Genomic DNA, 57,671 nt, shown 5'->3' with positions numbered 1-57,671 from the left:
ATCCGCAATGTTTGCGGGAATAGCGTGTTTATGTATTTGGCTCATGGCTTTTGTTCTCCTTGTAGGATGTTAATAATATGTCGCATAAACGTTAAATGTAGGGGCTTTGCGAGTTTTGTTTAGTATTTGGGCGGCAGATCACGCAATAAACGAATTGTGCAAATTAGCGACAAACTGAATTTTGAAGAGAACTAGCAAAAATTGATTAATTCTCGCGATAACATGGGGTTATCTGAGAATTGTTGAAAAGGTGATCTGTCTCAGAATTAAACAAAAGAGTGAGCGGTTTGAGGGGGTAACTAACTCTAAAGTGGTATTTTACATACACTTACAATTGATTAAAGACAACATTTTCAGTGTGGTTTCTTGTTACAAATTGGGGGGAGCAATGTCATGACAGTATTCGTGTGGTTGCTGTTATGGAAAACAATAAAAGAACCGCCATTGCAGATAATGGCGTCATCTGGATGAGACCCCTATGGCAAGGACAAAATCACGCGTACGCCGTTTCTTCAGCCTGTTATTACCTTTATTATTTATCTCTGCTGTTCACGCTGAACAAACTCCTGTACCCGCAAAGACCGTCACCGTTGAAGCGAAGAATGAAACCTTCGCCCCTCAGCATCCCGATCAATACCTCTCCTGGAAAGCCACGTCTGAGCAATCAGCCCGTGAAGATGCGCTGGCAGAAGATCCGCGTCTGGTGATCCTGTGGGCGGGATATCCATTCTCGCGCGATTACAACAAACCGCGCGGGCACGCGTATGCGGTGACCGATGTACGTGAAACCTTACGTACCGGCGCACCGAAAACGGCAGAAGACGGCCCGCTGCCGATGGCCTGCTGGAGCTGTAAAAGCCCGGATGTGGCGCGTCTGATCCAGAAAGACGGTGAAGATGGTTACTTCCACGGTAAATGGGCGCGCGGCGGTCCGGAAATTGTTAACAACCTCGGTTGTGCAGATTGCCATAACACCGCGTCGCCGGACTTCGCCAAAGGCAAGCCTGAGCTGACACTGTCGCGTCCTTACGCTGAGCGCGCGATGGAAGCCATCGGCAAACCGTTTGAGAAAGCCGGTCGCTTTGATCAGCAATCCATGGTCTGCGGCCAGTGCCACGTGGAGTACTACTTCGACGGTAAGAACAAAGCCGTTAAGTTCCCGTGGGATGAGGGTATGAAAGTCGAGAACATGGAGAAATACTACGACACCATCGCCTTCTCTGACTGGACTAACTCTCTGTCTAAAACCCCGATGCTGAAAGCGCAGCACCCGGAATATGAAACCTGGAGCGCGGGCATTCACGGTAAGAACAACGTGACCTGTATCGACTGCCACATGCCGAAAGTGCAAAACGCGGAAGGTAAGATCTATACCGATCACAAGATTGGTAATCCGTTCGATAACTTCGCCCAGACCTGTGCGAACTGCCATACCCAGGACAAAGCATCCCTGCAAAAAGTGGTCGCCGAGCGTAAACAGGCCATTCATGACCTGAAAATCAAGGTTGAAGATCAACTGGTACATGCGCACTTCGAAGCGAAAGCCGCATGGGATGCGGGTGCGACCGAAGCGGAAATGAAGCCGATTCTGGAAGATATCCGTCACGCACAATGGCGCTGGGACCTGTCTATCGCCTCACACGGTATTCACATGCACGCGCCGGAAGAAGGTCTGCGGATGCTGGGTAGCGCAATGGATAAAGCCGCCGACGCACGTACTAAACTGGTTCGTCTGCTGGCGACCAAAGGCATCACGCATGAAATTCCGTTACCGGATATCTCTACCAAAGAGAAAGCCCAGGCGGCGATTGGTCTGAACATGCAGCAAATCAATGCTGAGAAGCAGGACTTCATCAAAACGGTGATTCCGCAGTGGGAAGAGCAGGCGCGTAAAAACGGTCTGTTAAGCCAATAACCCCATTCCGCCCCGTAAGGGGCGGATAACTCAACGGAGTGAATATGAGCGTATTACGTTCGTTATTAACTGCTGGGGTGCTGGCGTCAGGCCTGTTCTGGAGCCTGAGTGGAATCACTGCCACGCCAACGCCGCAGGAGTCGGATCAACGCTGGACGGTTACTCAGCAGCGTAATCCGGATGCTGCCTGTCTGGATTGTCACAAGCCGGATACCGAAGGCATGCATGGTAAACATGCGCAAGTCATTAACCCGAACAACAAACTGCCGGTCACCTGCACCAACTGTCATGGCCAGCCGTCACCGAACCACCGCGAAGGGGTGAAGGATGTGATGCGCTTTAATGAGCCAATGTACAATGTGGAGCAGCAGAACAGCGTCTGTATGTCCTGTCACCTGCCTGAGCAGTTGCAAAAAGCGTTCTGGCCGCACGATGTCCACGTCACAAAAGTGGCGTGCGCCAGCTGTCACTCACTGCATCCGAAGCAAGACACGATGCAGACGCTAAGCGATAAAGGACGGATCAAGATTTGCGTCGATTGCCACAGCGATCAGCGTAACAATCCGAACTTTAACCCGGCGTCGGTTCCGTTGCTTAAGGAGCATCCATGAGTTGCTCTCGTCGCCAGTTTATCACCGGCGTCGGCGCGCTGGTGGCAGTGAGCGGGACGGCGGGACGCGTTGTGGCGAAGACGCTGAATATCAATGGCGTACGTTACGGAATGGTACACGATGAGTCATTATGCATCGGCTGCACGGCCTGCATGGATGCTTGTCGGGAAGTCAACAACGTACCGGAAGGCGTATCGCGTCTGACGATTATTCGCAGCGAGCCGCAGGGGACGTTTCCTGATGTGAAATATCGCTTTTTCCGCCACTCGTGCCAGCATTGCGACCATGCCCCCTGCGTTGACGTCTGCCCGACGGGGGCATCGTATCGCGATGCCGCCAACGGCATTGTGGATGTGAACCCTGATCTTTGCGTTGGCTGTCAGTACTGTATCGCCGCGTGTCCTTATCGCGTGCGCTTTATCCATCCGGTGAGCAAAACGGCGGATAAATGCGATTTCTGCCGGAAAACCAACCTGAAAGCGGGCAAACAGCCCGCCTGCGTTGAGTCATGCCCGACGAAGGCGCTGACGTTTGGTAATCTGGACGATCCCAACAGCGATATCTCTCGTTTGTTGCAGCAGAAAACCACCTACCGTTACAAGCTGGCGCTGGGCACAAAACCGAAGGTCTACCGCGTTCCCTTTAAATATGGGGAGGTGAGCCAATGACACCCGCTTCTGCATTTCATTTTGAATCACTGGTGTGGGACTGGCCCATCGCCATCTATCTGTTCCTGATTGGCATCTCCGCCGGACTGGTTACGTTGGCGATTCTGCTGCGTCGCTTCCATCCTGAGGCGGGCGGTTCGGACAGCACGCTGCTGCGCACCACGCTGGTGTTAGGGCCGGGGGCGATTATCTTCGGTCTGCTGATTCTGGTATTCCACCTGACGCGGCCATGGACCTTCTGGAAACTGATGTTCCACTACAGCTTCACCTCGGTGATGTCGATGGGGGTCATGCTGTTCCAGTTGTATATGGTGGTGCTGGTGCTGTGGCTGGCAAAAATCTTTGAAAAAGAGGTGATTACCCTGCAGCAGCGTTGGCTGCCGCGGTTAGGGATCGTGCAGAAAGCGTTGACGCTGATAACGCCGTTCCACCGTGCGCTGGAGACGTTAATGCTGGTGCTGGCGGTTCTGCTTGGGGCGTACACCGGGTTTTTGCTCTCGGCGCTGAAGTCCTACCCGTTCCTGAATAACCCGATCCTGCCGGTACTGTTCCTGTTCTCCGGGATCTCCTCCGGCGCGGCGGTGGCGCTGATCGCCATGGCGTTACGCCATCGTAGCAACCCTCACAGCACTGAAGCGCACTTTGTGCATCGCATGGAGGTCCCGGTGGTATGGCTGGAGATCTTCCTGCTGGCGGCGTTCTTCGTCGGCCTGGCGCTGGGCGATGACGGCAAAATGCGCGCGCTGGCGGCGGCGCTGGGCGGCGGATTCTGGACCTGGTGGTTCTGGCTTGGCGTGGCTGGGCTTGGGCTGATACTGCCGATGCTGCTAAAACCCTGGGCCAACCGCAGTTCGACGTTTCATGGCGTGCTGGCAGTCTGCGGCGCCAGCCTGACCGGCGTACTGCTGCTGCGCTTTTTCATTCTCTATGCGGGTCAGCTAACCGTTGCGTAAGGTGATATCTGGACGTTCTCCTTCCTGAAGCCGGTTTTCTGGCACTGTTATTAAGCCTCGGGGTCAACGTGTTGACCCCGCTTGCCGTGCTGATGGGGATTCGCCAGCGCTGGCAGGGCGTGATGCGCCTGGCAAGCGTGGGCGTGTGGGCGCAGTTTGCGCTACTGCTGCTGGCTTTTGCCATTCTGGTATTCTGCTTTCTGACCAGCGACTTTTCGGTGGTCTATGTTGCCCAGCACAGCTACAGCCTGCTGCCGTGGGGATTAAAACTGGCGGCGGTGTGGGGCGGCCATGAAGGCTCGCTGCTGCTGTGGGTGCTGTTTCTTTCCGGCTGGAGCGCGCTGTTCGCTTTGTGCTATCGGCGTGATTCTGATCCACTGTTTCCGCTGACGCTTAGCGTCCTGTCGCTGGTGACGGCCCTGTTACTGCTGTTTGTGGTGGTCTGGTCCGATCCCTTCGTACGTATTTTCCCGCCTGCTATAGAAGGACGGGACCTTAACCCGATGCTGCAACATCTTGGGTTAATCCTCCACCCGCCGCTGCTGTACCTGGGTTACGGTGGTTTGATGGTAGCCGCGGGCGTGGCGCTGGCCTCACTGCTGCGCGGTGACTTTAACGCGCAGAGCGCCTGGGTGTGCTGGCGCTGGGCGTTGCCCGGCTGGTGCGCGCTGACGCTGGGGATAATCCTCGGTTCCTGGTGGGCCTACTGCGAGCTGGGCTGGGGCGGCTGGTGGTTCTGGGACCCGGTCGAAAATGCCTCCTTATTACCCTGGCTCTCCGCCAGCGCGTTGCTGCATAGCCTGTTTGTCACGCGTCAGCGGGGGATCTTCCGCCACTGGTCGCTGCTGCTGGCGATCGTCACGCTGATCTTATCGCTGCTGGGGACGCTGATTGTGCGTTCCGGCATTCTTGTTTCGGTACATGCCTTTGCGTTGGATAACGTGCGCGCCGCGCCGCTGTTTGCGCTGTTTAGCGTATTGAGCCTGGCGTCGCTGGGGTTGTACGCCTGGCGAGGCCAGCAAATTCGCCAGAATGCGCGTTTTGGCGGCTGGTCGCGCGAGATGCTGATTCTGGTCGCGCTATTACTTTTTTGCGCGGTGCTACTGATTGTGCTGATTGGCACGCTCTATCCGATGATTTACGGGTTGTTCGGCTGGGGAAGGCTCTCCGTTGGCGCGCCGTACTTTAACCGCGCCACGCTGCCGTTTGGGCTGCTGATGCTGCTGGTTATCGTGCTGGCAACGATCAGAAGCCGCAAAGTCTCTTTGCGTTGTCAGCTTCCGGCACTGCTGTCGCATGCCGGGGTATTGGTATTTGCGGCTGGGATCGTTTTTTCCAGCGGTAGTCGTCAGGAGATAAGCCTGAATCTGAGCCCCGGGCAGCAGGTCGCGCTTGCGGGCTACATTTTCCGTTTTGAGCGTCTCGACCTGGAAGCCAAAGGCAACTACACCAGTGAAAAAGCGCTGATCACGTTGTGGCAAAATGAGCAGCGTATCGGTAGCCTGCAGCCCGAAAGGCGCTTCTATGCCGCGCGTCGTCAACAGATGATGGAGCCGGGTATCCGCTGGAATCTGATGCATGACTGGTACGCGGTGATGGGAGAAAAAACCGGACCGGACCGTTACGCCATGCGCTTATACGTGCAGACTGGCGTGCGCTGGATTTGGGGAGGAGGATTGTTGATGGTGTTTGGCGCACTGCTGAGCGGATGGCGGGGGAGGAAGCATGATGCGTAAATTAATCACAGCGTTGCCGGATGGCGGCGTAAACGCCTTATCCGGCCTACAGGGGGCGCAAACCGTAGGCCGGATAAGCGTAGCGCCATCCGGCAGAACGTTTTTACTCTTAACGATCCTCCAGTTTTTCATTACTTTCACTACCCATGCCCAGGTGGTGGACACCTGGCGCTTCGACAACCCGCAGCAGCAGGAGAAAGCGCTGTCTATTGCCAGTCAGTTGCGCTGTCCGCAGTGCCAGAACCAGAACTTGCTGGAATCCAATGCGCCCGTGGCGGTCAGTATGCGCCATCAGGTTTACAGCATGGTTGCCGAAGGTAAAAGCGAAGCAGAAATCACCGCCTGGATGACCGAGCGTTACGGTGATTTCGTGCGCTACAACCCGCCGCTGAATGAGCAAACGCTGCTGTTGTGGGCGCTGCCGTGCCTGCTGTTATTGCTGGTGGGCGTGGTGGTCTGGCAGGTGAGGAAGCGTCAGCACGCAGAAGAGGGTGAACAATGAGCCAGGCCGAACATTCCACTGCGCCGTTACGTCCCATGCCCGTGAAGCGGCTGGCTGCTGCGGCGGTGCTGATGGTGGTGGCCTGCATCGGCGGTTACCTGTTAACGCCAAAATGGCAGGCGGCACGTCAGGAGCAGGCGCGTCTGGCAGACCCCTTGCATGCTTTTTATGATGAAAATATTCAGGAAAAACAGCTATTTTCTCTGCAATCGCAAATTCGTGCGAATCCGCAGGACGCAGTGAAATGGGCGCAACTGGGTGAGTACTATCTGTGGCAAAACGCGTATCATAATGCGCTGCTGGCCTACGAGCAGGCGCTGCGTATACGCGGTGAAAACGCCGAAATCTATTCCGCGCTGGCGACGGTGCTGTACTATCAGGCCGGGCAACATATGACGCCGCCCACCCGCAAGATGATTGATAAGGCTCTGGCGCTGGACCCGGCAGAGGTCACTGCGCTGATGCTGTTAGCTTCCGATGCGTTTATGCAGGCAGACTACGCTCAGGCTATCTCAGTGTGGCAAAAGGTTATGGATTTAAACTCGCCGAGGGTGAATCGGGCACAGCTCATTGACTCTATTAATATGGCGAAGTTGTTGCAGAATCGGCAAAAATAAATTTGTTTTATTTGTGATTTGTATCATTTTGCCTGTTTAAAAAACAGGCAAACGAACAAGCGAGCAAAAAAAACTCATGCCCTGACTTCTTCATTTTTGAACATATTAAAATTCTTTTATAACAAAAAGTTATTCATCATTACCCCGATAAAATTGCATTTTTATGCAAATAATCAGCAAAAGGCCCTGTTCTCAGAGGGTTGCGCTGAATGCCATGCAGATGATAATGATAATAAGCGTTAAAAAACTCCATAAACGAACGCAACACAAATCATACCCTTTCAGTATGTACTATTCCCACACGCTGCATGTGGAATAGCGCTTCATCGAGGAAGTCCGTTGTTATGAAAAATTTGAAAGTCAGCCTGGCATGGCAGATTCTAATCGCTATGGTGCTGGGCATTCTGCTAGGGAGTTACCTGCATTACCATAGTGACAGCCGTGAATGGCTGATTGTTAACCTGCTGTCTCCGGCGGGCGATATCTTTATCCACCTGATCAAAATGATCGTCGTGCCGATTGTCATCTCTACGTTGATTGTCGGCATAGCCGGGGTGGGCGATGCCAAACAGCTGGGCCGTATTGGCGCCAAAACGATTATCTATTTCGAAGTGATCACCACCGTGGCGATTATCCTTGGTATCACGCTGGCGAATGTGTTCCAGCCCGGTACCGGGGTTGATATGTCGCAGCTGGCAACCGTCGATATTTCGAAATATCAGAGCACCACCGCAGAAGTACAGAGCCACGCGCATGGCCTGATGGGCACGATTTTGTCACTGGTGCCGACCAACATCGTCGCGTCGATGGCAAAAGGCGACATGCTGCCGATTATCTTCTTCTCGGTACTGTTCGGTTTAGGTCTGTCTTCTCTGCCGGCAACTCACCGCGAGCCGCTGGTTACCGTGTTCCGCTCGATCTCCGAAACCATGTTTAAAGTGACGCACATGGTGATGCGTTACGCGCCAGTCGGGGTTTTTGCGTTGATCGCCGTTACCGTTGCGAACTTCGGTTTTGCCTCCCTGTGGCCGCTGGCGAAGCTGGTGCTGTTGGTGCATTTCGCCATCCTGTTCTTCGCGCTGGTGGTGCTGGGGATCGTCGCGCGCATCTGCGGTTTGAGCATCTGGATCCTGATCCGCATTCTGAAAGACGAGCTGATTCTGGCCTACTCGACCGCCAGTTCTGAGAGCGTGCTGCCGCGTATTATTGAGAAGATGGAAGCCTACGGCGCGCCGGCGTCAATCACCAGCTTTGTGGTGCCGACCGGTTACTCATTCAACCTTGATGGCTCAACGCTGTACCAGAGTATCGCCGCTATCTTTATTGCGCAGCTGTACGGTATCGATCTGTCGCTGTGGCAGGAAATCGTGCTGGTGCTGACGCTGATGGTGACCTCAAAAGGGATTGCGGGCGTGCCGGGCGTATCGTTTGTGGTGTTGCTGGCAACGCTTGGCAGCGTGGGGATCCCGCTGGAAGGTCTGGCGTTTATCGCCGGTGTTGACCGTATCCTCGATATGGCGCGTACTGCGCTAAACGTGGTGGGTAACGCGCTGGCCGTGCTGGTTATCGCCAAGTGGGAACACAAATTTGACCGCAAGAAAGCGCTGGCTTATGAGCGCGACGTGCTGGGCAAATTTGATAAGACCGCTAATCAGTAATTAATGACAGATTGCCGGATGGCGCTTGCGCCGCCATCCGGCAATGCAAACCATTAGCCGTTGGCTAACTTATCAAACTCTTCGCAGCCGGTATCGAATCCTTCCATACAGCTCAGATTCAACCAGTGCAGCGCTTTCTGTTTATTCTTCTCGATAAAACCCTGCTCGCCGTTTAAGAACATCATCCCGGCCCAGTATTCGGAATACCCGGTGCGGGAAATGGCTGAACTACGCTTGAAATACCACGTCGCTTTCTCATCGTCAGCAGGAATACCGACGCCGTTGGCGTAAATCAGTCCGAGCAGCATTTGCGCGTCGACGGCGGAGTCATTTTCCAGATCCTCGGAGGCGTTTTGCAGCAAGGTAATGGCTTTGGGGTAATCGGTGCGGCCTGCCTGAGTGTTCACCAGAATACGCGCCAGCGTAATTTCCCCGGCCTTACTGCCCGCCTGCGTCGCTTTTTCCGCCAGCGTTTTGGCCTGAGGGTAATCCAGACTGACCGGATTGGTTATCTTAATTTGCGCCAGCAAAGCATATGCATCCGCATCACCGTTGTCGGCAGCTTTTTGCGCCCAGTATTCGGCTTTGCTTAAATCGCCGGAACTGAACCAGGTATCGGCGAGGAAATATTGCGCGCGTCGGTCACCTGCCTCTGCTGCCTGTAGATACTGGCTTCCGGGTTCAGTATCACTGGCATGGGCAAAGAATGTCACGAAGAACATCAATGCAAGAAGTTGTTTCATTTTGAGTTTTATTTAGGGTACGGAGTAGACAGTATAAAGAGATCGCGTGCATAAAAAAACGGCCTCCGAATGGAGGCCGTAGGCTCAGGCTTAACCCATCGCGCTTTCGCGCAGACTGGCTTTCAGCTTGGTGTACTCATCAATAACATACTGTTCGGCAGCGCGCTGATCGGCAATGCGTTCAACGTTAACGGCACAGTATTTGTACTCCGGCGTTTTGGTAATCGGGCTTAAGTTCTCGGTTACCAGTTCATTACATGCCCCAATCCACCACTGGTAGGTCATGTAAATCGCGCCTTTGTTTGGACGATCGCTGACTGCCGCGCGGGTAATAACCCGGCCTTTACGTGAGTTAACCCACACCAGATCTTCATCCTGAATACCCAGACGCTCTGCGTCAGCGGTGTTGATCTGGGCATAGCCCGGCTCATCCGCCAGCGCGGCCAGCGCCGCACAGTTACCGGTCATCGAACGGCAAGAGTAGTGGCCGACTTCACGCACCGTCGACAGTACCATCGGGTACTCTGGGGTGAGTTTGTCGATTGGCGCTACCCAGTCGCAGGTGAAGAACTGCGCCAGGCCGTTCGGGGTGTCAAACTTCTCTTTGAAGAGGTAAGACGTACCCTGGTCGGCATCTGAGGTGTCGCGGCAAGGCCACTGGATATAGCCCAGTTCGCCCATTTTCTCGTAAGTGGCGCCGTAGAAATCTGGGCACAGATGACGCAACTCGTCCCAGATTTCCTGGGTGTTGTTGTAGTGCATCGGGTAGCCCATACGGGTGGCGATTTCACTGATAATCTGCCAGTCCGTTTTCAGATCCCACTTCGGCTCAACGGCTTTAAAGAAGCGCTGGAAGCCACGGTCCGCCGCAGAAAAGACGCCTTCATGCTCGCCCCATGACGTAGACGGTAAAATAACGTCTGCGGCAGCGGCGGTTTTGGTCATGAAGATATCCTGCACGATGACCAGTTCCAGATCCTCAAAGCCTTTGCGCACTGCGGAGAGCTCAGCATCGGTCTGTAATGGATCTTCACCCATAATGTACGCCGCGCGCACTTCGCCATGTGCCGCACGGTGCGGCAGTTCGCTGATGCGATAGCCGGTATGCGCAGGCAGGCTTTCCACACCCCAGGCTTTAGCGAATTTCTCGCGGTTTTCCGGGAATTTCACGTACTGATAGCCCGGATAGGTATCCGGCAGCGCGCCCATGTCGCATGCGCCCTGAACGTTGTTCTGGCCACGAACCGGGTTAACGCCCACGCTTGGCTTACCGAGGTTACCGGTCAGCATCGCGAGGCTGGTCAGTGAACGCACGGTTTCCACACCCTGATAGAACTGGGTTACACCCATGCCCCACAGAATTGCCGCGCTTTTCGCCGTGGCGTACATACGTGCAGCCTGACGAATATCGTGCGCGCTAACGCCCGTGATATCTTCGACAGACTCCGGCGTATAGCCTTCGACAATCTTGCTGTACTCTTCGAATCCTTCCGTACGGGAGGCGACGAACGCCTGGTCGTACAGTTTTTCTTCGATGATGACATGCCCCATGGCGTTGAGCAGCGCGATGTTCGAGCCGTTTTTCAACGCGATGTGCATGTCGGCAATACGCGCGGTTTCAATTTTGCGCGGATCGCAGACGATAATTTTCGCCCCGTTACGTTTAGCGTTAATCACGTGATTCGCCACGATCGGGTGGGAATCCGCCGGGTTATACCCGAAGATGAACACTAAATCCGTGTTATCAATTTCATTGATAGCATTACTCATTGCGCCGTTACCGACCGATTGGTGCAGACCTGCAACCGAAGGGCCGTGTCAGACGCGAGCGCAGCAGTCGACGTTATTGGTACCAATAACGGCGCGCGCGAATTTTTGCATTACATAGTTGGTTTCGTTACCTGTACCGCGAGATGAACCGGTCGTCTGAATAGCGTCCGGGCCGTACTTCGCTTTGATGGCGCTCAGGCGATCGGCGACGTAATTCAGCGCTTCATCCCAGGAAACAGATTCCAGTTTGCCGCCACGCTGGCGACGGATCATTGGGGTTTTCAGACGAGGGGTCAGGATCTGGGTATCATTAATAAAATCCCAGCCATAGTAGCCCTTCAGACACAGGGTACCCTGGTTGGTTTTCCCCTGCGCCGCCTCAGCCCGGACGATTTTGCCGTTATCGACCACCAGGTTGATTTTGCAACCTGATGCGCAATATGGGCAAACCGTGACGACTTTTTTCATCGGTCTCGCTCCAGTTAATCAAATCGCGCATACGCGCTTGTCGCTTTGCTTATGCATCTTTTATGCCATGTTTTTTTCAGGGGCATTAGTCGATATTACGGGCGATTTTTGGTCAAAACTCTGACGAAAAACAGGCTGTCGTCATATTTGACGTGACGAATCTCCAATACGTGACGGTCCGGCAGTGTGACCGAGGTTATGTTTCCCGCACAACCTTGTGCCTTATCGCTGTCACTCTGTGCAGAATCAATCACACTCATTTAAGTTGGCCAGAAATGGGGAAAAACAATGAAGCCAGCCATACTGGTTGTGGATGATGACGAGGCTGTCTGCACGCTATTACAGGATGTGCTGAGCGAGCACGTCTTTGCAGTGAGCGCGTGCCATAGCGGACAGGAGGCGCTGCGCTGCATTGAGACTCAGCCGGATATTGCTCTGGTATTGCTGGACATGATGTTGCCCGATATCAACGGTCTGATGGTGCTGCAGCAGGTGCAAAAGATGAGGCCCGGATTACCGGTAGTCATGCTGACGGGCTTAGGTAGCGAGTCGGATGTGGTGGTCGGGCTGGAAATGGGCGCTGACGACTATATTGGGAAACCGTTCAATGCGCGGGTGCTGGTGGCACGGGTAAAGGCGGTGCTCAGACGCGTGGGCGTGTTAACGGCAGAAAGCGGCGGTTCACAGACTACGGGGCTTTCCTTTAATGGCTGGCATCTGGATACCGCCGGTTGCCAGTTACATAACCCTCAACAACTGAAGGTGGAGCTGACGCAGGGTGAGTACAGCCTGCTGCTGGCGCTGGCGCAAAACGCTCGTCGGGTGCTCAGCCGCGAGCAATTGCTGGAACTGACGCGCAGCGACAGCGTTGAGGTGTTTGACCGCACCATTGATGTGTTAATCATGCGGCTGCGGCGCAAAATAGAGAACAACCCGCACCAGCCAATGCTGATCAAAACCCTGCGTGGGCTGGGCTATGTGTTTGCCGCCGATGTGCAGCATCACGATAAGGCGGCGTGAGCGTGCGCAGTTGCCCGATGCGGCGTAAACGCCTTATCCAGCCTACAAAAGCGATAACAACGCCGTAGGCCTGATAAGCGCAGCGCATCAGGCATCAGCAGTTGCCGGATGCGGCGTAAACGCCTTATCCGGCCTACAAAAGCGATAACGGCCCCGTAGGCCAGATAAGCGCAGCGCATCAGCCATCAGCCATAGTCGCTTTTAACTCTGCCAGCGTTTTCGCGCCATCTATCGCGTTGGCGCACAGCAGGCTTGCCCGCGCGCAGGCGTGCGCCAGTCTGATGCTGTCTGCCAGCGACCAGCGCTCATGACAGCCATACAAAAATCCGGCGCAAAACGCATCTCCTGCGCCGACGCTGCCGACAATCTCTTCTTGCGCCAGTAACTGTGACGGTATCCAGATGCCGGCTCGATCCGGTTCTTCACCCCAGGCGCCTTCCGGACAGTGAATCACCACCCGCTGGCGCACGCCTGCATCCAGCAGTTCGCGCGCGGCGGTAGCGATATGGGGAATATGCAGCTTGCCGTTGGGCTGGCGAATCTCCAGCCCGCTGAACTCTCCGGCCTCCAGCTCGTTAATCACCAGATAGTCGAGATGGCGCAGGGCCGGCATCACCAGAGGCTGGTAGCGCGGGTCGCCTTTACGTGAGACCAGGTCCAGGGAGGTTTCAAAGCCGTTCTCATGCATTTGCGCCAGCAGCCGTGCGCTACGCGTCCCGTACTCCTCATCCGGCATGTCCAGACTGTCGAGCAGCAGCAGATAGCCAAGATGGAAGATTTTCATCGAGGTATCCAGTTGCTCAAAGGCGGGTAAGTCCAGTAGTCGATTGGCGCCGGGCGAGTGAAAAAAAGTTCGTTGCCCGCTGGGGTCGGTCATCACCTGCGACATCGACGTGGGGGCGAATGTGGTGCGCTGCACATGCTGGCGATTAACGTGATACTGCTCCAGCATCGCCATGATGTAGTCGCCGTCGCTGTCCTGACCGATTAACCCCACCGCCTGCAGCGGCAATCCGGTGTGCATTTTCGCCAGCGTCAGCAGCACGTTCAGCGGCGCACCACCCGTGGCGCGTTCGCTTCGAGTGATTTCCGCCAGCCAGCCGCGTTCTGGCCATTGCACAATTTGATGGACATGATCGACCAGCATGTTGCCTGCGGCGATAACGCCTTTGCGTTCCATCAGACCTGCCCCGCGCTGCCAAAAATGCGCATTTGTTCTGAAACGGTATCGGTAATGGCCTCTTCAATAGCCAGCAGCAGTTCGGCAAACTCGTCGTACAGCGGCTGGCGATTGGCCATCCGTGACTCTACCGCTGTCAGCGCCGCCTGCGACATGCCGGTGTAGAAGTTGATTTTGTGAATGCCGAGTTCAATTGCGCGCTTGAAATCGTCATTGCTGATGCCGGAGCCGCCGTGCAGTACCAGCGGGATCGCCGCCTGCTGGCGAATAGCGTCCAGACGCGGGAAGTCGAGCACCGGTTCGCCTTTATATTTGCCGTGCGCATTGCCAATGGCGACCGCCAGCGCGTCAATTCCGGTTCTGTCGACGAAATCACGCGCCATCATCGGGTCGGTAAACAACGATTCGTCAGCATGACCATACAGCGCCCCGCCTTCATCGCCACCCACTGCGCCCAGTTCGGCTTCCACCGAGACGCCGATGGCGTGGCACATCTTCACCACTTCGCGGGTCTGGCGGATATTTTCTTCATACTCCAGCGTGGAGCCATCGAACATCACTGAACTGAAACCTAAGCGTAGCGCCCGCACCACTGACTCAAAGTGCAGGCCGTGGTCAAGGTTCAGCACCACCTGAATGTCGTGCCTGGCGGCTTCAAATTTGACCGCTTCGACCAGAGAATCCAGCGAGATATATTTAAAATGTACTTCGGCGATGTTGATAATGAACGGCGAACGTTCCTGTTTAGCCGCGGCAAACAGGGCGCGCAGGAAATGTGAGTCCAGAACGTTAAACGCGCCTAAAGCATAGCGGTGCTCGCGGGCATGGGCCAGGCCATCGGCGAGGGATATTAACGGCATAATGCGCTCCTTGGTTAGCGGAACAGGCGATACTCGTTACACAGCACCAGCTGCGCCGGTTCATCTTCTTCAATGTCGTTATAACGGGTGATAGGTTGCAGAAAATGGTTATCGTGGTCGTCGTCATTAACTGATGAGACCTCGCCAACCAGCACGTCGCCAAAACCTTTTTCCGCCCAGAAGCTGTGATACAGGCCCGGCGGCAGGCAGATGCTCTCCCCCGCCGTCAGGCGTAGTTGGCTGCCCGCGGCATGGGTTTGCCGACAGCCGTCAATCACCACGTTCACGTCGCTGTCCTCTGTTTGCTCCCGGAGCCCCGCATTCCACAGTTCCACAATTAAATTACCGCCGCCACGATTGATAATGTCTTCGCGTTTGCGCCAGTGAAAATGCATCGGCGTGACCTGCGCCTCGCGAACATGCATGATTTTCTCGGCGTAGCATTTCTCGTAAGGCATACCTTTCGGCGAACCATTACGCAGGGTGAACAGCGTTAACCCTTGCGCGGCGAAATTGTTGCCGCCAAATGCGGTGACATCCCAACCGAGCTTAAGGTCGAAAACTTCGCTCCAGGCAGAGGCATCAAGCTTGCGCCATTGGGTCGGCGGGAAACTGGCGAAAGGGGGGAGGTGCACATCGTGCAGAGAAAAAAACTGGCGCGTGTGGCCAAGGATTTCGTTTATTGCGGAGCGTTTCATCGCAGAATTCTCCTTAGAATAATGCCGGATGGCGCTGCGCTTCTCCGGCCTACAAATTGATACCGATCTTGTAGGCCGGAGAAGGCATTTTGCCGCTATCCGGCGTTGCTGTGGCGGGTTATTTCACCGTCCAACCTTTATAATTAGCAACGTTGTTTTTATCGATCATTGTCACCGGGATCAGCACGGGCTCTTTTGGGGCGGGTTTCTCCTGCAGTATGTCATAGCCGATTTCGACCGCTTTGGCAGCCATCACCTGCGGATCTTGTGCTGGCGTCGCCACAAATAATGAGTTTTCGCGCTTCAGCGCCTCTTCACCGTCTGGCGATCCGTCGACGCCGACAATAAAGAATTCGTTACGCTGTGCCTGTTTTGCCGCCAGATCGGCACCGATCGCCGTGGGATCGTTAATGGCGAATACACCGTCGATCTTCGGATTTGCCGCCAGTAGCGCGGTCATGATCTCCAGCCCGCCCTCGCGGCTGCCTTTGGCGTTTTGGTTATACGACAGCACTTTGATGTCCGGATGGCGTTTGAACTCGGTCTGGCAACCTTCCACACGGTTCTGGACGGCGGAAACCGGCGGTCCGTTGATGATGACGACGTTGCCTTTCCCTTTCAGACGGTCGGTAATGTATTTGCAGGCCATTTCACCCGCCTGAGTGTTATCGGAGGTGATGGTCGCGTCTGCGCCTTCCGCCGCCACGTCAACGGCTACCACCACAATCCCGGCGTCTTTCGCGCGTTTTACCGCCGGACCGATGCCTTTGGAGTCCGCGGCGTTAAGGATAATCATGTCGACTTTGGCGGCAATAAAGTTGTCGATCTGCGACACCTGTTGCCCGAGATCGTAGCCGCTGGAGACCAGCGTCACTTTGACGCTATCACCCGCCAGCTTTCGTGCTTCCAGCTCCGCGCCTTTGGTTATTTGCACGAAGAACGGGTTCGCCAGGTCGCCCACCGTAACGCCGATCGATTTCAGTTCTTTTGCCTGCACAAACGGAGCTGCAGCAAGCAGTGCGCCAGCACAGAGCGCGGTCACTAATGGCTTCAAACGCATACTCGTTTCCTCACGTAGGGTATTGTTGTTATACGCCTGATGGCGCTGCGCTTATCAGGCCTGCGAAGGGGTAGGCCAGTAAGCTTGTCTATGCACTTTGATGATGTCGGGTACGGTATTTGTCAATCAGCACCGCTATGATGATCACCGCCCCTTTGATCACCAGTTGCCAGAAATAGGAGACGCCCATCAGCGTCATGCCGTTGTTGAGCGTAGCGATGATCAGCGCCCCCACCAGCGTGCCGGTGATGGTGCCGATCCCGCCGACAAAGCTGGTGCCGCCGAGGATTACCGCCGCGATGGCGTCCAGCTCGTAACCCATACCTAAGTTGCCGTTGGCGCTGTACAGCCGCGAGGCGCTCATCACCCCGCCCAGACCTGAAAGCAAACCGCTGATGCCGTAGACGAACAGCAGCACAAGCCACACTTTGATCCCGGTTAAGCGTGCGGCCTGCATGTTGCCGCCGACCGCGTAGATATGAACGCCGAGCGTGGTGCGGCGCAGAATAAACCAGCACACCACCACCACCGCAAGCGCAATGACTACCAGCCACGGAACCGGGCCGAGATAGTTGTTGCCGATCCATTCAAAACTGATGTTGGAGTTAATCACCGTGGTGCCATCGGCCAACAGATAGGCCGCGCCACGCAGCGCGGTATAGGTTCCAAGCGTGACGATAAACGGCGGAAGCCCGGCAAAAGCCACCAGCGCACCGTTAAACAGCCCCAGCACCAGGCCGAGCATCAGCGCCGCCGGAATCGACAGCATGGCAAACTCAGGAATAAGAGAAACGACCATCGCCGCAACGGCGGTGGTGCCGAGAATCGAGCCAACTGAGAGATCGATCCCGCCGGTCAAAATGATGAAGGTCATGCCAGCCGCCAGCACGATGTTGATCGAGGCCTGGCGGGTAATATTCAGCAGGTTGCTTTCGGTGAAAAAGTTGGGCGCGATAAAGCCAAATACCGCCACAATCAGGATCAAAATCGGCAAGATACCGACTGTTTGCATCAGATCGCTCATCAGCATCTTTTTTGCGGTGGTGGATTTCGCCACCTGCTGGGGAGTGGTTGGATTATTCATGGGGCACCGCCTGATGATGGGAGTCGTTCACGCCGGTCGCCAGCGTCATAATATTTTCCTGGGTAATACTTTGTCCGTTCAGCTCGCCGGCAATGCTGCCTTCGCGCATGACGTACACGCGATCGCTCATGCCAACGACTTCCGGCAATTCGCTGGAGATCATCAGGATCGCCACGCCTTTGCGCGCCATGTCGTTCATGATCCGGTAGATCTCGCTTTTCGCGCCAACGTCTACCCCGCGCGTGGGTTCATCGAGGATCAAAATGCGTGGGCCGATCGCCACCCAGCGCGAGATCAACAATTTTTGCTGATTACCGCCGGACAGCCCACCTGCGCGTACCTGCGCGTGCGGAACGCGAATGTTGAGCAGTTTGATAGCATCATCGGAAATGGCCTGCGCCTTTTTGCGATCGAGCATACCCCAGTTGGCATCGCGCTCCAGCGTCGCCATCGTGATGTTCTCTGCTGCCGCCAGTTCTAAAAACAGCCCCTGTTCTTTGCGGTTCTCGGTCAGAAAGCCGATGCCGTGATCAATCGCCTCGCGCGGGGAGTGGATCACCACCGGTTCACCGTCTACTTCAATCATGCCGCCGACGGCTTTACGCACGCCAAAAATCAGTTGCGCCAGTTCGGAGCGCCCGGCGCCAACTAACCCGGCGAGGCCGACGATCTCCCCGGAGCGCACCAACAAGCTGCACGGCTGGACTTTATGACCGTCGGTCAGGTGGTGGACGTTGAGGCGCGCTTTACCTAAGGGAATATCGCGCTCTTTGTTGAACAGATCGCTTAGCGGACGGCCCACCATCATGCGCACCAGTTCAGGGGCGTTGAGCTTGTCGCGGGTCAGGCTACCGACGTATTGCCCGTCGCGCAGGACGCTGACGCGATCGGAAAGTTCGTACACTTCGGCCATGCGGTGGCTGATGTAAATAATCGCCATCCCTTCATCGCGCAGGCGCATGATCAGTTCGAACAGGCGGTGGGTTTCACGTGAGGAGAGGGCGGCGGTGGGTTCATCCATCACCAGAATGCGGCTGTTACGGTGCAGAGCGCGGGCGATTTCCACCTGCTGCTGTTCGGCGATAGTCAACGTCATCACGCGATCGCTGGCCTTAAACTGGGCGCCGAGTCGGTCGATGACTTTCTGCGACTGCAGCACCATCTCTTTACGCTGGACCAGACCGCCGCGCGACAGCTCGCTGCCAAGAAAGATATTTTCCGCCACCGTCAGGTTGGGTGCCAGCTGCATCTCCTGGTAAATCAGCGTGATGCCCGCGCTGAGCGCATCTTTTGGCCCACGAATGTGGAACGGCTGACCATCAATCAGGATCTCGCCGCTGGTGGCGGTGTAGGCGCCCGCGAGGATTTTCATCAGCGTGCTTTTCCCCGCGCCATTCTCGCCCATCAGGGCATGAATCTCACCCGGCCAGACGGTTAAATCGACCCCTTTCAGCGCGTAAAATTTGCCAAACGCTTTGGCAATGTTGCGCATCTCCAGAACCGGTGTCCTGCTCATAGCGGATCTCCTGTGGGGTGGCCGATATCAGCAGTCCATCACAGGAATGTAAATGCAAAATGTCAGAAGCCGTTCATATTTGTCATATTGCGATTTTTCTTCACGGAGCGTGATATGCCGCAACCGGGACGTCACTTTTTCGCCAGTGCGCGCGGACGATTACTGTTCTTCAATCTGCTGGTGGTGGCGGTCACGCTGATGGTGAGCGGCGTGGCGGTGCTGGGGTTTCAGCATGCCAGTCAAATTCAGGAGCAGGTACAGCAGCAAACCGTTGATGACATGACCGGCAGCATGAACCTGGCGCGTGATACGGCGAACGTAGCAACGGCGGCGGTGCGACTGTCGCAGGTTGTCGGCGCGCTGGAATACAAAGGTGAAGCGGAGCGGTTGCAGGAGACCCAGCGGGCGTTGAAGCATTCGCTGCAACAACTGGCTGGCGCCCCGCTGGCGCAGCAGGAGCCGGTGCTGGTCGAGCGTATTATCCAGCGCAGCAATGAGTTACAAAGCAGTGTGGAAGGTATGTTGCAGCGCGGACAGCGGCGGCATCTGGAACGTAACGCGCTGCTCAGTTCGCTGTATCAGAATCAAAGCTATTTGCGCCATCTGCAAACGCTTACCGGCGCGCAGGATGACATGCTGCTGGGGCAAATAGACCGTTTGATCGTTGCCGCCATTGAGACTCCCACGCCGCGATCGGTAGTGAAACAACTCGACAGCGTGATGACCGCGCTGCCTTTACATCACTCCAGCCCGTTGATAAGCAGAATCCTCAACGATTTCAATCAGGAACTGCATAAGCTGGAGCCGCTTTCTTCCGCGCTGGAGCAGAGCGATCTGGCGATCAACTGGTATATGTTTCATATCAAAGCGCTGGTGGCGATCCTTAATAGCGATATCAATCAATATGCCTCGCAGGTGGCGCTGATTTCTGAGCAGCGGGTGGCGCAAAGCCATCAGGAACTGCAATCCGGCGCGTTGTTTATTATGGTGTTTGCGTTGCTGGCCGTAGTGATTACCGGTTTTGCCGGTTGGTATATCTATCGCAACCTCGGCTCTAACCTGACGGCAATTTCGCAGGCGATGACCCGGCTGGCGCACGGTGAATCGGACGTCAGCGTTCCGGCCCTGCAGCGGCGCGATGAGCTGGGCGAACTGGCCCGCGCTTTTAGTGTCTTTGCCCGTAATACCGCTTCGCTGGAGCACACCACCCGATTACTTAAAGAAAAAACCAGCCAAATGGAAATCGACCGCACCGAGCGCCAGGAACTGGAAGAGGCGCTGCTGCACAGCCAAAAGCTGAAGGCGGTGGGGCAACTGACGGGCGGATTAGCGCATGATTTCAATAACCTGCTGGCGGTGATTATTGGCAGTCTGGATCTGGTGAACCCAGACTCACCCGATGCGCCGCGGGTCAATCGAGCGCTTAAAGCCGCCGAGCGCGGGGCGCTACTTACCCAGCGGCTACTGGCCTTTTCGCGCAAGCAATCTTTGCATCCCCACGCGGTGGAGCTGAAAACGCTGCTAGAAAACCTGGGCGAACTGATGCGTCATTCGCTCCCGGCCACGCTGACGCTGGAGATTGAAGCCCAGTCTCCCGCCTGGCCCGCGTGGATTGACGTCAGCCAACTGGAAAATGCCATTATCAATCTGGTGATGAACGCCCGTGACGCCATGGACGGGCAGGCGGGCACGATTAAAATCCGTACCTGGAACCAACGGGTCACGCGCAGCGATGGGCGTAAGCAGGATATGGTGATGCTGGAGGTCGCCGACCAGGGCTGCGGGATGTCGCAGGAGGTGAAAGCTCAGGTCTTTGAACCGTTTTTCACCACCAAACAGACCGGCAGCGGCAGCGGGCTGGGGTTATCAATGGTCTACGGCTTTGTACGTCAGTCCGGTGGACGTGTGGAGATTGAAAGCGCTCCCGGGCAGGGAACGACGGTCAGGTTGCAGCTTCCTCGCGCCGTAGTACCGGTACAGGCTGAGGCAGAACCGATAGCGGAACACGCGGCTAATAGTGGCGAAAAACTGGTGCTGGTGCTTGAGGACGAGGCTGATGTGCGCCAGACGTTGTGTGAGCAATTACACCTGCTGGGCTACCTGACATTAGAAGCCGCCAACGGGGAACAGGCGATGCATATGCTGACGGCTTCATCCGAGATTGATATTTTTATCAGCGACGTCATGCTGCCCGGTGGTTTAAGCGGCGTGGATGTGGTTAATCATGCCCAGGCACATTATCCGCAGCTGAACATCCTGCTGATGAGCGGTCAGGATTTGCGTCCGGCCCATAACCCGGCGCTGCCGGATGTGGCGTTATTGCGTAAACCCTTTACCCGCACAGAACTGGCGCAAGCGCTGCGGCATTCGCGTAATTGAGATTCCTCCGCTACCCGCGCAAATTCGCTTTGATTACCGTGGGGCGAGTTTCTCGATGAGGCTGGTTTTATGCAACGCTCCGCGACATTCTTACTTTTCTCTCTGCTGATGATGACCACCGTTTCGGCGCAGGCGGATATTATCGATGATGCCATCGGCAATATTCAGCAGGCGATTAACGACGCATACAAACCGGACAACGGGCGGGATTATGATGACGCTCGTGATGAAAGCTGGCAGCGTCAGATGAGTGACGATCGGCGCAGGCAGTATGATAATCGCCGTCGCCAGTTTGAAGACCGACGTCGCCAACTGGATGACCGTCAGCGTCAGCTTGATCAGGAACGACGTCAGTTAGAAGACGAAGAACGCAGAATGGAAGAGGATTACGATCGTTAGCATCTAACTCCCCAATATGCGTGATAATTTTACTTCCGGTATGAAAGTTACCATTGAGCCCAACACATCAACTTAATGTTAATCAATGCACTTGAGCACAGTGCGTCTATGCACTACAATCTCTTTATGCTTATGCAAAAGGTGTTGGCAATGGAATGTCTAAATCATTAAATATCAGAAATTTTCGGGATACATGGTTGAAGATTTTTTTGAGCGGGCAACACCGCACAGAAAAATACCCGCGGATATTCACACCGCATTAGCCAGAAAGCTGGATATCATCAATGCGGCGGTTTCGCATCGGGATTTGCGCTCGCCGCCAGGGAATAGATATGAAGAGTTAACCGGAAAGTTACAGGAATATTCTTCAATAAGAGTAAATAAGCAGTACCGATTAATATTTTAATGGGTTAACGGTAAGGCCGAAGATGTGTACTTAGACCCACACATCTACTAGAAAAAATGTAAGGTAACGATATGAAACAGGCAACCAGAAAACCAACTACTGTGGGTGATGTCCTGCAATATGAATACCTGGAGCCGCTCGATCTGAAAATTAACGATCTAGCTGAAATACTGCATGTTCACCGCAATACGGTGAGCGCGCTGGTCAATAATAATCGCAAATTAACAACGGATATGGCATTTCGCCTGGCGAAAGCGTTTGATACCTCCGTTGATTTCTGGCGTAACCTACAGTCGGCGGTTGACTTGTGGGAAGTTGAAAATGATATGCGGGCGCAAGAAGAACTGAACCGTATTATGTCTGTTAAAGACTTTGTCGCGCAGCGAAATGTCGCCACTAAGAAAGTCGCCTGATAGGCTGCTTATAGGCCGGAGCAGGTATTTCACCGCGTCCGGCAAATCTCGCTAATCCAGCACAATCTCCATCCCGTCATATCCTACTTCGATGCCTGTCGGCAGCGGATTTTCCATCAGCCACAGATCAAACTGATGGCTGATATGCGTCAGGATAACCCTTGGACAGCGGATAACCTCGTTCAGCGCGATGACGGTATTGAGATCGCAATGATTGCGCGGCGGTTCGGCGCGCGGGGCATGGCTGCAGTCGATGATAATCACCTGCGGTGGGTTATTGTGGAGAAACTTCAGCGTCTTATCGGGAAGCCCGGCGGTGTCGGAGAACCACGCCACCCGGCTGTGCGCGGTCTCGAACAAATAGCCAAACGTCAGCTTTGAATGGTTGAGCGGCAGCGGCGTCACCTGCAACCCTTGCAGGTCAAATACCACGAACGGCGCAACGGTATGGCTAAAATCGAGAATACCGGGATGCTTAAACAGATCGTCGCAACCCTGCTCATCCGGTGGGCCGTACACCGGGATGCTCGCCCCCACGCCCCAGCGCAACGGAAACAGTCCTTGCACATGATCCATATGATAGTGGGTCAGCAGAAACTGCTGAAAGCTGCCCGCTGGCCAGTCGTCCATCAGATGCGGGATCCCCGCGTCCAGCAGGGTTACCGCATGATTGAATTTGACCACCCCGCTACAGGGGCGTCGACGGTATTGCGCCTGTAAGCGCGCCCGCTGACAGGCCGCGCAGTCGCAGCCAAATGCCGGCACCAACTGCGCGCCGCCGGTTCCCGTCAGCGTAATGGTCAGACTCATGACTCCCCCTACAACGGTTTGGTGAAGCGAAAATGGCTCTGGGTATAGCCTTCGCGCTGGTAGAAACGGTGCGCGTTAAGGCGCTGGGTGCTGGTGGAAAGCTCGGTCATTTCTGCGCCTGCTTCGCGCGCGGTGGCTTCGGCCCAGGCCAGTAGCTGACTGCCTACCGTTAATCCTCGCGCCTGTGGCATCACCACCAGTTCCTGAATCTCGCCAATCCAGTTGGCGTGGTGCAGATGAAACTGCAGGTGCAGACCGATCAAGCCGACGACTTCTCCGTCGAGCAGCGCCAATTGGTAGTGCATATTAGGATCTTGCAGATTCGCGGCGTATCCGGCGCTAAAGGCCTGGCGATCGAATTGTCCCTGCTTGAGTTCACAGATAAGCGCGTAAACCGCATCGGTATCGTAGAGCGTGGCGCGGCGTAATTCACAGACAGACATGTTTCTTCTCCTTGCGTCCCATCAGTGCGAGCAGTGTATCGACAGACTGTAGCAAACTGCCATCATTGTTGAGGACGTGGCAGTCATACGGCGCGTAGCGTGCCGCGCGTTCAAGGCGGGCGGCGATTTCCGTTTCACTCTCCCGCCCACGCGCCTGCAGACGCTGGCGTAGAATCGCCGGGGAAACCTGTAAGCAAATAGGAAGTAACGACGCGCCATAACGAGCCTGCGCCTGGGGCAGATGGGCGCGCGATCCGTTGACCACCACATCAAAACCGGCGTGCAACCAGAGGTCAATCTCCACGCCGACGCCGTAGTAGAAGCCGTTGGCATGCCAGCTCAGCGCCAGCAGATTCTGCCCGGCGCGGGTAAAAAATTCTTGTTCACTCAGCGCAATATGATTTTCATTCCCGGCGTTAGCGGCACGGGTGATGTATCGATGCGCCACCAGCAGTTGCGCGGGTTCCTGCAGCCGGAGTTCCGCCAGCAGACTGTCCTTACCAGAGCCGGATGGCCCCATCAGCCAGATCAGTTTCCCCATAGTCAGAATACCCTTTTGCCCTGACGCCAGACGTGGTCGATATGGATGTTGCCGCCTTTGCGATGTGCCAGCACCAGATCCGCCCGTTTACCTTCGGCAACAACGCCGCGATCGTCGAGATTCAATGCCTGCGCCGGATTGCGGGTCACCAGACGAATCGCCTGCGGCAGCGTAAAGCGGTTGGCGTCGTCATCCGCTACGCGAAATGCCGCGTCGAGCAGGCTGGCGGGGTAGTAATCGGAGGAGAGAATATCCAGTAACCCCAGCTCAGCCAGCTTATGCGCCGCCACATTGCCGGAATGAGACCCTCCGCGCACGATGTTTGGCGCGCCCATCAGCACGTTCATTCCGTGCTGGCGCGAGGCTTCAGCCGCCGCGAAAGTGGTAGGAAATTCGGCGATTACGCTGCCAAGTTGGTGCGATTCCAGCACATGTTCGCTGGTGGCATCGTCATGGCTCGCCAGCGCGATATTACGTTCGCGGCAAAGCTGGGCGATGGCGTTACGATTGGGCTGCGACCAGCGTGCGGCGAGGGCCAACTGTTCTTCTTCATAGCGGGCCATCTGCTCGTCGGTGAGCGAATACTTGCCCTGATAATACTCGCGGTACTTTTCTCGATTGGCGAACTGGCGCTGGCCCGGCGAATGATCCATCAGTGAAACCAGCGTCACCGGCTCGCGCCCGACCAGTTTTTCAAACAGTGGCAGGGTGGTGTGGTGCGGCAGTTCGCAGCGCAGATGCAGGCGGTGTTCGGCGCGATTGACCCCGCGTTTTTGCGTCTCTTCCACGGCGTTGATCATCTTCTCCAGATTTTCCAGCCGATCACCGCCGTCGCGTACGTCGCCAATCGCCACCGCGTCCAGCACGGTAGTAATGCCGCTGGCGACCATTAGCGCGTCATGGCTGCTCATCGCCGAGTGGGCAGGCCAGTCGACCTTCGGGCGCGGGGTGAAGAATTTATCCAGATTATCGGTATGCAGCTCAATCAACCCTGGCAGCAGCCAGCCGCCTTCGCCGTCTAAAGCCTCTGGTAGACGGCTCTGGGTTTCGGCAAAGGCGCGAATAACCCCGCCCGCAATTTCCAGCGATCCTTGCACCACGTCATCTTCCAGAACCAGCTTTACATTGTTGATAATCATGCTGTTGTTCCCATCAGGTGCAGACGGTCCGCTACGCGGTCGCGCACGGTTTGATCGTGAAAAATACCGACAATGGCTGCGCCGCGGGCCTTCGCTTCTTCGATCAGCGCCACTACGGCAGCGCTGTTTTTGGCGTCCAGTGAGGCGGTCGGCTCATCAAGCAGCAGAATAGGGTAATCGACGATAAACCCACGGGCGATGTTGACGCGCTGCTGTTCACCACCGGAAAAGGTCGATGGCGCCAGGTGCCACAGGCGTTCCGGTACGTTGAGACGCGTTAACAGGCTGGCGGCTTTTGCGGCGCATTCTTCACGTGATACGCCGAGATCCAGCAGCGGTTGCATCACCACATCCAGGGCGCAGACACGGGGGATCACGCGCAGAAACTGACTTACCCAGCCGATGGTTGAACGGCGAACTTCCAGCACTTTGCGCGCCGGGGCCTGCACCAGATCGACCCATTCATCGCTGTGGCGAATGTGGATGTGCCCTTCATCCGGCAGGTAGTTGGCGTACAGCGAACGCAGCAACGTGGATTTACCGCTGCCCGAGTGACCGTGCAGCACCACGCATTCGCCGCTTTTCACTGCCAGAGTGGCGTTTTGCAGCACTGGCAGACGTACGCCGTTTTGCTGGTGGAGCACGAAGGTTTTACTGACATTTTCAACGCGAATCATTTTTGCCTCGAGATTTTTTGCCGGATGGCGGCTGCGCCTTATCCGGCCTACAAAAGTGCGATCCAGGTAGGCCCGATCAGCGCAGCGCCATCGGGCACAACAAAAAATCAGTTCTGCAATACGGACGACACCAATAACTGGGTATACGGATGATGCGGATCGTCGAGCACGCGGTCGGTTAACCCACTTTCCACCACCTGACCCTGTTTCATCACCAGCAAACGGTCCGCCAGCAGACGCGCCACGCCCAGATCGTGGGTGACAATCACCACCGCCAGATCCAGTTCCACCACCAGGCCGCGCAGCAGATCCAGCAGTTTGGCCTGTACCGACACGTCCAGCCCGCCGGTCGGTTCATCCATAAACACCAGCTTCGGGTGGGTGACGAGGTTACGGGCGATCTGCAGGCGTTGCTGCATGCCGCCGGAGAAGGTGGTCGGCAGGTCGTCGATACGTGAGGCGGGGATCTCCACCTCCTCCAGCCAACGCTGCGCCGTGGCGCGAATGTCGCCATAGTGGCGCGCGCCGGTGGCCATCAGGCGTTCGCCGATATTGCCGCCTGCGGAAACCTGACGGCGCAGGCCATCCAGCGGATGCTGATGCACCACGCCCCACTCGGTGCGCAGCAGACGGCGGCGGTCGGCCTCGTTCATGTCGTACAACGAACGGTTCTGATACAAAATTTCACCGTTCTGTGGCGTCAGACGTGAAGAGATTGATTTCAGCAGAGTGGTTTTGCCGGAACCGGACTCGCCGACGATACCCAGCACTTCGCCAGGCCACAGGTCAAACGAGACGTCGCTGAAGCCTTTGCCCGGCGCGTAGAGATGAGTCAGGTTGTTGACTGAAAGCAGCGGTTGCGTCATTTGCTGAGAGCCTCACTCTGTTGGCGGCAGTAGTCGGTGTCGGAACAGACAAACATGCGTTTGCCGGTGTCATCGAGCACCACTTCATCGAGATAGCTGTGGGTAGAGCCGCAGATGGCGCAAGGCTCATCCCAGCTCTGCACGGTAAACGGGTGATCGTCGAAATCGAGGCTTTCCACGCGGGTGTAAGGTGGAACGGCATAGATGCGCTTTTCACGACCAGCGCCAAACAGTTGCAGGGCCGGCATCATGTCCATCTTCGGATTGTCGAATTTCGGGATGGGCGATGGGTCCATGACGTAGCGGTTATTGACCTTCACCGGATAGGCGTAGGTCGTGGCGATATGGCCGAAGCGGGCGATATCTTCATACAGTTTCACCTGCATGATGCCGTACTCTTCCAGCGCGTGCATGGTGCGGGTTTCCGTTTCACGCGGTTCAATAAAGCGCAGCGGCTCGGGGATTGGCACCTGGAAGATGATTATCTGATCTTCCACCAAGGGTGTTTCCGGGATGCGGTGGCGGGTCTGGATCAGCGTGGCGTCTTCGGTACGTTCCGTCGTCGCCACGCCCGTCACGCGTTTGAAGAAGTTGCGGATCGACACCGCGTTGGTGGTGTCGTCCGCGCCCTGGTCAATCACCTTCAGCACGTCCGGTTCGCCAATCACGCTGGCGGTAAGCTGAATGCCGCCCGTGCCCCAGCCGTAGGGCATCGGCATTTCACGTCCGCCAAATGGGACCTGATAGCCGGGGATGGCTACCGCTTTCAGAATGGCGCGGCGGATCATGCGTTTGGTCTGTTCATCAAGATACGCAAAGTTGTAGCCGGAGAGGTTAGCGGTCACGGGCGGCCTCCTGTTGCAGGCGTTTGAGCAGTTCCAGTTCGGCCTGGAAATCGACGTAATGGGGGAGCTTGAGGTGCGATACAAAACCCGCCGCTTCGACGTTATCCGCATGTGCCAGCACGAACTCTTCGTCCTGCGCCGGTCCCGTGACCGTTTCATCGTATTCGGCCGCCTGTAAGGCACGGTCCACCAGCGCCATCGCCATCGCTTTACGTTCGCTCATGCCGAACACCAGCCCGTAGCCGCGGGTAAAATGGGGAGATTCGTTCTCTGGCGCGACAAAGCCGTTGACCATTTCACACTCCGTCATCAGCAGTTCGCCGACGTTCACCGCAAATCCCAGCTCTTTCGGTACGGTTTCCAGTGCGACGTAGCCGCTGCGGATCTCGGCGGCAAACGGGTGGTTGCGTCCGTAACCGCGTTGGGTGGAGTAGGCCAGTGCCAACAGATAGCCCTCGTCGCCGCGCATCAGCTGTTGCAGGCGTGAGGCACGTGAGCACGGGTAAACCGGCGGCGTGCGAGTGATATCGTCGGGTGCGTCGCCGTTATCTTCTTCGCGTTTTGCCAGCCCCTGGTTTGCCAGCAGGGAAAAGACGTGCGGGGAGGCATCCTGCGTGTTATCCGCGCAGCGCAGCGGCGGCGTTTCACCATTGGCCAGCAGGGTAAAATCCAGCAGGCGATGGGTGTAATCGTAGGTTGGACCTAACAGTTGCCCGCCGGGAATGTCCTTGTAGACCGCGGAGATTCGGCGTTCAAGGCGCATTTCCGCACTGTTTATCGGTTCGCTGACTGCCACCTTTGCCAACGTCGTGCGATAGGCGCGCAGCAAAAAGATGGCTTCGACGTTATCGCCGCTGGCCTGTTTTAGCGCCAGCGCCGCCAGTTCGCGGTCGGCGATGCCGCCTTCGGTCATCACCCGATCGACCGCCAGGTTCATCTGCTGTTCGATTTGCGCGACGCTCAGTTCGGCAATGGTCTCCTCGCCCCGGCGTCGGTTTTCCTGCAGGGCGTGGGCGCTGGCTATCGCCTTTTCGCCCCCTTTGACAGCGACGTACATCAGCACACCTCCACATGAGTCGTTCGCGGAATAGCCAGCAGGCGTTCGCCGCAGGTGAGGATCAGATCGACCCCCAGCGGGAACGGATGCGGGCGTTCGGTGAGTTCGTGAATCAGGCATTCCGGCAGCTGCGGCGCGATCATGCGTTCCTCGGCGATACCGGCGCCGGTCAGACGCAGCATGCGTCCGCCGCTTAAGCCAGAGACCTGAACAATCAGCGTGGCGCTGGTCTCTGGCGCGACGGCGGAACCGGCGGAGAGGGCGTTTAGCTGTTCGCTGCTGATGCGTTCGTCGGCGACAGCAAATGCCGCCAGCTGTGGCTGATCCACCAGCGGCGCGTTGGTATGAAAACGCAGATTCTGCCGGGCAATATCGTTATCCATTGACGGCGCCAGCCAGACCGGCGTGTCGCCATCAACCAGCGTCAGCAGCACGCTGGTGGTTGCCAGGCCCAGCGGCTGCCAGCCATGTTTCAGTTGATGCAGGGCGACGATCACGCCCGGTTCACTCATGGCTTTCAGCAGACGACGAAAGCTCTGCTGCGCATCCTGAACGGGTAAATTAAAAGCGGTTTGTAAGGTCATGCGTTATCTCCGCGTACCAGCGTGAAGAAGTCGACCCGGCTGGCGTTGATTTCGGCACGGCGTGCGCTAATCAGCGCATCGCGTTCCGCTTCCAGCGGGACAATCAAGGTTTCCATTAAGCTTTGGAAATGCGTGTGTTCCTGCAGCAGGGCGTCAATTACCGCGCACTGCTCGGCATGGTGTTTGTTACGACCCAGCAGGTAGCTGTAACCCAGCGTGCCGCTCGTCAGGCGCACCACCGCGCGGGTGAGCGTGGTGTCGCCAGCAAAGAAGCGATTGCCGGTACCGCCCATGCGGGCCTGGATTTGCATCAGTCCGCATTCCGGTGCGCGGATAAGTTCATAGTCCGGCGTCAGTTTGAGCGCGTTGATGCGGGCGTTCAGCGCATCGGCATTGCTGTAAGCCAGCGCGCGCATCCAGCGCTGGCGGGTGGCGGTATCGAAATGCATTCAGTGCTCCATAGTGAATTCGATCATGTCGGCGCGGGTCAGGCTGACGGAGTATTCCGCCGCCTGTTCTTCGCCTTCACGGTGGTTCAGGGTGCGCACGCACAGCAGCGGCGCCATGTTGGGGATTTCCAGCACCTTGCTCTCTTTGGCCTGGGCCCGGCGGGCGCTGATGCGCGTTTGCGTGCGCAGGAGCGTCAGACCGGACTGTTCGCGTAAGTAGTCATGCAACGAACCGTTGTTAAAGCCCTGCAGCAGCGGCCACAGCGTGAGGTCGGAAAAATAGTGGTCGATTTGGCACAGGGCGATGCCGTTAACCCGGCGCAGAGTACGCAGGTGAATAACGTTGTCGCCTTCGTTAATGCTGAGCGCGTCGGCAATATGGCTGGAGGCCGGGCGCAGCACCGCCAGCAGTTTTTCGCTGGTGGGGTGGCTACCCTGGTCCAGCAGGTTCTGACTGAAACGCGCCTGGGCATTGAGCGGGTAATCAAACGGGCGCATCAGCACCAGCACGCCGACGCCCTGGCGACGTTGAACCCAACCGCGCTCAACCAACTGGTCAATGGCGCGGCGCAGGGTATGGCGATTCACCTCGTAGCGCGCGGCAAGCTGCTGCTCGGCGGGCAGATAGTCCCCGCAGCGATAATGTTGACGAAGCTCCTGCTCAAGTCTCGCGGCAATTTCCTGATAACGCGTTGGATAACTGGTCGGATGTGTAGACAAGTGCATAGCAATCAATGCCTCGTTAATCAGATAAAGTGCTTACGCAAACGCTGGGAAAGGAAATCCAGCAGGCTGACGGTGACGATGATTAACACCATCAGGGCGCAGGTTTGCTGGAACTGGAAGCCGCGGATCGCCTCCCATAAGGTCACGCCGATACCGCCTGCGCCCACCATGCCGACCACCGTGGCCGAGCGAACGTTGGACTCAAAACGGTACAGCGAGTAGGAGATCAGCAGCGGCATCACCTGCGGCAAAACGCCGTAGAGGATCTCTTCAATTTTGTTGGCCCCGGTGGCGCGAATACCTTCTACCGGGCCCGGTTCAATGGCTTCTACCGCTTCGGAAAGCAGCTTGGAGAGCACCCCGGTAGTGTGGATAAACAGCGCCATCACCCCGGCGAACGGACCTAAGCCGACGGCGACCACGAACAGCATGGCGAAGACCATTTCGTTGATGGCGCGGCAGGCGTCCATCGCTCTGCGCATTGGCTGGTAAATCCACCACGGCACGAGGTTATCGGCGCACATCAGGCCGAAAGGAATCGACAGCACCACGGCGAGGGCGGTACCCCAGACGGCGATTTGCAGGGTGACGGCCATTTCACCGAGATAGTCCTGCCACTGGCTGAAGTCCGGCGGGAAGAAGTCGGCGGCGAAGGTCGCCATATTGCCGGAATCCTGGATCAGCGTGAGCGGAGCCATTTCGGCACCTTTCCACGAGACCACCAGCACGGCGAGAAGAATGGCCCAGCTCAGTAGCGAGAACCAGCTACGTTTGGGCGGGGCGACGGTGATGGTTTGCATGTTTAGCTCCGTTGGTACGTGTCTTTGCGTGGTAGGCCGGATGGCGCTGCGCTTATCCGGCCTACAATCCGCTCTACAAATCACTGCACCGCTTTGGTGACGCTGGTCATAGCGCCCAGCGCGGCGGTCAGACGGTCCAGATCGTCGAGCTGCGCTTTCAGCGCCGAGGTTTTGCTGGCTTTCTGTTCCTCGTTCAGCCCTTTGTTGTCCTTCACGCCCTGCATCTCTTTAAACAGCGCCAGTTGACGAATTGGCACCAGTTGCAGGTCGCTGGAGGCACGGAACGGCGCCCAGCCCAGGCGTTCAAGTACGGTTTTCTGTTCCGGCGTTTTGCCGTAGTTCATAAAGAAGTCGTACACCTTGTCCTTGGTGGTTTCGGAGAGGTTTTTACGCCAGACGATCGGATCGCCCGGGATCAGCGGTGACTTCCAGATCACCTTCAGCTCTTTCAGTTTTTCCGGTGCGGAAGTTTTCAGTTTGTCGAGGTTTTCGGTGTTGTTGGTGGCGACATCGACCTGCTTGTTGGCGACGGCCAGCGCGTTGGTTTCGTGTCCGGCGTTAACGGTGCGTTTGAAATCACTGGCGGAGATGTTGTTTTTGGCGAAGACGTAGTAACCGGGGACGAGGAAGCCTGACGTGGAGTTGGGATCGCCGTTGCCGAAGGTCAGATCTTTACGTTTGGCGATCAGATCGTTCAGGTTGTTGATCGGACTATCTTTGTTAACGATCAACACGCTCCAGTACCCCGGGGATCCGTCGGCGGCGACGGTCTGGGCAAACACTTGTCCGTTAGCGCGATCCACCGCTTCCATTGCCGAGAGGTTGCCGTACCAGGCGATATCGACTTTGTTAAAGCGCATTCCCTGGATGATCCCGGCGTAGTCCGGGGCGAAGAAGGCGTTCACTTTCACGCCCAGTGACTTTTCCATGTCCTTCAGGAACGGTTCCCACTGCGGCTTCAGGTTTTGCTGTGATTCGGTCGAAATAATGCCAAAGTTCAGCGCTTTTTCCTGCTCTTCGGCATGGACCGGGCTGAGCAGGGTGCTGAGACTAAACATGCTGGTAAAGGCCAGCGCGGCAACTGTCTTATAGCTCATTTCCATTCCTCATTGTGGGGATGTCAGGCAGCCTGCGCGTTCTGTTCGACGCGGTTCATGCTGCGGTAGAGATGGTCAAAACGATCGTTATCAAAATGCTGGCTGCTGCCGTCAAAGAAGACATTGCCCTGGCGCAGCGCGACGATGCGTTCGCAATAGCGCAGGGCGTAATCCACCTGGTGCAGCGTGACGACCACGGTGATGCCGTCGGTCTGATTAATGTCGCGCAGGGTATCCATTACGATGCGTGCGGATTCCGGGTCCAGCGAGGCAATAGGCTCGTCGGCCAGGATCACTTTGGCCTGCTGCATCAGCGCCCGGGCGATAGCGACGCGCTGCTGTTGCCCGCCCGAAAGCGTGGAAACGCGCTGATACGCAAAGTGCGCCATGCCAACGCGGGTCAGCGCCTGGAGCGCGCGCTGTTTCTGCTCCTGACTGAACCAGCTAAAACAGGTGCGCCAGAATGGCGTGCTGCCGAGCGCGCCAATCAGGACGTTCTCCAGTACTGTCAGACGGTTAACCAGATTGAACTGCTGGAAGATATAGCCGGTGTGGGCGCGGCTTTGGCGGATATCACGTGCCAGACGACCTTCGTGTTGGACGGTGCGACCCAACAGCTCAACATGGCTACCGGGCGATTTATCCCCGGTGATCAAACCGCTTAAATGACGTAAAAGGGTGGATTTGCCGGAGCCAGACGGCCCAAGCAGAGCCACCATCTCACCGGAACAGATGCTCAGATCAACCGCATTGAGCGCCTGATGCTGGTTGAAGGATTTGGAGAGTTTCTCGACGCGGATAATCGTTTGCATGATGCGGCCTCCCTAAAAAAGTGGCCCCATCGTGGCGGATCAATGTGACGTTTTCGTTAAGGGATGGTTACTCAACAATGAAGAGTTGAGCGATTTTTGATGACAGTACGGGAGGACAAGCCTCCCGTTGGATTACTCGGTAGGTTGCTGCTGTTTGACGACGTTGATCATCCACGGTACGCCATACTGGTCGCTCACTTTACCAAAACCGTGGGCCCAGAAGGTTTCCTGCCAGTCCATTTCGATTTTTCCGTTTGCCGCGAGGTTATCAAACCAGCGCTTGCCTTCGTCGACATTTTGCGTGTCGAGCACCAGCGTGAAGCCAGAGTAGTGGGCATTTCCATCGGGGGCGCTATCGCTCATCATAATGTCGCTGCCCGCAACGCGCAGGTTGGCGTGGGCGATAGCGGTATCGGGGAATTTCATTCCTGAAGGGCAACCTTCTTCACTGTCCTGCGCCGATTTGGGCATTTCACCGAAGTTGATTTTGTAGAGCAGCTCGGCGCCTAATGTTTTTTGGTAGTAGGCGATGGCGTCTGCGCAGTTGCCTGCAAAGGAGATATAGGGACTTAACGGCATGATCTTTACCTCAGGTAAAAGAAACCCGTTAAGTGTAGTTAGCGTCTGCAAAAATAAACCAGGCGGGAAGTATGAGCTTCCCGCCTGGCAGATGAGCTGACACAGGCCTGATTAGCGCAGCGCCATCAGGCAATTTGCATCAGTTCTTTTTCACAAACTCTGATTTCAATTTCATTGGGCCAAAGCCATCGATTTTGCAATCGATGTTGTGGTCGCCTTCCACCAGACGAATGTTTTTTACTTTGGTACCAATCTTCAGCATTGAAGAGCTACCTTTTACCTTCAGGTCTTTCACTACGGTAACGCTGTCGCCGTCGGCCAGCAGGTTGCCGTTAGCATCTTTAACGATAAGTTCGTCGCTGTCCTGAGCCGGTTCAGCATCGTTCCATTCGTGAGCGCATTCCGGGCAGATGAACATGCCGTTATCTTCGTAAGTGTATTCGGAGTTGCATTGTGGGCAGTGTGGTAATGACATGTGGATTTCCTCAAAAGTCAGCAGGGGCAAATGCGCCCAAAAAATGGCAGATTGCCGAAAAAGGCCGCAATTATACATAAAATCCCTGCTTTTGTCGGGACTACTGCGCGATAAAGCAAAATGATCTGCTGTAAAGATCCTTTGCTTTCACAGCAATGAAGTATGGCGCAATATTTTTTAAGGGAAATTGCTACGCCAGGCTATTTAAGATAAGGTGAGGCGAAATAACTGATATTTATAGGTAACACCGCTTACGGGTGTCTACGTCCTGATGGTTGAATATCTCCTGCCCCCTTAATTTTAGTAGGGGAATTCAGCGGGTATTCTTTAAAACTGAACTACGCTGTTTATCTTTCTTACTTATTACATAAGTGAGAGGCATCAGGCCAGCGGTTATATGCCAAATTTATTTTAATAATATCAATTGGTTGTTTCGATTTTAATTATTTCCACACGTAATTATAAAAGCCGAAAATCTATAAATAAAACGATTAGGCTAAATAAAAGTAATGCCATTTGCGTTAAGGAAAAATTTTCCATGCACACACAGACAATATATGAATTAAGTCAGGAAGCTGAACGCTTGCTGATGCTCTCTCTTGAACATCTCCGGCAATTACAAAAATTGCCCATCACGTCGTTGGATGATGTCGCGCTGCAACATGGAGAGCATAGCAGACAGGTTGTTCAGCCCCTGCATTTCAGCGCGCGTGGTATGGATGCCCAGCAGGCGACGCTCAATAATGAGCTGCGCAAGATTACGCGTCTGGAAATGGTGCTGGCCATCGTTGGCACCATGAAAGCGGGAAAATCGACGACGATTAACGCGATTGTCGGCACAGAAGTTTTACCTAATCGTAATCGTCCGATGACGGCGTTACCGACGCTTATTCGCCATACGCCGGGGCAGAAAGAGCCGGTGCTGCATTTTTCGCATGTCGCGCCGATCGAAGCCTTAATGAAGGTTTTACAGCAGCGCATGCGGGCATGCGATCGCCAGCGTCTTACGCAGACGCTGGAAATTGATAAGGATATGAACGTCCTGCTGCAGCATATTGAAAACGGCGTGGCATTTGAACGGTATTATCTTGGCGCACAGCCTATTTTCCATTGTCTTAAAAGCCTGAATGACCTGGTGCGTTTGTCAAAAGCGCTGGAGGCTGATTTTCCTTTTGCCGCCTATGCCGCGATTGAGCATATTCCGGTTATCGAGGTCGAATTTGTCCATTTGGCCGGACAGGCAAGCTATCCGGGGCAATTAACGCTGCTGGATACGCCGGGGCCGAACGAGGCCGGACAACCGCACTTACAAAAAATGCTGAATGAACAGCTGGCGCGGGCTTCTGCGGTCCTGGCGGTAATGGATTACACCCAACTGAAGTCGATTTCTGATGAGGAAGTCCGTCGGGCGATTATGGCGGTCGGGAAAACCGTGCCGCTGTTCGCGCTGGTCAACAAATTCGATCAGAAAGACCGCAACAGTGATGATGAAGAGCAGGTGCGGGCTTTGATTTCCGGCACGCTGATGCAAGGCGGAATCACCCCTGAACGAATCTATCCGGTTTCCTCGATGTGGGGCTATCTGGCGAACAGAGCGCGTCATGAGCTAACCACCCGCGGGCGGTTGCCGGATCATCAGGTGCAACGCTGGGTACAGGATTTTGCCGAAGCGGCGCTGGGCAGGCGCTGGCGTACCACCGATCTTGAGGATACGGAGCACATCCGTCATGCCGCCGATTTACTGTGGGAAGATTCGTTGTTTGAGCAGCCGATCCAGAACGTGATTCATGCCGCTCACGCCAATGCTTCGCTGTATGCGTTACGTTCCGCGTCGCATAAGTTATTGAACTATGCGCAAAGCGCGCACGAATATCTGGAGTTTCGCGCCCACGGATTAACGGTGGCCTATGAAAAACTGCGGCTGAACATTACGCATATTGAAGAGGATATGCAGCAGTTACAGGTGAGCCAGGGGCGAGTGAGCGATGAAGTTAACCATGAGGTAGAACTGGCGCTGGCATCTGCCGCGACCTATCTCAATGAGCAACAGACTGAGATTCTGTGCGGCATCAATACGTTTTTTGTCAAAGAAAACGTCCTGATGATGTCACCGCACGGCCAGGGATCAGGCGCTATAACGGCTGAAATGGCGGGTGAAATGCTGGTGCTGCATGACGAAGGGCAGGCAAAAATCGTCTTAGATAAAATGCGCTCGTCCTGTGAAGGGGTATTGCTGGCAGCCCAGGAGAGCATTAGCCGGGATTTAGCGCTACGTTTTGAGCAGCTTGAGTCGACCCTGTCCCGGGCACTCAATGACGCTATGCGGCCTATTGAATTGCGGGTGAAAGAGGAGCTGAATCACGCCGGATTTCGTGCGCGGATCCGTTTTCCGGCCTTTCATGCGGCGATGTTTAATTTTAATACCCGCCAGCTATTTAATGAGGCTATTGAACAGGATATTCCGGCGGAAAATACGTCGTCTACTGGCGGTGTGGTGCGTGACACTTTCTCCCGTTGGCTGAACCAACCCAACTGGGGATGGAATGATTACGTCGAAACAAAAACGCGTTATCTCATTGATATGGGCGCGCTGCACAAGAGCCTTGTGCATTACGTTACCCAGTTTTGCCAACAAATTCGTAAAGCTTTAGTTGCTCAGGTCGATATTTCCGTTACGGCAGGCATGGCCACGTTTTTTGCTGATTTTTCGCAGTGTCTGGCGCAATTACAGGCGAGCCTGCGTGAGAGCCTGACCCTGCGCCAGCAAAATGAGTCTGCGGTGAATGCGTTGAATGAACAATTACAGCACCGTATTACGACGGCGGCATGGCTTTATGAAGATTCCCGCTTGCTGCGCGACGATATCAACACCCTTTTTGCATCTGAGCACACATGACTAACGTGTTACTGGAAGGCCCCGGGCGGACGCTGGAGTGTGTCTACCCGAAGTTTATGGTCGATCTGGTTCAAGGAGATGAAACCAAACGTTCCGGCGGTTTTCTGCAACAGCAGCAGCGGCTGCGTGCGCGCCTGACGCAGGAGGTGCTATCCCAGACGCAACTTCGGGCGTGGGTGATGGCGGGAGTGTCCAGCGAGCATCTGGTGATGCGTCTGAAGCTGGTGGAGAAGTTGGCGGGCATGATCGACCCGGGCCATCTGGCGCTGGTGCGCATCGCCGAACGGCTAATGTTTTTGCAACAGACCGAACATCCGCGGGGGCTGTCCACCCCCGGTCTCATACAGCAGATAAATTCGCTTACGGACTGGTTCACTCAACGCGGTGCGTATAAGGAGAAGGCATTGACGCAACGCGGCCTGACGGTTCAGGCGGGCGAACACAGCGAGCAAATTTTTACCCGGTGGCGGGCTGGGGCGTATGACGGCTGGTCGTTACCCGGACGCTGTTTTGTCGCGCTGGAAGAACTGCGCTGGGGAGCTTTTGGTGACGCCTGCCGATTAGCGAATGCCGATGTGGTCTCAATGCTTAAAGACAATCTGCGCATCATGGCAGCTCAGACGCTGGCAGACAGCGTGAATGCGGCGCCCGCTACGCGTCATTATTATCATCATTGGCTCAGCGCGCCGACGGTTGGCGGCTCGGGCGAGCACAACGATATGTTGAGTTGGTTAGGCGACTGGTGTGATGCACAGCGCCATCCGGTGAGCTGGTCGGTGACGCAGCGATGGCAGAATGTGGCGTTGGGAATGCCGCGATTGTGTTCGGCGAAACGGCTGGCTGATGCGATGGTTGAGGAGATTTTTGCACCGTCCCCACTCATCAATTGAGCAGGGACGGTCAGTGGGGCTAAGGCAGAGTTAGTGGTGCAGAGAGTCTGCCGGGGTAGCCGCCGTCTCGTTGGCGACCAGGTTTTTATTAAAGCGTTTGGCATACAGCGCGGTGATAATTGGCACCAAAATGGCGGTGACAATCACGCTGGCGGCGACCAGCGCTGTGGCGGAGGCGGCAACCGGTTCAAACGCCGGGTTAATCTGGGCGATAATCACCGGGTTTGCCACCGCAGCGCCTGCCGCAGAAGAGGCTGCCACACCTGCCGTACCGTTCCCGCCACCGATAACGCGGTCAGCAATAATCAGCGGGATACCGGTGATAACGATAACCGCGACGCCCAGCAGAATACCCAACAGACCGGTATCAACGATGACGCTCAGGTTAATGGTGTTGCCCAGCGCAAAGCCGAAGAACGGGATCAGCACCGGCGTGGCTTTGCTGAAGAAAGAACGCAGATCGTGATCCAGATTACCCAGCGTAAAGCCAATCAGGAACGGTAATACCGCGCCGATAAAATGGTGTGGCTCGAAGGAGGCCAGGCCTGCTGAACCAAGGATCACCATCGTCATCAACGGACCGGATTCCAGAGACATCAACACAAATGCGCCGGACTCTTCTTTCGTTCCGTACTGGTTCATCAGGCTGGCGTACAGACGACCGTTGGTCATATCCATCGCAGAAACAATTGCCAGTACCGAAAGTCCCGCAAAGAACCCGGTTTGAATACCGGTATCAGGAATAAATGACGCGGCTATCATTGCCACTACCCACGCCACGGCTATTTTGGTGATAACCAGCGTACCGGACTTACGTAATACTGTACCGGTTGCCCGTAAATCAATAGATGCGCCAATACAAAAAAACCACACTGCCAGAATAGGCACCGTTCCGCTGATCATACCTTTGGTAAACGAACCGAAATACGCGCCGGTATCGGGAGCCAAGGTATTTAACACTGCGCCTAATAACAGGGGAATCAACATCATTCCGCCGGGGATGCGTTCAATCGTGGCTTTAATTTTCATAAACGTCCTCATATCTTGTCGCAGGCACTATATGCGCAAGGAGTTAAAAATTAATAAATTCAAATGGTTACTAAAATTTCTTAACAAAGGTAATCGCTATCTCTTTGTTTTATAGAATCTAACGCGGCATACGTTGAGCGTGTCGCTGCTCCCAGGGATATTGCGTCTGGAATTAGTTTGCATTCATGGGAACGTTGATTCAATCAAAATAAAACGATGTTTTAGTTATCTTCATCACATATTCCGCGCAAAAGTTCTCAATCGCTGTGATTATTAAAAAAGCTGTGATCTTTTTGTGAAGGGATTAGGTGATTTTTTTGCTAGCAGAATAATAGTGACCGCTGTGATTGTTGGCGCAATAAAGCGATTTATTCTTGTATTTAATTGTCAGTAAATCGCAAGCATGACATGTAAAAAAGCTGACTCAGAATGACCTTATTTACGCAGGTTGACGAAATGAAATACCATGTGTGAAGTTGATCACAAATTTAAACACTGTTAGGGTAAAGAGGTCATTAACCGCCCAATCAGGCGTCAACAGGTTCGGTTGTACTGCTCGTTTCCAGCCAGTGTAAGTAAACCTGCTACGCTTGTTACAGGGATTGCGTCTGTGCATTCCCCGCTCGGCGATGACCTTAGCGCATGTTGCGTTAGGAGCGTCGAACTGTGCGCGACAGGGCTAAGTCTAAGAGGACTGGTATGCTAAAAAGGAAAAAAATAAAACCCATTACGCTGCGCGATGTCACCATCATTGATGACGGAAAATTGCGAAAAGCCATTACCGCGGCGTCGTTAGGTAATGCGATGGAGTGGTTTGATTTTGGTGTTTATGGGTTTGTTGCTTACGCATTAGGTAAAGTGTTCTTCCCGGGGGCTGACCCCAGCGTGCAGATGGTTGCCGCGCTCGCCACCTTCTCTGTTCCCTTTCTGATTCGACCGCTTGGCGGATTGTTCTTCGGTATGCTCGGCGATAAATACGGTCGTCAGAAGATCCTCGCTATCACCATTGTGATTATGTCGATCAGTACCTTCTGTATCGGTCTTATTCCCTCGTATGCCTCGATTGGTATCTGGGCGCCGATTCTGCTGTTGCTGTGTAAGATGGCACAGGGATTCTCGGTCGGCGGAGAGTACACCGGGGCGTCGATTTTTGTCGCGGAATATTCGCCTGACCGTAAGCGTGGATTTATGGGTAGCTGGCTGGACTTCGGTTCGATCGCCGGGTTTGTGCTGGGTGCGGGCGTGGTGGTTCTGATTTCAACCATTGTCGGCGAGGCAAATTTCCTTGAGTGGGGCTGGCGTATTCCGTTCTTCCTGGCGCTGCCGTTAGGGCTGATTGGTCTGTATCTGCGTCATGCGCTGGAAGAGACGCCGGCGTTCCAGCAGCACGTTGATAAACTGGAACAGGGCGACCGCGAGGGCCTGCAGGAAGGTCCGAAGGTTTCGTTTAAAGAGATTGCGACCAAACACTGGCGTAGCCTGCTGGCGTGTATCGGTCTGGTGATTGCCACCAACGTTACCTATTACATGCTGCTCACCTATATGCCGAGCTATCTGTCGCATAACCTGCATTACTCTGAAGACCACGGCGTGTTGATTATTATCGCCATCATGATTGGTATGCTGTTTGTGCAGCCGGTGATGGGTCTGCTCAGTGACCGCTTCGGTCGTCGCCCGTTTGTTATTATGGGCAGTATTGCGCTGTTTGTGCTGGCCATTCCGGCATTTATCCTGATTAACAGTAATGTCATCGGCCTGATTTTTGCCGGGCTGCTGATGCTGGCGGTGATCCTCAACTGCTTTACCGGAGTGATGGCGTCAACGTTACCGGCGATGTTCCCGACGCATATTCGTTATAGCGCGTTGGCGGCGGCATTTAATATCTCGGTCCTGGTTGCGGGTCTGACGCCGACCCTGGCTGCCTGGCTGGTGGAAAGTTCGCAGAATCTGATGATGCCTGCTTACTACCTGATGGTGATTGCGGTGGTTGGTTTAATTACCGGTATCACCATGAAAGAGACCGCAAATAAGCCACTGAAAGGGGCGACGCCTGCCGCTTCGGATATTCAGGAAGCGAAAGAGATCCTTGGTGAGCACTACGATAACATCGAGCATAAAATCGAAGATATCGATCAGGAAATTGCGGAGTTGCAGCTTAAGCGTTCGCGTCTGGTGCAGCAGCATCCGCGTATTGATGAGTAATCAGCTTTCAGGCCTGCGGGTAGCGTTGTACTCAGTAGGCCGCATAAGGCGCCAACTGCCATCCGGCGCATTATGTTGATCTATCACAGCGACTTAAGGTTGGCTTAATATCCTTCAGGCAAACTCTCCTCCATAGTTTCGGAGGAGAGTGTCATGAAAACCCGCATTTATGAAAGTTTAACTGCCCTGTGTAGCGTGCTGATCGTCAGCAGCTTTTTGTACGTATGGGTGAGTTCTTACTGAGCTTTCGCTAATTCCACCCAGGCGCGAGTGCCGCTCGTTCCCTGACGATTCTGCAAATAGAAATGCCCGTGATGTAGCTGGGTGATCCGACTGACAATGCTCAGCCCCAGCCCAATGCCGCCAAAACGGCTGTCCATCCGTACAAACGCTTTGCTTAACTCCCCGCATTTACTTTCATCAATGCCTGGACCTTCATCTTCGACGGCCATGACGGCATCATGTTCGGTATTCAGGCCGATCGTAATAGTAGTGCCTTCCGGGCTGTAACGGTGAGCGTTCTCTACCAGATTGCGCAGCAGCATGCGTAACAGCGTTGCGTCGCCACGTACGACAACGTCCGCCGCGCTTTGCGGGAGGAGCAGCGTCTGCTGGCGCTGGTCCAGCATGGTGCTGAGTTCGTCATAGGAGGGCAGAATCACGTCCTCCAGCAGTTTGACATGTTGGTAGCTTCCGGCCGAAAACGACTGCCCGACGCGGGCGAGTTGCAGCAGTTGCGACACGCTGTCCATCATTTGGTCAAGACGGGCAATTAACGGCGAAACGTCGACTTTATGGGTTTTGGATAATAATTCCAGATGCAGGCGAACGCCTGACAGCGGCGTGCGTAGTTCGTGGGCGACATCGGCGGTAAATAAGCGTTCGTTTTCGATAGTGGTGGTCAGCCGCGTCACCAGCTCGTTGAGCGCTGAGACTACCGCCTGTATCTCAACGGTTGAACTGTGAATTTCAATGGGGGCCAGGTTATCGGCTGCCCGCGCTTCTAACTCTTTTTGCAGATCCGCCAGCGGGCGAGTAATACGTCGCACTGCCTGGTAGCAAATCAGCAGCGTCAGGCTGACCATAAAGATGCCGGGGACGATCAGGCTGGCGATGGCCTCGCGGATCTCATGCATGATGTGGCGATCGTTGTTACGGTTATCGCGCAGCGCCTGCTCGAATAACTGTATTTGCTCAGTACTTTCGTGCCACAACCAGAAGGTGCTAATGAGTTGAAAGACCAACAGAATTAGACCTATCGTCAGTATTAACCGTTGGCGAAGAGGGAGCGGTCGTTTTAGATATTGCAGCAGCTTCACTTAGCTTTCCTCAGTGGCGACCAGCATATAGCCAAATCCCCTGACCGTGCGGATACGTGATTTCCCCACTTTATCGCGCAGATTATGGATGTGGACTTCCAGCGTATTGGTCGACGGTTCGTTATCCCAACTGTAGATGTCGTTATACAGAATTTCCCGGTGAACCGGACTGCCAGCCTTGAGCATCAGGCGTGACAGGAGCGCGTATTCTTTCGGCGTTAAGATAATCTCTTGCCCGTCCATCCACACCTGGCGACGACCGATATTCAGCGTCAGGTTACTGACAATTAACTCACTTTCACCCTGATTGTTATGACGACGCAGCAGCGCCCGGATGCGGGCGTGCAGTTCTTCCAGCGCGAACGGTTTGACCAGATAGTCATCTGCGCCCACGTCCAGCCCGCTGACCCGGTCTTTCACCGTATCGCGGGCGGTGAGGATAAGCACAGGTACGGTGTATTTTTTCTGCCTGATCCGGTTCAGGAAGTGCAGACCGTCTTCATCCGGTAAGCCGAGATCCAGAACTACCAGACTGTAATGTCCGGTCTCCAGGCATTGTTCCGCTGCCCGGGCGGTTGATACGCCGTCGCAGGCATAGCCTTCTGTTTGCGCGGCGAGTATCAGTCCCTGTAATAACAACGTATCGTCTTCAACAATCAGAATTTTCATTCGCTTAGCCTCCCCGGCAGGGTTGCAGAATATCATCTGCCGCCTGATATTTCTGTGTTTGCACGCCCGTTAATCCCAGCAGAGTCGAGAACAGATTATCCTGTGAGAAATCTTCTGAGCTTGCCCGTTTTTGCAAACATGTCTGAGAGACCTGATAGCGTTGCTGATAATCTTCTGAGAGCCACAGCAGCATCGGCACATGTTTTTGCGTATCTGGCGCAATCGAATACGGCAGGCCATGCAAATAGACGCCATTTTCCCCTAAGGATTCACCGTGATCGGAAAGATAGACCAGGCTGGTGGTGAAATTATCCTGATGCTCTTTCAGTATATTGATTGCTTTATCAACAATATAGTCAACATAAAGAATCGTGTTGTCGTAGGTATTGACCAACTGTTGCTGGGAACAGGTCTGGATCTCGTTGGTGTCGCAGGTTGGCGTAAATTTCTTGAACTGCGCAGGATAGCGGTTGTAATAGGTCGGACCGTGGCTGCCGATGGTGTGCAGCACAATCACGCCGTCGCCTTGCAGATTATTAATGTACTCTTCCAGCCCGTGGAACAGGACGTCATCATAGCATTCACCATCAATACACTGTCCCGGCAGGTTCAGCTTAGTCATATTCTGGTGCGGCACCCGATCGCAGGCTCCTTTACATCCACCGTCGTTATCATTCCACAGCACGTTAATTCCCGCCCGCTGGATGATGTCGAGTACGCCTTCCTGATGCTGCGCCAGTTCTTCATCATAGTGCGCGCGCGGCATATCGGAGAACATGCAGGGCACAGATACCGCCGTGGCCGTACCGCAGGACGTCGTGCGCGGGAAATAGACCACATTATCTTTTTCCAGTAGCGGGTTGGTCTGGCGCGCATACCCGGACAGGGAGAAGTTGTCGCCGCGGGAGGTCTCGCCGAGAACCACAATCGTCAGGTTTTTACGCTTTTCTTTTACCATCAACGGATTGCGATGCGCATCTTCGCCAATGCGTACCAACGGCAGGTGGGCCAGCCTCTGGTGCGAATACCATGATGACGTCGCCACAATGCTGTTGGATGGGCTGAGGGATTTCACCAGTTCTTTGTTGTTGCGAAACAGTGAGGCGTAATCTTTATAGAAGAACGCGGCGACCAGCACGATCAGCAACGCGGAGATCAGAATGTTCGCGCCACGGAACAACACGCTGCGCAGCACTGGAGTAATAGGCTTGATTCTTATCCAGCAGGCAATGAGCGCGGCCAGAATACCGCTCACCCCGAGCGTAATTACCATTCGCGGCGTCATCAGGGCGAAGGTTTCGGCGGGCGTGGTGTCCATCATATTGGCGATCATCGAGCGGTCGATGATGATGCCGTAGGTCATGATGAAATATTGAGCCGATGCGCCAACCAGAATGAAAACGCACGCCACCAGGCGGTTAAGCCACAGGAATGAGGCCAGCGTCAGCACGATGTTCATAACGCTGAAAGCGACGACCGGCATTGATAAAAACACCAACACGTTGCGCACAGAATCCAGGGGCAGGTCTTGCAGTACTTGTTTATAGAACGCAATGTTCAGAAAAGTCGCAAGATAAAATGAGAGCAGCAGAAGCCAGCTGATTAACCCGAGAGTGGGCCTTTTAAACAGGTGCTTTAACATTAAGGGGGATTCCATCGACTAAGTGGTGCAGATCCTCTCAAAGTAAAATTAAGCCAACCTTAAGTTCTTAAGATTGGCTTTTTGCAGGATGGCGGCTATTCACCAGTGCCGCTTGCGTTAACTATTTTTTACCGGGGCATCTAATGGATAGGGGTTTTTATGGATCCGGTTGTAGTTAAGTGCGTACAGCGCGGTAATAATCATCAGCGTGACGAACGACCACATCACCTCTTTGGCGCCAGAACCGATCACTGCCCAGATGCAGTAGACAAAGGCGATAAAGGTCACCGCCAGATACAGCGGGCGTGCTTTGCCGAAGTGACCATGACCGAGCAGCAGCAGCGCAGCGCAGGTGTACAGATATGGCACCAGCGTGAAGATGACCGAAACCGAAGAGACCAGACCAAACTCTTTTGCGGCGTTCGGCGACATGCTGCTGAACTGGAAAATGGTCATCAGGATACCGACGATAATTAACCCGGCCACCGGGGTACCGGCTTTGTTAACGCGGGCAAAAATCGGCGGGAACAGCCCGTCATCGGCCGCCGCTTTGGCGGTTTGTCCGGCCAGCAGCGTCCATCCGCCCAGTGAACCAAGACACCCGGCAGCGGCGCAGAAGGAGACGATCGCGCCAGCGGTGTCGCCCAGCGCCATTCTTGCGGCATCACCGAACGGCGAGGCCGAAACACGCAGCGCAGCGTTAGGGATCATCCCCATAATCGCCGTTGTGGAGAGCACGTAACAAACGGCGGCAATCAGCACCCCGCCAATGGTGGCGATAGGCACGTTACGTTTGGGGTTTTTAACCACGCCTGCCGCGACGGAGGCACTTTCCACCCCGATAAATGACCATAAGGTCACGTTCAGGGTGCTTTGAATTGCGCCGAAGGTATTCATACCGCTGACGTTCCAGGCCGCCATATAGGTTTCACCGCGGAACCAGAACCAGCCGAAGACGGCAATCCCAACAATCGGCACCAGCGCCAGCACCGTTGCGACGGCCTGTACACGGGTGATCATTTTCGGGCCGACAATGTTCAGCAATACGAAGATCCACAGCACCACGACACAGGTCAGCGTCAGGACCAGCGGATCTTTTAAGATGGGGAAAAAGTAGCTCAGGTAACCAACGCCAATGACCACCATGGCGATGTTACCAATCCAGCAGGCCAGCCAGTACAGGACGTTAGTCTGGTAGCCTAAAAAAGGACCGAAACAGCGGCGGGCATAAGCATAAGAACCACCGGGACTGGAGTCTAAGGACGACATTTTTGCGTACACCATCGACAGTGCCAGAGCACCGATAATCGTGACCAACCATCCGTAGATTGCAATCCCGCCAGTTGACGCAAGGTTTGCGGGTAGCAGGAATACACCGGAACCCATAATATTCCCCGACACCATAAGGGTGACGGGGATTAAGCCCACTTTGTGAGCATCAGCATCCGTCGACATATTTTTAAACTCCTGATAAGGATAAATGACGACTTATCATACCTCTTCAAAAGACTATTTTATGATGACGGAGCTGGGGTATCGCTAATGCTGATATTATTATGGCTTATCGCTAACTGATTAAAACTCAGGCAGCGGATGGCTCCCGATGTTGACTAACATAATGCAGCGGCGTCATCCCATAGAACTCTTTGAATACGGAAATAAAGTACGAGGTACTGTTATATCCGCACAGTTGAGAGACCTGGGAAATGTTTTTCTCGTCCATCAGGAGTTGATTGACGGCATAACGCATGCGACATGTGGTAATTATTTGGCTGTAACTTGTATTTTCGCTTTTGAGTTTCTTCTTTAACAAGCTGGGACTCAGGCATAAGCAACTGGCGACCATGCTTAAATTCCAGTCTTTGTGTATGTCGCTTTCAATAATGTGATAAACGCTGTCGCTAATACGACTACGCAGCATATGCATGAGTAAAGAGATAAATTTTTTGCTGTCAAGGAAGCGTGACAACACCGTGAACAGTAGTGATCGTGTGCGCTCTCTTTCACCTTCGTCTACTGTTTCCATTACGCTATGTTGGGCGGCCACCCGGAAGACATCCGGCGTCAGACAGGTAGCGGTGATCACTGGGTTAGCACTCCGCTGCCAGAATGGGATCTGTGAAAGGTCCTTATTTAAAAAACGCAGATAGTCTTTAATGATATCGCGGCTGATATGTACGACCAGTGCGTTATTAAGTGATGAGAAGTCGATAATATTATTATCACATGCCACCAATGCCATATGATTAGCTTTTAAACTGATGGCTTCTTTACCGTTAATCCTTAACCAAACATCCTTCTCCGTTAATACGACAACACACGCTTCTTTGCTGCAAAGTCTCATACCCAAACTCCAGGAATATGACATAAACTACCGTAACTTACCATTGGGCAAGAAATAACCGGCAAATGAAATTGTGTGATGAATCAAGACAGGCGATAAAATAGCGATATTTAGATTAATTACAATATCTGTAGGGATTATTGCCGTGTACATAAAATTTTACGCAAGTGGCAACGTGCAATTTTCGTATAAAAAAAGCGCGGGGTGGTCCCGCGCAAAAAGGTATGACAATGTTATTGTTTTGCAGCAATACTCAGGAATTACTCAAGCATGACATGTCATCCTTCAAATCGGACTATCTCAAAAAGACATTATGCTTTCACGCACATGACGTGATACACACCGTCAATAATTTCCGTTCCTTCGGTTTCATGTTCAAATCCAGGGAAATGGTGGTCCCAGGACTGCAACGAACGTAGATAACTAATCTGCGGGCTATTAGCGTCGCCAAAGTTTTCACCGGACAACAGCATCGGAATTCCTGGTGGGTAAGGAATCACGGAGTTTGCTGCTATACGGCCCTGCAGATTTTCAATGGCCACCATCTCAACGTTATCGCTGACTATCGCGTTATAGGCTTCACGCGGTGTAATTTCAGCAACAGGCAGGCCGGAGTAGGCTGCATTGAGACGGCTGCCAGGGTTGTTCTCTTTCAGCCAGGCAAACATGGTGTCGCCAAGATCGTGAATGCCCATGTTTGCGTAAGTGTCTGGATATTCCTCAACCAGTTCAGGCATTACCTGTGCCAGCGGAGTATTCGCATCGTAGTGATGTTTGAAAGAGCACAACGTGTTGATCAGTGTTCCCCATTTCCCACGGGTAATCCCCATTGAGAACAGGAACATAATCTGGAAGTCGGTGGTACGCGTCGGCACGATACCGTGACGGCCAAGCCAGGCGGTGACCAGAGCAGCAGGAACACCTGTCTCTTCCAGTTCGCCATCGTCGCCCATACCCGGCGCCAGAATGCTGACTTTAATCGGATCCAGCATGCTCCAGTTATCCGGCAGATCTTTAAACCCGTGCCAGGATTCGCCCGGACGCATTACCCAGCAGTTCTGGTCAGTGGTCAGGAGTTGGGTTGGCGCATCGGCAAAGTCATAGGTTTTGCCGGTCTGCGGATCGGTTACCACTTCTTTGTTCCACGGTTTGAAGAACCAGTCGCCTTCGGCGGTGAATTCTTTGTACAGCCGCGCCATGGCCTGACGGAAATCGACTGCTTCGTCAATCACTTCCTGGGTGAGCGACAGGCCGCTGTTACCGTCCATCATGGAAACCGCCACATCGTTTGATGCGCAGATGGCATACAGCGGAGAGGTGGTAGCGTGCATCATGTACGCCTGGTTAAAGCGGGAGAAGTTCACGGCCCCACGACCTTCACGGACGTGAATATAAGATGCCTGAGAGAGCGCATTCAGCAGTTTGTGAGTCGAGTGGGTGGCAAAAACGGTAGGACCGTTATGATCGCCCGGCGCGCCACGCATGGCGTAGTGGTCGGCATAAATTGGGTTAAAGCGGGCATAGCCGTACCAGGCTTCATCGAAGTGGATACGATCGCTGGTTTGCGCGAGCAGGTCCTGCGCCTCTTTTGCGTTGTAGCAAACGCCGTCATAGGTACAGTTAGTCACGACGCTGTATGACGGTTTTTGTCCGGCTTTGCCTTTTGTCAGTGGGCTTTCATTGATTTTTTTCTGCAATGTTTCAGGCTGCATTTCCTGCGGGTAGATAGGCCCGATAATGCCGTAGCGGTTGCGGCTAGGCACCATGTATACCGGTTTTGCCCCGGTAAGGATCAGCCCCTGTTCAATCGATTTATGGCAGTTGCGATCCAGCACCACGACGTCATTGTCGGTCATACAGGCTTGCATGATGGTGCGGTTAGAGCCGGAAGTCCCGACCACCACGGACCAGGAGCGGTCAGCGCCAAACACCCGGGCGGCATATTTTTCGCTCTCGCCAAATGCGCCAGTATGATCCAGCAGTGAACCCAGGGAGGTGCGTTCGATACCCATGTCGGTACGGAATAAGTTTTCGCCGTAGTAGTCATGATAGAAACGACCGGCTGGGGTTTTGGTAAAACCGACGCCGCCCTGGTGGCCAGGCGCCGCCCAGGAATATTCATGGATGTCGCTGTATTTCATCAGCGCGCTGAACAGCGGCGGCAGAAGCTGCTGGCGGTAACGAGTCATCGCCGCCACGGCGCGCCCGGCGATAAAGTCTGCGGTATCTTCCAGAACCCAGGCGAATTCATCGACAAGCTCCAGCAGGTCGCGATCCAACGATGCGGTGGCTTTTTCGCGATCGCCCAGCAGGAAAACGGGAACGTTTTGCTGGCGCTCGTGGAGCTTGCCGATCAATTGCCTGACATTCAGGTGCTCATCTTGTTGTTCCATTTGATAGCTGAACATCAGGCAATCAATGGCTTCATTTGCGGCGAGGATGGCGTAACCATCGTCGAATGAGGTGGACTTAATGACGGTAACATTCTGGCGGCTTAATGCGTCAGCCAGACGTTCGACAGCGCTACCGACCCAGGTGTCCTGATGCAGAAACTCACTTTCAACAATTAATACTTTCATCATCTTTTACCCGGTTGTGGAAAGGTTGCAATTTATGGATTGCAGACACACCGTATGAATGTGACGCAGGCAAGTATTATCCTGAGAAAATGGGCTGTAAAGCGGGTGAAAAATAGTCTATTTTGTATTTTATATGTTTTTAAACAATGAGTTATGCTGTGTTGAAGGCGGATTTTAACCGCCGTTTATCGACAGGGGGACTATTTTTTTGGCTGATACTGATATTGCTGAATGGCAAGCATGCAGGCCGGATGCGCATCGGCAACATCCGGTAATGATTTCATTCAATTGGCGGTGATTAACCCATAATGGCGCAGTTGCTTGCAATGCGTTCTCGCCAGTAAAATCACGGTGGTTAAGGCCCCAAGCAGGGCGCAAAACATATCGGATTGGGTATCCCACGGGTCGCCCTGCGTGCCGAGAAAATCATCAGCACCTTGACCCATTGCCAGCGCCGCCCACCATTCGATCAGCTCATAGGTCGCGCTAATCGCCAACGCCACGCAGCAGACTAAAAATGCCAGCATTTTTCGGCCACGGACAATATTACCGCGCACTAAAATCTCTCTTGCCGTCAGCGCTGGCACCAGCCCCTGAAAGAAGTGACCCAGCTTGTCATAGGGATTGCGACTAAGATCCAGCCATTCCTGAACCTGAAAACCGACGGGGACTTTGGCATAGGTATACATACCGCCGACCATCAGAATGATGGCGTGAAAGAAAATTAGCGTGTAGAGCAGCGGCGTCAACGGGTAGCGCTTTACGGTAGTCAGCAACAACGGTACGACGATAATGACCGGCGTGACTTCCATCAGCCAGGTGATTTTCTCAGTGGCACAGATGCCGGTGTAGATAAGGATCAGCGCCAGAATCAGCGCGCCAGACTGCAAAATCATGGGGTTCAGTGTGCGGAGCATTATGAATTCACACGTAATGGAAAAGATTACTATTCCCTGTGAGCAGCAAAAATTCAACGCCTGTAAATGGGGGGATTAAGGTGGCCCGGGGGGATCGCTGGACTGACGCCAAAAGTTTAGTGTCAGTCCAGTGCCGGGCCGAATAGGTTACTTCGCGCAGTTAGCGCATTGTTTGCTGACGATTTGCTGGAAGAAATCGTTGCCTTTATCATCGACCAGGATGAACGCCGGGAAATCTTCTACTTCGATTTTCCAGATAGCTTCCATACCCAGCTCCGGGTATTCCACGCATTCCAGATGCTTAATGCTCTGCTGCGCCAGTACCGCTGCCGGTCCGCCGATGCTGCCTAAGTAGAAACCGCCGTGTTTGTGGCAAGCGTCTGTCACCTGCTGGCTACGGTTGCCTTTTGCCAGCATGATCATGCTGCCGCCGTGTGACTGCAACAGGTCAACATAGGAGTCCATACGACCTGCGGTAGTCGGGCCTAAAGAGCCGGACGGATAACCCGCTGGCGTTTTTGCCGGGCCCGCGTAGTAGATCGGATGATCTTTCACGTACTGCGGCAGACCTTCGCCGGACTCAATACGCTCTTTTAGCTTCGCGTGGGCGATGTCACGACCAACAATAATCGTGCCGCTCAGTGACAGGCGGGTAGAAACCGGGTACTGCGAAAGCTGGGCGAGGATCTCTTTCATCGGACGGTTAAGGTCTACCTTAACCACTTCGCCTTCGCCAGCCTGGCGCAGAGATTCTGGAATGTACTGACCTGGATTATGTTCCAGTTTTTCAATCCAGATCCCTTCGCGGTTGATCTTGGCTTTAATGTTACGGTCCGCGGAGCAGGAAACGCCCATACCTACCGGACAGGACGCGCCGTGGCGAGGTAAACGGATCACGCGGATGTCATGTGCGAAGTATTTTCCGCCAAACTGAGCGCCGAGGCCGAGTTTCTGTGCCTCGATCAGCAGTTCCTGTTCCAGTTGCAGATCGCGGAACGCCTGGCCGTGGGCATTGCCTTCAGTCGGCAGCGCATCATAGTAGTGTGTGCTGGCCAGCTTCACCGTTTTAAGGGTGCTTTCCGCTGACGTGCCGCCAATGACGAATGCAATATGGTACGGCGGGCAAGCTGCGGTACCCAGCGTGCGCATTTTTTCCACCAGGAAGTTTTTCAGTTTTCCGGGAGTCAGCAGCGCTTTGGTTTCCTGATACAGATAGGTCTTGTTGGCTGAGCCACCGCCTTTGGCCACGCACAGGAATTTGTATTCGTCACCGTCCACGCTGTACAGATCGATTTGCGCAGGCAGGTTGGTGCCGGTATTCACTTCTTTGTACATATCCAGCGCCGCGTTTTGCGAGTAGCGCAGGTTATCTTCAATATAGGTATTAAATACGCCTCTGGAGAGCGCGGCTTCATCGCCGCCGCCGGTCCACACGCGCTGGCCTTTTTTACCCATGATAATGGCCGTACCGGTGTCCTGGCAGGTTGGCAATACGCCTTTGGCGGCGATTTCGGAGTTTCTCAGGAACTGCAGCGCCACGTACTTATCGTTTTCGCTGGCTTCGGGATCATGGAGAATTGAGGCGACTTGCTGTTGGTGTTCAGGGCGGAGCATAAAGGAGGCATCGTGGAAGGCTTGCTGAGCCAGTAGCGTAAGTGCTTCAGGGGCTACTTTCAGGATAGTCTCGCCTTCAAACTCGCCGACGCTGACGTGATCGGATGTCAGCAGGTAGTACTCAGTTTTGTCTTCCCCCAGTGGGAAAGCCGCCTGGTAAGTGAATTCAACTTTTGACATTTGCTTCCAGCCTTTTCATTTTTATCAGGAATTTAGAAATTCACTGTGTCTTAAGAGTGGCGTGCCGTACCAACGCGGACGGCACGCGAACTGTGATTACAGGAAACCGTACATTGCGGCGAATATCCAACCAAAGACACAGGATACGCTTACGCCGATCAAGCCAGGCAGAATGAAGCTGTGGTTGATAACGAAGCGGCCGATGTGGGTGGTACCGGAACGGTCAAACTGGATAGCAGCCAGATCGCTCGGGTAGGTCGGCAGAATGTAGTAACCGTAACATGCCGGCGCCGAAGCAACGATGTACGCTGGATCAACTCCGATAGCCAGTGCGACCGGAACAATCGCCGCCAGCGCCGCTGCCTGGGAGTTTACAAACTTGGATACCAGCAGCAGAACAATTGCATAGGCCCACGGATACTCTTTCACCATATTACCCAGCACACCTTCGATTTCTGTCATGTGCGCACCGAACATTGTTTCGGCCATCCAGGCAATACCGTACACCGCCACAATCGCGATCATACCGGAACGGAAGACTTCGTTTTTAGATATTGAAGCGGGATTAGTCTTCGTCAGGATAATAATCAGCGCACCGGTCAGCAGCATGAACATCTGGATAACCAGTACCATGGACAGCGGTTTGCCGCTGAAGGTAGGGCGCAGCTCAGAGAATGCGCCGAGCACAGCAACCACGGCGATAGCGGCGAGGAAGATCCACATGGCCAGCCAGTTGCTTTTCGGCAGTTTTTTATCTAACAGCGTGGCGGTGTCGCCATAAACATAGTTGTGGTTTTCAGGTACGGAAATAAACTTCTGGAATTCTTCATCTTTATCCAGATCTTTACCACGGAACCAGCTGAAAATACCGATAGCCAGTATACCCAGCAGGGTAGACGGGATGGTGATGCTGAGCAGGTCGAGGAATTCGAGATGTTTGCCTTCAAACGTCACATTACCCAGCATGGCGACCAATGACACCACGGCTACGGAAACTGGGCTGGCGATAATACCCATTTGCGCACCGATAGAACTCGCCGCCATTGGACGTTCCGGGCGAATATTATTCTTAATGGCAACGTCATAAATGATTGGCAGGATGGTGTATACCACGTGGCCTGTACCACAGAGAATCGTCAGGGTGCAGGTAACAAACGGCGCGACGATAGAAACGTATTTTGGGTTACGGCGCAGCAGCTTTTCAGCGATTTGCAGCATAACGTCAAGGCCGCCGGAGGCTTGCAAGGTTGCCGATGCGGCCACCACGGCAATAATAACCAGCATAACGTCTACAGGTGGTTTACCCGGCTGGAGATGGAAAACGAAAACCAGAATGACCAGGCCGATACCGCCTAATAAGCCCAGTGCGATACCGCCCTTTCTGGCACCATAAAACAAACATATTAATATTATGAGAAGTTGTATACTAAATAACATTTTATTTACCCTCGCGAAAAACCCAGTCAATTTTTTGAAAAATGGATCTGTGGCACATTCTTTTTTGCCAGAATAAGCATCAAAAAATGGTCAGTATTCGATATGTCCGTATTTGCGATTAATGTTCAAATGTCTTGCTAGAATGTTTTTTTAAAGTTATGGCGATATTTAGTTTTTTTCTGTGGCGTTGAACAGAGGAGAAAATCCTCAGGCGATGGGAAGCAGAACTGGGCATAGAGAGCTGCGGTTGACGCTGTAATTTATCTGTTTTGCGTTTTCCGCTATGACATGAACCACGGACAGAATGAGTGAGTGGGTTATTTGTGTGATCACGGTCACGCCATTTCATTATGTAATGAGATCGGCGTACGGATACTTTTATTTGCTCACAAAAATGTACGGTGTCCATGGTACGTAGCATGGTCTCCATTGCTACCAGTCCAGATTTTGTATGTCTGGTTAATTTCAGACTAATCCTTTATGGGTAAAAATACACACTCTGCGAGTCAGATAATACTTAATTAACTTTTGTTAGCGATTTTGAAATTAAAAACAGTGTGATGTTTATCAATATTGAAATATAGCTTTTGACATGCTGTGTACAAATATATTTGATCTAACGCAAATTGATAATGCTTCTGCTTCAGCCAGTAAAATAGGGATTTTTCATTATTTTAATAATTGTTACTTTCAAATAACAAATAATCCCAAAATGTATTTATTGGCAATATTGTTTAAGCAATGAGTATTGCTCTGCCTGAACATGGTAACGATAAACAGGTCTACCGGTCACGCCATAGTGGATGCTGGTAAATAAGATGTGACAATTAACCAGCCAGATAAGGTATTTACGGCAAGAGACGCGGGAGATATTGACCTCATTGGCCAGCTCATCCGTAGAGAACTCCTGATCCTGGTGCTCATCAATCCACTGGCACAGCGTACGTAATGTTTGTGGCGTTAGCCCTTTGGGTAAGCGGCGTACTTCCTGCTCATTGGAGGAGCTGCCGTGAATAAGTTGGTCAAGCTCAGACTGTTCATAGTACTGATGCTTTTCCATCTCTGTTTTCTTATGTAGCCAGCCGGTTAGCGCCTCTTCAAAACGGGAAGCCTGGAAAGGTTTGATCAGGTAGTCAACGACACCATAGTGCAGAGAGTCTTTGATGGTGGTCGCGTCAGCGGCGGAAGAGATGACAATAACATCACACTTGCAGCCTTTGCTGTGCAGAACGGGCAGCAGGTCCAGACCGTTTTCTTTTTGCATGTAAATGTCCAGCAAAATCAAATCGATATGATGACCGCTATGAAAGATGATCTCTTTGGCTTTCTCCAGCGTAGAGGCTGTTCCGCAGCAATGAAAACCGGAGAGTTGCGCGACATAACGACGATTTAATTCCGCTACCATTGCATCGTCATCGACAATTAAGACATTGATCATCTGCTGGCCCTCTCACCATTCCACGGTAACTGTACAAAAAATTGGGTGAAGACCCCAGGTTCAGACTCGACGGAAATATTGCCGCCAACACTTTCAACCTGCTGTTTCACAAGTGCTAAACCGACGCCTCGTTCGGTTCCTTTTGACGAGACGCCCTTCTCAAAGATGTGCTCAATGTGTTCAGGGGCGATCCCTGGACCATCGTCATTCACTTCGCAATGCAACCAGCCGTGTCGATAGTGCAAGGATACGCTGATCTCGCCACCGGGTTCTTGACCTAGCGCCTCCAGGGCGTTTTCAATCAAATTCCCCAAAACGGTAATCAGCACCGCTACCTGATCTTCATTGCTGTTTTCCGGCAATTGGCTTTCATTGCTAATGACCAGACTATGACCTAAATCAGATGTGCGATTAATCTTACTGAGTAAAAATCCAGCGATCACCGGAGATTTTATTTTTCCTAACAGTGAGCCAATCTCTTCCTGATAATTGTTCGCGGTCTTCAGGATGTAATTTTCAAGCTGCTTATAACTTTTCAGGTGCAATAATCCCAGAATCACGTGCAATTTGTTCATGAATTCGTGGGATCGTTCACGAAGTGCATCGGCATAGTTAACCATACCGTCCAGGCGTTGCATCAGTTTTCGAACTTCAGTTTTATCGCGGAACGTTGAAATGGCCCCGATGATTTTTCCGTTGCTGAGTACCGGAACAGTGTTAATTAAGAGTAGCCGATCTTTCACCGTGATCTCTTCATCGCGGCGTGGTGTTCCATCGCGTAGTACTTGCGAAAAATCGACCACCTGTGACCACGCGTGGCTGAGCGTTGAGAGCTGGGCATCGTCTTGGGATTTGTGGTAATCAAGCAACTCCTGCGCCGCCTGGTTTATCAGCGTGACTTCACCACACTCATCAACGGCAATGACACCTTCCTTTATAGAGTGCAGCATCGCCTGGCGTTGTTCGAACAGATTGGAGATTTCATACGGCTCCAGGCCAAACAGAATGCGCTTAAGGACTTTGACGAATACCCATGTGCCGAGTAACCCAACCAGAACGCCAAACAAGATGGACCAGAAGATGCTGCCGCGACTGTTATTGATCTGCTCAGTCACTCTGCTTAGCTCAAGGCCGATCGCCACCACGCCAATCTGTCGGTGATGCTCATCATAGATAGGGGTAAACACGCGCAGAGCTTTAGCCAGAAACCCGCGATTAATGGCAACATTCTCTTTGCCCTGCAGAGCCAGCAAAATGTCATCACCTTTAAACGGCTGGCCGATCCGCTGCGCTTCGGGATGGGAATAACGAATGCTTTGCATATCGGTGACGACGATGAACAAAAAATCGTTGCTCTTATTCACCGCCTGAGCAATCGCCTGAATGCCGCTTTCCTCAGGTTTTTTCATTAACCCTTGGCGGATCTCCGGCGAGTTTGCCAGCGTCCGCGCGACCGCAAGCGCTTTATCCGCTAATGCATCGCGTGTCATGTTGCTGATTTGCGAAAAGTAAATCAGATGAACAACAAGCAGCACTGAGAAGAGTACTGCACTGACCATGAGGATCACGGTAGTGCCGAGCTTCATTGGGCGTTTGCGTATAGCAGTACGTTGCAGAGAGTGTCTCATCACGGTCCTGGAATCACGGTTTGTGCGGGTATTATCGCCCGACGGCATGCGTAATTCAAAGGTGGTAAGGAATGTGGGCTTAGGCTGCCAATACTTCTTCTATATATAGAGTGTTCTGGGCCGGTTCTCTCCATTTTTCAGTAATGCGTACCGGTAGTTTTTTGACGATTGTGGATAACTCTGTGCGTAAATGGGTATAAGGCGGGGTTTTGCTGTGGAATGCAGCAGTCAGTCATTTTTCTGTCATTTAGGGGTTGCGGGCTGAAGGAAACTCCCTATAATGCGCCTCCATCGACACGGCGGATGTGAATCACTTCACACAAACAGCCCG

At 54.0% G+C, this 57,671-nt stretch carries 51 protein-coding genes and 2 pseudogenes (1 of these 53 running past the window's edge); 16 read left to right on the top strand and 37 right to left on the bottom strand.

Annotated elements, in window-relative coordinates; all coding sequences use genetic code 11:
- Positions 1 to 45: the start of an acetate--CoA ligase gene (gene acs, locus OGV69_RS00915; RefSeq protein WP_038636301.1), read on the bottom strand. It extends 1,914 nt beyond the left edge of the window; 45 of the gene's 1,959 nt are visible here — the first part of the coding sequence; its start codon is at positions 43 to 45; its stop codon lies off the left edge, out of view.
- A 433-nt stretch (positions 46 to 478) separates the two neighbouring features.
- Between acs and nrfA the strand changes: the two genes are divergently transcribed.
- From nrfA to gltP, 7 genes and pseudogenes are all read left to right on the top strand, one after another.
- Entirely contained in the window at positions 479 to 1,915 is a 1,437-nt protein-coding gene (nrfA, locus tag OGV69_RS00910; RefSeq protein ID WP_038636304.1) for an ammonia-forming nitrite reductase cytochrome c552 subunit, read from the top strand.
- A gap of 44 nt (positions 1,916 to 1,959) precedes the next feature.
- Positions 1,960 to 2,526 carry a cytochrome c nitrite reductase pentaheme subunit gene (nrfB, locus tag OGV69_RS00905; RefSeq protein WP_038636307.1) on the top strand — a complete coding sequence of 189 codons (567 nt, stop codon included), beginning with the start codon at positions 1,960 to 1,962 and terminating at the stop codon, positions 2,524 to 2,526.
- Positions 2,523 to 3,194, top strand: a complete 672-nt coding sequence (nrfC, locus tag OGV69_RS00900; protein ID WP_038636309.1) for a cytochrome c nitrite reductase Fe-S protein — start codon at positions 2,523 to 2,525, stop codon at positions 3,192 to 3,194. The genes nrfB and nrfC overlap by 4 nt, the downstream gene beginning before the upstream one ends.
- The gene (nrfD, locus tag OGV69_RS00895) at positions 3,191 to 4,147 is read left to right on the top strand and encodes a cytochrome c nitrite reductase subunit NrfD (RefSeq protein ID WP_069325114.1); all 957 of its coding nucleotides are present in this window, start codon (positions 3,191 to 3,193) and stop codon (positions 4,145 to 4,147) included. Before nrfC ends, nrfD begins: the two co-directional genes overlap by 4 nt.
- 8 nt (positions 4,148 to 4,155) lie before the next feature.
- Positions 4,156 to 6,385: pseudogene (gene nrfF / locus OGV69_RS00890) on the top strand (heme lyase NrfEFG subunit NrfF).
- Positions 6,382 to 7,002: a heme lyase NrfEFG subunit NrfG gene (gene nrfG, locus OGV69_RS00885; RefSeq protein WP_286468993.1), complete on the top strand. Its 621-nt coding sequence runs from the start codon at positions 6,382 to 6,384 to the stop codon at positions 7,000 to 7,002. Before nrfF ends, nrfG begins: the two are co-directional and overlap by 4 nt.
- 344 nt (positions 7,003 to 7,346) lie before the next feature.
- On the top strand, positions 7,347 to 8,660 hold the full coding sequence (gene gltP / locus OGV69_RS00880; protein WP_038636320.1) for a glutamate/aspartate:proton symporter GltP: 1,314 nt from the start codon (positions 7,347 to 7,349) through the stop codon (positions 8,658 to 8,660).
- Positions 8,661 to 8,713: 53 nt separating this feature from the next.
- Here the strand turns inward: gltP and yjcO are convergent, their stop codons facing one another.
- Positions 8,714 to 9,403: a Sel1 family TPR-like repeat protein YjcO gene (yjcO, locus tag OGV69_RS00875; RefSeq protein ID WP_038636323.1), complete on the bottom strand. Its 690-nt coding sequence runs from the start codon at positions 9,401 to 9,403 to the stop codon at positions 8,714 to 8,716.
- A 90-nt stretch (positions 9,404 to 9,493) separates the two neighbouring features.
- Positions 9,494 to 11,641 (bottom strand): formate dehydrogenase subunit alpha, encoded by a 2,148-nt coding sequence (fdhF, locus tag OGV69_RS00870; RefSeq protein ID WP_079225655.1) that lies wholly within the window; start codon positions 11,639 to 11,641, stop codon positions 9,494 to 9,496.
- A 288-nt stretch (positions 11,642 to 11,929) separates the two neighbouring features.
- Between fdhF and OGV69_RS00865 the strand changes: the two genes are divergently transcribed.
- Entirely contained in the window at positions 11,930 to 12,661 is a 732-nt protein-coding gene (locus tag OGV69_RS00865; protein ID WP_069325118.1) for a response regulator transcription factor, read from the top strand.
- Positions 12,662 to 12,839: 178 nt separating this feature from the next.
- On the opposite strand, the gene OGV69_RS00860 is transcribed toward OGV69_RS00865, so the two are convergent.
- The 6 genes from OGV69_RS00860 to OGV69_RS00835 form a co-directional block, all read right to left on the bottom strand.
- Positions 12,840 to 13,844, bottom strand: coding sequence for a carbohydrate kinase family protein (locus tag OGV69_RS00860; protein WP_114140361.1), 1,005 nt, complete (start codon positions 13,842 to 13,844; stop codon positions 12,840 to 12,842).
- Complete coding sequence (locus tag OGV69_RS00855; RefSeq protein WP_069325120.1) at positions 13,841 to 14,701, bottom strand: ketose 1,6-bisphosphate aldolase; 861 nt, start codon at positions 14,699 to 14,701, stop codon at positions 13,841 to 13,843. Before OGV69_RS00855 ends, OGV69_RS00860 begins: the two co-directional genes overlap by 4 nt.
- 14 nt (positions 14,702 to 14,715) lie before the next feature.
- Positions 14,716 to 15,399: a D-lyxose/D-mannose isomerase gene (locus OGV69_RS00850; protein WP_069325121.1), complete on the bottom strand. Its 684-nt coding sequence runs from the start codon at positions 15,397 to 15,399 to the stop codon at positions 14,716 to 14,718.
- A 118-nt stretch (positions 15,400 to 15,517) separates the two neighbouring features.
- Positions 15,518 to 16,459, bottom strand: coding sequence for an ABC transporter substrate-binding protein (locus OGV69_RS00845; protein WP_069325122.1), 942 nt, complete (start codon positions 16,457 to 16,459; stop codon positions 15,518 to 15,520).
- Positions 16,460 to 16,547: 88 nt separating this feature from the next.
- Positions 16,548 to 17,543, bottom strand: coding sequence for an ABC transporter permease subunit (locus OGV69_RS00840; RefSeq protein WP_038636347.1), 996 nt, complete (start codon positions 17,541 to 17,543; stop codon positions 16,548 to 16,550).
- Positions 17,536 to 19,059: a sugar ABC transporter ATP-binding protein gene (locus OGV69_RS00835; protein ID WP_069325124.1), complete on the bottom strand. Its 1,524-nt coding sequence runs from the start codon at positions 19,057 to 19,059 to the stop codon at positions 17,536 to 17,538. Before OGV69_RS00835 ends, OGV69_RS00840 begins: the two co-directional genes overlap by 8 nt.
- Positions 19,060 to 19,173: 114 nt before the next feature.
- Between OGV69_RS00835 and OGV69_RS00830 the strand changes: the two genes are divergently transcribed.
- The 4 genes and pseudogenes from OGV69_RS00830 (at position 19,174) to OGV69_RS00815 (ending at position 22,656) form a co-directional block, all read left to right on the top strand.
- The gene (locus OGV69_RS00830; protein ID WP_069325125.1) at positions 19,174 to 21,438 is read left to right on the top strand and encodes a hybrid sensor histidine kinase/response regulator; all 2,265 of its coding nucleotides are present in this window, start codon (positions 19,174 to 19,176) and stop codon (positions 21,436 to 21,438) included.
- Between the two features lie 69 nt (positions 21,439 to 21,507).
- Positions 21,508 to 21,837 (top strand): DDRRRQL repeat protein YjdP, encoded by a 330-nt coding sequence (gene yjdP / locus OGV69_RS00825; protein ID WP_069325126.1) that lies wholly within the window; start codon positions 21,508 to 21,510, stop codon positions 21,835 to 21,837.
- Between the two features lie 155 nt (positions 21,838 to 21,992).
- A pseudogene (locus OGV69_RS00820) lies at positions 21,993 to 22,243 on the top strand (type II toxin-antitoxin system RelE/ParE family toxin).
- 71 nt (positions 22,244 to 22,314) lie between these two features.
- Positions 22,315 to 22,656 carry a HigA family addiction module antitoxin gene (locus OGV69_RS00815; protein WP_038636361.1) on the top strand — a complete coding sequence of 114 codons (342 nt, stop codon included), beginning with the start codon at positions 22,315 to 22,317 and terminating at the stop codon, positions 22,654 to 22,656.
- A gap of 51 nt (positions 22,657 to 22,707) precedes the next feature.
- Here OGV69_RS00815 and phnP read toward each other — a convergent pair whose 3' ends face one another.
- The 16 genes from phnP to OGV69_RS00735 all read right to left on the bottom strand — a co-directional run bounded on the left by phnP (position 22,708) and on the right by OGV69_RS00735 (position 34,556).
- On the bottom strand, positions 22,708 to 23,466 hold the full coding sequence (gene phnP, locus OGV69_RS00810) for a phosphonate metabolism protein PhnP (protein ID WP_069325127.1): 759 nt from the start codon (positions 23,464 to 23,466) through the stop codon (positions 22,708 to 22,710).
- A gap of 8 nt (positions 23,467 to 23,474) precedes the next feature.
- The gene (gene phnO / locus OGV69_RS00805; protein ID WP_069325128.1) at positions 23,475 to 23,909 is read right to left on the bottom strand and encodes an aminoalkylphosphonate N-acetyltransferase; all 435 of its coding nucleotides are present in this window, start codon (positions 23,907 to 23,909) and stop codon (positions 23,475 to 23,477) included.
- The gene (phnN, locus tag OGV69_RS00800; RefSeq protein WP_038636371.1) at positions 23,896 to 24,450 is read right to left on the bottom strand and encodes a ribose 1,5-bisphosphokinase; all 555 of its coding nucleotides are present in this window, start codon (positions 24,448 to 24,450) and stop codon (positions 23,896 to 23,898) included. Before phnN ends, phnO begins: the two co-directional genes overlap by 14 nt.
- Before the next feature lie 2 nt (positions 24,451 to 24,452).
- Positions 24,453 to 25,589 (bottom strand): alpha-D-ribose 1-methylphosphonate 5-triphosphate diphosphatase, encoded by a 1,137-nt coding sequence (gene phnM / locus OGV69_RS00795; RefSeq protein ID WP_069325129.1) that lies wholly within the window; start codon positions 25,587 to 25,589, stop codon positions 24,453 to 24,455.
- On the bottom strand, positions 25,586 to 26,266 hold the full coding sequence (phnL, locus tag OGV69_RS00790; protein WP_069325130.1) for a phosphonate C-P lyase system protein PhnL: 681 nt from the start codon (positions 26,264 to 26,266) through the stop codon (positions 25,586 to 25,588). Before phnL ends, phnM begins: the two co-directional genes overlap by 4 nt.
- Before the next feature lie 107 nt (positions 26,267 to 26,373).
- Positions 26,374 to 27,132: a phosphonate C-P lyase system protein PhnK gene (gene phnK / locus OGV69_RS00785; RefSeq protein WP_038636380.1), complete on the bottom strand. Its 759-nt coding sequence runs from the start codon at positions 27,130 to 27,132 to the stop codon at positions 26,374 to 26,376.
- Positions 27,129 to 27,920 carry an alpha-D-ribose 1-methylphosphonate 5-phosphate C-P-lyase PhnJ gene (phnJ, locus tag OGV69_RS00780; protein WP_230592289.1) on the bottom strand — a complete coding sequence of 264 codons (792 nt, stop codon included), beginning with the start codon at positions 27,918 to 27,920 and terminating at the stop codon, positions 27,129 to 27,131. Before phnJ ends, phnK begins: the two co-directional genes overlap by 4 nt.
- A gap of 46 nt (positions 27,921 to 27,966) precedes the next feature.
- Complete coding sequence (locus tag OGV69_RS00775) at positions 27,967 to 29,034, bottom strand: carbon-phosphorus lyase complex subunit (RefSeq protein ID WP_069325131.1); 1,068 nt, start codon at positions 29,032 to 29,034, stop codon at positions 27,967 to 27,969.
- Positions 29,034 to 29,618, bottom strand: coding sequence for a phosphonate C-P lyase system protein PhnH (phnH, locus tag OGV69_RS00770; RefSeq protein WP_003031824.1), 585 nt, complete (start codon positions 29,616 to 29,618; stop codon positions 29,034 to 29,036). The genes OGV69_RS00775 and phnH overlap by 1 nt, the downstream gene beginning before the upstream one ends.
- The gene (gene phnG / locus OGV69_RS00765) at positions 29,615 to 30,067 is read right to left on the bottom strand and encodes a phosphonate C-P lyase system protein PhnG (protein WP_069325132.1); all 453 of its coding nucleotides are present in this window, start codon (positions 30,065 to 30,067) and stop codon (positions 29,615 to 29,617) included. Before phnG ends, phnH begins: the two co-directional genes overlap by 4 nt.
- Positions 30,068 to 30,793 carry a phosphonate metabolism transcriptional regulator PhnF gene (gene phnF, locus OGV69_RS00760; RefSeq protein ID WP_069325133.1) on the bottom strand — a complete coding sequence of 242 codons (726 nt, stop codon included), beginning with the start codon at positions 30,791 to 30,793 and terminating at the stop codon, positions 30,068 to 30,070.
- Between the two features lie 20 nt (positions 30,794 to 30,813).
- Positions 30,814 to 31,593 (bottom strand): phosphonate ABC transporter, permease protein PhnE, encoded by a 780-nt coding sequence (gene phnE, locus OGV69_RS00755; protein WP_038636402.1) that lies wholly within the window; start codon positions 31,591 to 31,593, stop codon positions 30,814 to 30,816.
- Between the two features lie 80 nt (positions 31,594 to 31,673).
- On the bottom strand, positions 31,674 to 32,690 hold the full coding sequence (gene phnD / locus OGV69_RS00750; protein WP_038636405.1) for a phosphonate ABC transporter substrate-binding protein: 1,017 nt from the start codon (positions 32,688 to 32,690) through the stop codon (positions 31,674 to 31,676).
- Positions 32,691 to 32,713: 23 nt separating this feature from the next.
- Complete coding sequence (gene phnC / locus OGV69_RS00745) at positions 32,714 to 33,502, bottom strand: phosphonate ABC transporter ATP-binding protein (RefSeq protein WP_038636408.1); 789 nt, start codon at positions 33,500 to 33,502, stop codon at positions 32,714 to 32,716.
- A gap of 132 nt (positions 33,503 to 33,634) precedes the next feature.
- The gene (gene yjdN, locus OGV69_RS00740; RefSeq protein ID WP_038636411.1) at positions 33,635 to 34,081 is read right to left on the bottom strand and encodes a VOC family metalloprotein YjdN; all 447 of its coding nucleotides are present in this window, start codon (positions 34,079 to 34,081) and stop codon (positions 33,635 to 33,637) included.
- Between the two features lie 139 nt (positions 34,082 to 34,220).
- A complete protein-coding gene (locus OGV69_RS00735) occupies positions 34,221 to 34,556 on the bottom strand; it encodes a zinc ribbon domain-containing protein YjdM (protein WP_003031835.1) in 336 nt (111 codons plus the stop codon).
- 538 nt (positions 34,557 to 35,094) lie between these two features.
- Between OGV69_RS00735 and crfC the strand changes: the two genes are divergently transcribed.
- The gene (gene crfC, locus OGV69_RS00730) at positions 35,095 to 37,452 is read left to right on the top strand and encodes a clamp-binding protein CrfC (protein ID WP_227409121.1); all 2,358 of its coding nucleotides are present in this window, start codon (positions 35,095 to 35,097) and stop codon (positions 37,450 to 37,452) included.
- Entirely contained in the window at positions 37,449 to 38,342 is an 894-nt protein-coding gene (locus OGV69_RS00725) for a diguanylate cyclase regulator RdcB family protein (protein WP_069325135.1), read from the top strand. The genes crfC and OGV69_RS00725 overlap by 4 nt, the downstream gene beginning before the upstream one ends.
- Before the next feature lie 30 nt (positions 38,343 to 38,372).
- Here the strand turns inward: OGV69_RS00725 and kdgT are convergent, their stop codons facing one another.
- On the bottom strand, positions 38,373 to 39,371 hold the full coding sequence (kdgT, locus tag OGV69_RS00720; protein WP_286468988.1) for a 2-keto-3-deoxygluconate transporter: 999 nt from the start codon (positions 39,369 to 39,371) through the stop codon (positions 38,373 to 38,375).
- Positions 39,372 to 40,070: 699 nt separating this feature from the next.
- Between kdgT and proP the strand changes: the two genes are divergently transcribed.
- Both proP and pmrR read left to right on the top strand, forming a co-directional pair.
- The gene (proP, locus tag OGV69_RS00715) at positions 40,071 to 41,573 is read left to right on the top strand and encodes a glycine betaine/L-proline transporter ProP (protein ID WP_038636419.1); all 1,503 of its coding nucleotides are present in this window, start codon (positions 40,071 to 40,073) and stop codon (positions 41,571 to 41,573) included.
- A gap of 153 nt (positions 41,574 to 41,726) precedes the next feature.
- Positions 41,727 to 41,816, top strand: coding sequence for an LpxT activity modulator PmrR (gene pmrR, locus OGV69_RS25160; RefSeq protein ID WP_038636421.1), 90 nt, complete (start codon positions 41,727 to 41,729; stop codon positions 41,814 to 41,816).
- Here pmrR and pmrB read toward each other — a convergent pair.
- The 11 genes from pmrB to OGV69_RS00660 form a co-directional block, all read right to left on the bottom strand.
- Positions 41,810 to 42,892, bottom strand: coding sequence for a two-component system sensor histidine kinase PmrB (gene pmrB / locus OGV69_RS00710; RefSeq protein WP_038636424.1), 1,083 nt, complete (start codon positions 42,890 to 42,892; stop codon positions 41,810 to 41,812). The genes pmrR and pmrB overlap by 7 nt on opposite strands.
- Positions 42,893 to 43,561, bottom strand: coding sequence for a two-component system response regulator PmrA (pmrA, locus tag OGV69_RS00705; RefSeq protein ID WP_038636427.1), 669 nt, complete (start codon positions 43,559 to 43,561; stop codon positions 42,893 to 42,895).
- A 4-nt stretch (positions 43,562 to 43,565) separates the two neighbouring features.
- Positions 43,566 to 45,203, bottom strand: coding sequence for a phosphoethanolamine transferase EptA (gene eptA / locus OGV69_RS00700; protein WP_069325136.1), 1,638 nt, complete (start codon positions 45,201 to 45,203; stop codon positions 43,566 to 43,568).
- Between the two features lie 117 nt (positions 45,204 to 45,320).
- Positions 45,321 to 46,658, bottom strand: coding sequence for an arginine/agmatine antiporter (adiC, locus tag OGV69_RS00695; protein WP_038636433.1), 1,338 nt, complete (start codon positions 46,656 to 46,658; stop codon positions 45,321 to 45,323).
- Between the two features lie 127 nt (positions 46,659 to 46,785).
- On the bottom strand, positions 46,786 to 47,547 hold the full coding sequence (locus OGV69_RS00690) for an AraC family transcriptional regulator (protein ID WP_069325137.1): 762 nt from the start codon (positions 47,545 to 47,547) through the stop codon (positions 46,786 to 46,788).
- Between the two features lie 311 nt (positions 47,548 to 47,858).
- On the bottom strand, positions 47,859 to 50,126 hold the full coding sequence (adiA, locus tag OGV69_RS00685) for an arginine decarboxylase (RefSeq protein ID WP_114140362.1): 2,268 nt from the start codon (positions 50,124 to 50,126) through the stop codon (positions 47,859 to 47,861).
- A gap of 284 nt (positions 50,127 to 50,410) precedes the next feature.
- Positions 50,411 to 51,043, bottom strand: coding sequence for a DUF2238 domain-containing protein (locus OGV69_RS00680; RefSeq protein WP_069325139.1), 633 nt, complete (start codon positions 51,041 to 51,043; stop codon positions 50,411 to 50,413).
- Between the two features lie 147 nt (positions 51,044 to 51,190).
- The gene (fumA, locus tag OGV69_RS00675; RefSeq protein WP_038636444.1) at positions 51,191 to 52,837 is read right to left on the bottom strand and encodes a class I fumarate hydratase FumA; all 1,647 of its coding nucleotides are present in this window, start codon (positions 52,835 to 52,837) and stop codon (positions 51,191 to 51,193) included.
- 96 nt (positions 52,838 to 52,933) lie between these two features.
- Positions 52,934 to 54,274, bottom strand: a complete 1,341-nt coding sequence (gene dcuB, locus OGV69_RS00670; RefSeq protein ID WP_003031873.1) for an anaerobic C4-dicarboxylate transporter DcuB — start codon at positions 54,272 to 54,274, stop codon at positions 52,934 to 52,936.
- Between the two features lie 718 nt (positions 54,275 to 54,992).
- On the bottom strand, positions 54,993 to 55,712 hold the full coding sequence (dcuR, locus tag OGV69_RS00665) for a two-component system response regulator DcuR (RefSeq protein WP_286468985.1): 720 nt from the start codon (positions 55,710 to 55,712) through the stop codon (positions 54,993 to 54,995).
- Positions 55,709 to 57,340 (bottom strand): sensor histidine kinase, encoded by a 1,632-nt coding sequence (locus OGV69_RS00660; protein ID WP_038636450.1) that lies wholly within the window; start codon positions 57,338 to 57,340, stop codon positions 55,709 to 55,711. Before OGV69_RS00660 ends, dcuR begins: the two co-directional genes overlap by 4 nt.
- Positions 57,341 to 57,671 lie beyond the last annotated feature (331 nt).

This window comes from Citrobacter sp. Cc139 (genome assembly GCF_030334645.1).
Taxonomy (GTDB): Bacteria; Pseudomonadota; Gammaproteobacteria; order Enterobacterales; family Enterobacteriaceae; genus Citrobacter; species Citrobacter werkmanii.
Note: the sequence above shows the minus strand (reverse complement) of the source record. Positions and strands in the feature narration are given on the sequence as shown.

What these genes read in the sequence shown, in the direction of transcription:
- nrfB (WP_038636307.1), top strand. Translation starts at nt 1,960, where the DNA reads ATGAGCGTATTACGTTCGTTATTAACTGCTGGGGTGCTGGCGTCAGGC.
- OGV69_RS00725 (WP_069325135.1), top strand. Translation starts at nt 37,449, where the DNA reads ATGACTAACGTGTTACTGGAAGGCCCCGGGCGGACGCTGGAGTGTGTC.
- OGV69_RS00835 (WP_069325124.1), bottom strand. Translation starts at nt 19,059, where the DNA reads ATGAGCAGGACACCGGTTCTGGAGATGCGCAACATTGCCAAAGCGTTT.
- phnM (WP_069325129.1), bottom strand. Translation starts at nt 25,589, where the DNA reads ATGATTATCAACAATGTAAAGCTGGTTCTGGAAGATGACGTGGTGCAA.
- phnJ (WP_230592289.1), bottom strand. Translation starts at nt 27,920, where the DNA reads ATGATCCGCCGCGCCATTCTGAAAGCGGTAGCCATCCCCGGCTATCAG.
- fumA (WP_038636444.1), bottom strand. Translation starts at nt 52,837, where the DNA reads ATGTCAAAAGTTGAATTCACTTACCAGGCGGCTTTCCCACTGGGGGAA.
- dcuB (WP_003031873.1), bottom strand. Translation starts at nt 54,274, where the DNA reads ATGTTATTTAGTATACAACTTCTCATAATATTAATATGTTTGTTTTAT.
- nrfD (WP_069325114.1), top strand. Translation starts at nt 3,191, where the DNA reads ATGACACCCGCTTCTGCATTTCATTTTGAATCACTGGTGTGGGACTGG.
- pmrR (WP_038636421.1), top strand. Translation starts at nt 41,727, where the DNA reads ATGAAAACCCGCATTTATGAAAGTTTAACTGCCCTGTGTAGCGTGCTG.
- OGV69_RS00865 (WP_069325118.1), top strand. Translation starts at nt 11,930, where the DNA reads ATGAAGCCAGCCATACTGGTTGTGGATGATGACGAGGCTGTCTGCACG.
- adiA (WP_114140362.1), bottom strand. Translation starts at nt 50,126, where the DNA reads ATGAAAGTATTAATTGTTGAAAGTGAGTTTCTGCATCAGGACACCTGG.
- nrfG (WP_286468993.1), top strand. Translation starts at nt 6,382, where the DNA reads ATGAGCCAGGCCGAACATTCCACTGCGCCGTTACGTCCCATGCCCGTG.
- nrfC (WP_038636309.1), top strand. Translation starts at nt 2,523, where the DNA reads ATGAGTTGCTCTCGTCGCCAGTTTATCACCGGCGTCGGCGCGCTGGTG.
- phnH (WP_003031824.1), bottom strand. Translation starts at nt 29,618, where the DNA reads ATGACCTTACAAACCGCTTTTAATTTACCCGTTCAGGATGCGCAGCAG.
- phnG (WP_069325132.1), bottom strand. Translation starts at nt 30,067, where the DNA reads ATGCATTTCGATACCGCCACCCGCCAGCGCTGGATGCGCGCGCTGGCT.
- OGV69_RS00815 (WP_038636361.1), top strand. Translation starts at nt 22,315, where the DNA reads ATGAAACAGGCAACCAGAAAACCAACTACTGTGGGTGATGTCCTGCAA.
- OGV69_RS00845 (WP_069325122.1), bottom strand. Translation starts at nt 16,459, where the DNA reads ATGCGTTTGAAGCCATTAGTGACCGCGCTCTGTGCTGGCGCACTGCTT.
- nrfA (WP_038636304.1), top strand. Translation starts at nt 479, where the DNA reads ATGGCAAGGACAAAATCACGCGTACGCCGTTTCTTCAGCCTGTTATTA.
- OGV69_RS00830 (WP_069325125.1), top strand. Translation starts at nt 19,174, where the DNA reads ATGCCGCAACCGGGACGTCACTTTTTCGCCAGTGCGCGCGGACGATTA.
- OGV69_RS00775 (WP_069325131.1), bottom strand. Translation starts at nt 29,034, where the DNA reads ATGTACGTCGCTGTCAAAGGGGGCGAAAAGGCGATAGCCAGCGCCCAC.
- phnD (WP_038636405.1), bottom strand. Translation starts at nt 32,690, where the DNA reads ATGAGCTATAAGACAGTTGCCGCGCTGGCCTTTACCAGCATGTTTAGT.
- dcuR (WP_286468985.1), bottom strand. Translation starts at nt 55,712, where the DNA reads ATGATCAATGTCTTAATTGTCGATGACGATGCAATGGTAGCGGAATTA.
- proP (WP_038636419.1), top strand. Translation starts at nt 40,071, where the DNA reads ATGCTAAAAAGGAAAAAAATAAAACCCATTACGCTGCGCGATGTCACC.
- pmrA (WP_038636427.1), bottom strand. Translation starts at nt 43,561, where the DNA reads ATGAAAATTCTGATTGTTGAAGACGATACGTTGTTATTACAGGGACTG.
- phnL (WP_069325130.1), bottom strand. Translation starts at nt 26,266, where the DNA reads ATGATTCGCGTTGAAAATGTCAGTAAAACCTTCGTGCTCCACCAGCAA.
- phnP (WP_069325127.1), bottom strand. Translation starts at nt 23,466, where the DNA reads ATGAGTCTGACCATTACGCTGACGGGAACCGGCGGCGCGCAGTTGGTG.
- crfC (WP_227409121.1), top strand. Translation starts at nt 35,095, where the DNA reads ATGCACACACAGACAATATATGAATTAAGTCAGGAAGCTGAACGCTTG.
- yjcO (WP_038636323.1), bottom strand. Translation starts at nt 9,403, where the DNA reads ATGAAACAACTTCTTGCATTGATGTTCTTCGTGACATTCTTTGCCCAT.
- yjdN (WP_038636411.1), bottom strand. Translation starts at nt 34,081, where the DNA reads ATGCCGTTAAGTCCCTATATCTCCTTTGCAGGCAACTGCGCAGACGCC.
- OGV69_RS00850 (WP_069325121.1), bottom strand. Translation starts at nt 15,399, where the DNA reads ATGAAACGCTCCGCAATAAACGAAATCCTTGGCCACACGCGCCAGTTT.
- kdgT (WP_286468988.1), bottom strand. Translation starts at nt 39,371, where the DNA reads ATGAAAATTAAAGCCACGATTGAACGCATCCCCGGCGGAATGATGTTG.
- OGV69_RS00840 (WP_038636347.1), bottom strand. Translation starts at nt 17,543, where the DNA reads ATGAATAATCCAACCACTCCCCAGCAGGTGGCGAAATCCACCACCGCA.
- phnC (WP_038636408.1), bottom strand. Translation starts at nt 33,502, where the DNA reads ATGCAAACGATTATCCGCGTCGAGAAACTCTCCAAATCCTTCAACCAG.
- eptA (WP_069325136.1), bottom strand. Translation starts at nt 45,203, where the DNA reads ATGTTAAAGCACCTGTTTAAAAGGCCCACTCTCGGGTTAATCAGCTGG.
- phnO (WP_069325128.1), bottom strand. Translation starts at nt 23,909, where the DNA reads ATGTCTGTCTGTGAATTACGCCGCGCCACGCTCTACGATACCGATGCG.
- OGV69_RS00680 (WP_069325139.1), bottom strand. Translation starts at nt 51,043, where the DNA reads ATGCTCCGCACACTGAACCCCATGATTTTGCAGTCTGGCGCGCTGATT.
- OGV69_RS00855 (WP_069325120.1), bottom strand. Translation starts at nt 14,701, where the DNA reads ATGCCGTTAATATCCCTCGCCGATGGCCTGGCCCATGCCCGCGAGCAC.
- phnK (WP_038636380.1), bottom strand. Translation starts at nt 27,132, where the DNA reads ATGACGCAACCGCTGCTTTCAGTCAACAACCTGACTCATCTCTACGCG.
- gltP (WP_038636320.1), top strand. Translation starts at nt 7,347, where the DNA reads ATGAAAAATTTGAAAGTCAGCCTGGCATGGCAGATTCTAATCGCTATG.
- phnN (WP_038636371.1), bottom strand. Translation starts at nt 24,450, where the DNA reads ATGGGGAAACTGATCTGGCTGATGGGGCCATCCGGCTCTGGTAAGGAC.
- OGV69_RS00690 (WP_069325137.1), bottom strand. Translation starts at nt 47,547, where the DNA reads ATGAGACTTTGCAGCAAAGAAGCGTGTGTTGTCGTATTAACGGAGAAG.
- phnF (WP_069325133.1), bottom strand. Translation starts at nt 30,793, where the DNA reads ATGCACTTGTCTACACATCCGACCAGTTATCCAACGCGTTATCAGGAA.
- OGV69_RS00660 (WP_038636450.1), bottom strand. Translation starts at nt 57,340, where the DNA reads ATGAGACACTCTCTGCAACGTACTGCTATACGCAAACGCCCAATGAAG.
- adiC (WP_038636433.1), bottom strand. Translation starts at nt 46,658, where the DNA reads ATGTCGACGGATGCTGATGCTCACAAAGTGGGCTTAATCCCCGTCACC.
- phnE (WP_038636402.1), bottom strand. Translation starts at nt 31,593, where the DNA reads ATGCAAACCATCACCGTCGCCCCGCCCAAACGTAGCTGGTTCTCGCTA.
- yjdP (WP_069325126.1), top strand. Translation starts at nt 21,508, where the DNA reads ATGCAACGCTCCGCGACATTCTTACTTTTCTCTCTGCTGATGATGACC.
- OGV69_RS00735 (WP_003031835.1), bottom strand. Translation starts at nt 34,556, where the DNA reads ATGTCATTACCACACTGCCCACAATGCAACTCCGAATACACTTACGAA.